The 47,933-nt window shown below is 71.5% G+C and carries 43 protein-coding genes; 33 read left to right on the top strand and 10 right to left on the bottom strand.

Annotated elements, in window-relative coordinates:
* The first annotated feature begins 76 nt into the window (after nucleotides 1–76).
* From dapF to lpxC, 26 genes are all read left to right on the top strand, one after another.
* Entirely contained in the window at nucleotides 77–940 is an 864-nt protein-coding gene (gene dapF, locus IM725_RS07915) for a diaminopimelate epimerase (protein WP_193780035.1), read from the top strand.
* A complete protein-coding gene (locus IM725_RS07920; protein WP_193780036.1) occupies nucleotides 937–1,632 on the top strand; it encodes a DUF484 family protein in 696 nt (231 codons plus the stop codon). Before dapF ends, IM725_RS07920 begins: the two co-directional genes overlap by 4 nt.
* 47 nt (nucleotides 1,633–1,679) lie before the next feature.
* Entirely contained in the window at nucleotides 1,680–2,669 is a 990-nt protein-coding gene (locus IM725_RS07925) for a tyrosine-type recombinase/integrase (protein WP_287067798.1), read from the top strand.
* Nucleotides 2,666–3,850 carry a class I SAM-dependent rRNA methyltransferase gene (locus tag IM725_RS07930; protein ID WP_193780038.1) on the top strand — a complete coding sequence of 395 codons (1,185 nt, stop codon included), beginning with the start codon at nucleotides 2,666–2,668 and terminating at the stop codon, nucleotides 3,848–3,850. The genes IM725_RS07925 and IM725_RS07930 overlap by 4 nt, the downstream gene beginning before the upstream one ends.
* A 51-nt stretch (nucleotides 3,851–3,901) precedes the next feature.
* Nucleotides 3,902–4,960 (top strand): CobW family GTP-binding protein, encoded by a 1,059-nt coding sequence (locus tag IM725_RS07935; protein ID WP_193780039.1) that lies wholly within the window; start codon nucleotides 3,902–3,904, stop codon nucleotides 4,958–4,960.
* 228 nt (nucleotides 4,961–5,188) lie between these two features.
* Nucleotides 5,189–6,199, top strand: coding sequence for an RNA polymerase-binding protein DksA (gene dksA / locus IM725_RS07940; protein ID WP_287067800.1), 1,011 nt, complete (start codon nucleotides 5,189–5,191; stop codon nucleotides 6,197–6,199).
* A gap of 33 nt (nucleotides 6,200–6,232) precedes the next feature.
* Entirely contained in the window at nucleotides 6,233–8,017 is a 1,785-nt protein-coding gene (locus IM725_RS07945) for an STAS domain-containing protein (protein ID WP_193780040.1), read from the top strand.
* A 61-nt stretch (nucleotides 8,018–8,078) separates the two neighbouring features.
* Complete coding sequence (hslV, locus tag IM725_RS07950; RefSeq protein ID WP_193780041.1) at nucleotides 8,079–8,630, top strand: ATP-dependent protease subunit HslV; 552 nt, start codon at nucleotides 8,079–8,081, stop codon at nucleotides 8,628–8,630.
* A complete protein-coding gene (gene hslU / locus IM725_RS07955; RefSeq protein WP_227753674.1) occupies nucleotides 8,627–9,946 on the top strand; it encodes an ATP-dependent protease ATPase subunit HslU in 1,320 nt (439 codons plus the stop codon). The genes hslV and hslU overlap by 4 nt, the downstream gene beginning before the upstream one ends.
* A gap of 394 nt (nucleotides 9,947–10,340) precedes the next feature.
* Nucleotides 10,341–10,769, top strand: coding sequence for a division/cell wall cluster transcriptional repressor MraZ (gene mraZ, locus IM725_RS07960; RefSeq protein WP_193780043.1), 429 nt, complete (start codon nucleotides 10,341–10,343; stop codon nucleotides 10,767–10,769).
* A gap of 9 nt (nucleotides 10,770–10,778) precedes the next feature.
* Nucleotides 10,779–11,699, top strand: coding sequence for a 16S rRNA (cytosine(1402)-N(4))-methyltransferase RsmH (rsmH, locus tag IM725_RS07965; protein WP_193780044.1), 921 nt, complete (start codon nucleotides 10,779–10,781; stop codon nucleotides 11,697–11,699).
* Between the two features lie 5 nt (nucleotides 11,700–11,704).
* On the top strand, nucleotides 11,705–11,989 hold the full coding sequence (gene ftsL / locus IM725_RS07970) for a cell division protein FtsL (protein WP_193780045.1): 285 nt from the start codon (nucleotides 11,705–11,707) through the stop codon (nucleotides 11,987–11,989).
* A complete protein-coding gene (locus tag IM725_RS07975; RefSeq protein WP_193780046.1) occupies nucleotides 11,986–13,722 on the top strand; it encodes a peptidoglycan D,D-transpeptidase FtsI family protein in 1,737 nt (578 codons plus the stop codon). Before ftsL ends, IM725_RS07975 begins: the two co-directional genes overlap by 4 nt.
* Nucleotides 13,722–15,191, top strand: coding sequence for a UDP-N-acetylmuramoyl-L-alanyl-D-glutamate--2,6-diaminopimelate ligase (locus IM725_RS07980; protein WP_193780047.1), 1,470 nt, complete (start codon nucleotides 13,722–13,724; stop codon nucleotides 15,189–15,191). The genes IM725_RS07975 and IM725_RS07980 overlap by 1 nt, the downstream gene beginning before the upstream one ends.
* Nucleotides 15,188–16,588 (top strand): UDP-N-acetylmuramoyl-tripeptide--D-alanyl-D-alanine ligase, encoded by a 1,401-nt coding sequence (locus IM725_RS07985; RefSeq protein ID WP_407692510.1) that lies wholly within the window; start codon nucleotides 15,188–15,190, stop codon nucleotides 16,586–16,588. The genes IM725_RS07980 and IM725_RS07985 overlap by 4 nt, the downstream gene beginning before the upstream one ends.
* On the top strand, nucleotides 16,578–17,756 hold the full coding sequence (gene mraY, locus IM725_RS07990; protein WP_193780048.1) for a phospho-N-acetylmuramoyl-pentapeptide-transferase: 1,179 nt from the start codon (nucleotides 16,578–16,580) through the stop codon (nucleotides 17,754–17,756). The genes IM725_RS07985 and mraY overlap by 11 nt, the downstream gene beginning before the upstream one ends.
* A gap of 4 nt (nucleotides 17,757–17,760) precedes the next feature.
* Entirely contained in the window at nucleotides 17,761–19,266 is a 1,506-nt protein-coding gene (gene murD, locus IM725_RS07995; protein WP_193780049.1) for a UDP-N-acetylmuramoyl-L-alanine--D-glutamate ligase, read from the top strand.
* Nucleotides 19,263–20,489: a putative lipid II flippase FtsW gene (gene ftsW, locus IM725_RS08000; RefSeq protein WP_193780050.1), complete on the top strand. Its 1,227-nt coding sequence runs from the start codon at nucleotides 19,263–19,265 to the stop codon at nucleotides 20,487–20,489. The genes murD and ftsW overlap by 4 nt, the downstream gene beginning before the upstream one ends.
* A complete protein-coding gene (gene murG / locus IM725_RS08005) occupies nucleotides 20,486–21,553 on the top strand; it encodes an undecaprenyldiphospho-muramoylpentapeptide beta-N-acetylglucosaminyltransferase (RefSeq protein ID WP_193780051.1) in 1,068 nt (355 codons plus the stop codon). The genes ftsW and murG overlap by 4 nt, the downstream gene beginning before the upstream one ends.
* Nucleotides 21,550–22,962 (top strand): UDP-N-acetylmuramate--L-alanine ligase, encoded by a 1,413-nt coding sequence (murC, locus tag IM725_RS08010; protein ID WP_193780052.1) that lies wholly within the window; start codon nucleotides 21,550–21,552, stop codon nucleotides 22,960–22,962. Before murG ends, murC begins: the two co-directional genes overlap by 4 nt.
* Complete coding sequence (locus IM725_RS08015) at nucleotides 22,959–23,939, top strand: D-alanine--D-alanine ligase (RefSeq protein WP_193780053.1); 981 nt, start codon at nucleotides 22,959–22,961, stop codon at nucleotides 23,937–23,939. The genes murC and IM725_RS08015 overlap by 4 nt, the downstream gene beginning before the upstream one ends.
* A complete protein-coding gene (locus tag IM725_RS08020) occupies nucleotides 23,936–24,721 on the top strand; it encodes a cell division protein FtsQ/DivIB (protein WP_193780054.1) in 786 nt (261 codons plus the stop codon). The genes IM725_RS08015 and IM725_RS08020 overlap by 4 nt, the downstream gene beginning before the upstream one ends.
* 20 nt (nucleotides 24,722–24,741) lie before the next feature.
* Nucleotides 24,742–25,971, top strand: a complete 1,230-nt coding sequence (gene ftsA / locus IM725_RS08025) for a cell division protein FtsA (protein WP_193780055.1) — start codon at nucleotides 24,742–24,744, stop codon at nucleotides 25,969–25,971.
* Between the two features lie 162 nt (nucleotides 25,972–26,133).
* Nucleotides 26,134–27,375 (top strand): cell division protein FtsZ, encoded by a 1,242-nt coding sequence (ftsZ, locus tag IM725_RS08030; protein WP_193780056.1) that lies wholly within the window; start codon nucleotides 26,134–26,136, stop codon nucleotides 27,373–27,375.
* A gap of 127 nt (nucleotides 27,376–27,502) precedes the next feature.
* A complete protein-coding gene (locus tag IM725_RS08035; RefSeq protein ID WP_193780057.1) occupies nucleotides 27,503–28,126 on the top strand; it encodes an FHA domain-containing protein in 624 nt (207 codons plus the stop codon).
* 70 nt (nucleotides 28,127–28,196) lie between these two features.
* The gene (gene lpxC, locus IM725_RS08040; protein WP_193780058.1) at nucleotides 28,197–29,120 is read left to right on the top strand and encodes a UDP-3-O-acyl-N-acetylglucosamine deacetylase; all 924 of its coding nucleotides are present in this window, start codon (nucleotides 28,197–28,199) and stop codon (nucleotides 29,118–29,120) included.
* An 18-nt stretch (nucleotides 29,121–29,138) separates the two neighbouring features.
* On the opposite strand, the gene ruvC is transcribed toward lpxC, so the two are convergent.
* Genes ruvC through IM725_RS08080 form a run of 8 tightly spaced genes read right to left on the bottom strand, consistent with a single transcriptional unit; the run spans nucleotide 29,139 to nucleotide 36,445 of the window.
* Complete coding sequence (gene ruvC / locus IM725_RS08045; protein WP_193780059.1) at nucleotides 29,139–29,687, bottom strand: crossover junction endodeoxyribonuclease RuvC; 549 nt, start codon at nucleotides 29,685–29,687, stop codon at nucleotides 29,139–29,141.
* Between the two features lie 10 nt (nucleotides 29,688–29,697).
* Nucleotides 29,698–30,681: a phosphatidate cytidylyltransferase gene (locus IM725_RS08050; RefSeq protein WP_193780060.1), complete on the bottom strand. Its 984-nt coding sequence runs from the start codon at nucleotides 30,679–30,681 to the stop codon at nucleotides 29,698–29,700.
* On the bottom strand, nucleotides 30,678–31,298 hold the full coding sequence (locus IM725_RS08055; protein WP_193780061.1) for a lysophospholipid acyltransferase family protein: 621 nt from the start codon (nucleotides 31,296–31,298) through the stop codon (nucleotides 30,678–30,680). Before IM725_RS08055 ends, IM725_RS08050 begins: the two co-directional genes overlap by 4 nt.
* Nucleotides 31,295–32,032 carry a monofunctional biosynthetic peptidoglycan transglycosylase gene (gene mtgA, locus IM725_RS08060; protein ID WP_193780062.1) on the bottom strand — a complete coding sequence of 246 codons (738 nt, stop codon included), beginning with the start codon at nucleotides 32,030–32,032 and terminating at the stop codon, nucleotides 31,295–31,297. The genes IM725_RS08055 and mtgA overlap by 4 nt, the downstream gene beginning before the upstream one ends.
* The gene (gene aroE / locus IM725_RS08065; RefSeq protein WP_193780063.1) at nucleotides 32,029–32,856 is read right to left on the bottom strand and encodes a shikimate dehydrogenase; all 828 of its coding nucleotides are present in this window, start codon (nucleotides 32,854–32,856) and stop codon (nucleotides 32,029–32,031) included. The genes mtgA and aroE overlap by 4 nt, the downstream gene beginning before the upstream one ends.
* 18 nt (nucleotides 32,857–32,874) lie before the next feature.
* The gene (locus IM725_RS08070) at nucleotides 32,875–33,738 is read right to left on the bottom strand and encodes an energy transducer TonB family protein (protein WP_227753678.1); all 864 of its coding nucleotides are present in this window, start codon (nucleotides 33,736–33,738) and stop codon (nucleotides 32,875–32,877) included.
* Nucleotides 33,739–33,740: 2 nt separating this feature from the next.
* Nucleotides 33,741–35,792, bottom strand: coding sequence for a ribonuclease catalytic domain-containing protein (locus tag IM725_RS08075; RefSeq protein ID WP_193780065.1), 2,052 nt, complete (start codon nucleotides 35,790–35,792; stop codon nucleotides 33,741–33,743).
* 53 nt (nucleotides 35,793–35,845) lie between these two features.
* Complete coding sequence (locus IM725_RS08080; protein WP_193780066.1) at nucleotides 35,846–36,445, bottom strand: YqiA/YcfP family alpha/beta fold hydrolase; 600 nt, start codon at nucleotides 36,443–36,445, stop codon at nucleotides 35,846–35,848.
* Between the two features lie 91 nt (nucleotides 36,446–36,536).
* On the opposite strand from IM725_RS08080, the gene IM725_RS08085 reads away from it, so the two are divergent.
* The gene (locus IM725_RS08085) at nucleotides 36,537–37,157 is read left to right on the top strand and encodes a helix-turn-helix transcriptional regulator (protein WP_193780067.1); all 621 of its coding nucleotides are present in this window, start codon (nucleotides 36,537–36,539) and stop codon (nucleotides 37,155–37,157) included.
* Here the strand turns inward: IM725_RS08085 and IM725_RS08090 are convergent.
* Nucleotides 37,127–39,694: a hybrid sensor histidine kinase/response regulator gene (locus tag IM725_RS08090; RefSeq protein ID WP_193780068.1), complete on the bottom strand. Its 2,568-nt coding sequence runs from the start codon at nucleotides 39,692–39,694 to the stop codon at nucleotides 37,127–37,129. The two genes, IM725_RS08085 and IM725_RS08090, sit on opposite strands and share 31 nt — an antisense overlap.
* A gap of 156 nt (nucleotides 39,695–39,850) precedes the next feature.
* Here IM725_RS08090 and rodA point away from each other — a divergent pair, with 156 nt between their 5' ends.
* From rodA to IM725_RS08120, 6 genes are all read left to right on the top strand, one after another.
* Nucleotides 39,851–41,005: a rod shape-determining protein RodA gene (gene rodA, locus IM725_RS08095; protein ID WP_193780069.1), complete on the top strand. Its 1,155-nt coding sequence runs from the start codon at nucleotides 39,851–39,853 to the stop codon at nucleotides 41,003–41,005.
* Nucleotides 41,002–41,898 carry an NAD(P)-dependent oxidoreductase gene (locus IM725_RS08100; protein ID WP_193780070.1) on the top strand — a complete coding sequence of 299 codons (897 nt, stop codon included), beginning with the start codon at nucleotides 41,002–41,004 and terminating at the stop codon, nucleotides 41,896–41,898. The genes rodA and IM725_RS08100 overlap by 4 nt, the downstream gene beginning before the upstream one ends.
* Nucleotides 41,899–42,007: 109 nt before the next feature.
* A complete protein-coding gene (gene tldD, locus IM725_RS08105; RefSeq protein ID WP_193780071.1) occupies nucleotides 42,008–43,468 on the top strand; it encodes a metalloprotease TldD in 1,461 nt (486 codons plus the stop codon).
* Nucleotides 43,469–43,481: 13 nt separating this feature from the next.
* Nucleotides 43,482–44,054 (top strand): hypothetical protein, encoded by a 573-nt coding sequence (locus IM725_RS08110; protein WP_193780072.1) that lies wholly within the window; start codon nucleotides 43,482–43,484, stop codon nucleotides 44,052–44,054.
* 202 nt (nucleotides 44,055–44,256) lie between these two features.
* Entirely contained in the window at nucleotides 44,257–45,381 is a 1,125-nt protein-coding gene (locus IM725_RS08115; RefSeq protein ID WP_193780073.1) for a 3-deoxy-7-phosphoheptulonate synthase, read from the top strand.
* A 128-nt stretch (nucleotides 45,382–45,509) separates the two neighbouring features.
* Nucleotides 45,510–46,526 (top strand): hypothetical protein, encoded by a 1,017-nt coding sequence (locus tag IM725_RS08120; RefSeq protein ID WP_193780074.1) that lies wholly within the window; start codon nucleotides 45,510–45,512, stop codon nucleotides 46,524–46,526.
* A gap of 34 nt (nucleotides 46,527–46,560) precedes the next feature.
* On the opposite strand, the gene mpl is transcribed toward IM725_RS08120, so the two are convergent.
* Nucleotides 46,561–47,928 (bottom strand): UDP-N-acetylmuramate:L-alanyl-gamma-D-glutamyl-meso-diaminopimelate ligase, encoded by a 1,368-nt coding sequence (gene mpl / locus IM725_RS08125; RefSeq protein ID WP_193780077.1) that lies wholly within the window; start codon nucleotides 47,926–47,928, stop codon nucleotides 46,561–46,563.
* Nucleotides 47,929–47,933 lie beyond the last annotated feature (5 nt).

Consider the following 47,933-nt stretch of genomic DNA (forward strand, 5'->3'; position numbering starts at 1 on the left):
GGTTCCCGCTGGGCATGCAGGTGCTGGGATGCTCGGACCATGCGGGAATTACAGCACGCCGGGCGATAATCCCTCGATGCGCATCCGCTTCACCAAGATGCAGGGCGCCGGCAACGATTTCGTCGTGCTCGACGAGACGCGGGGCCGGCTCGGGCTCACGCCGGCCCAGTACCGCCTGATCGCCGACCGCCACTTCGGCGTCGGCGCCGACCAGATCCTCACCGTCCGCCCCTCGCCCGGCGCGGGCATCGATTTCGAGTACGTGATCCACAACGCCGACGGTGGCGAGGTCGAGCAGTGCGGCAATGGCGCGCGCTGCTTCGCCCGCTACGTGCGCGACAAGGGCCTGACCGACCGCGACGTGGTGCGCGTGCGCACGCTCTCGGGCGTGATCGAGCCGCGCCTGAACGCCGACGGCCGGGTCACCGTGGACATGGGCCCGCCGGTGTTCGAGCTGGCCCAGGTGCCCTTCGACGCGCGCGGCATCGAGCCGGCGATGGAGGGCGGCTGGGAGACCTGGCCGCTGGCCCTGGCCGGCGGCACCACGGTGCAGGTGGCCGTGCTCTCCATGGGCAACCCGCACGCGGTGCAGCTGGTCGATGACGTGGACGCCGCCCCCGTGCGCGAGCAGGGCCCGCAGGTCGAGCACCATGCGCGCTTTCCGCGCCGCGTGAACGCCGGCTACCTGCAGGTGCAGGACTGCAGCCACGCCCGCCTGCGCGTGTGGGAGCGCGGCGCCGGCGAAACCCTGGCCTGCGGCACGGGCGCCTGCGCGGCCGTGGTGGCGGGCATACGCCTGGGCCGCCTGGACGCGCGCGTGGACGTGCAGACGCACGGCGGCGTGCTGACCATCGAGTGGGACGGCCGCGGCCCGGTCTTCATGACCGGCCCGGCCGTCACGGTTTTCGAAGGGGAGCTGGAGATTCCGGACGCACCATGAAGAACGACAACATGAACCCGATCACCGAAGACGACATCGCCAACTACCTGGCGAACACCCCCGATTTCTTCGCCCGCCACGCCGAGCTGCTGGCGACGGTGCAGCTGACCAGCCCGCACGGCAACCGCGCCGTCAGCCTGCAGGAGCGGCAGGCCGAGATGCTGCGCGAGAAGATCAAGGCGCTGGAGCACCGCGTGATGGACATGGTCCGCCACGGCAACGAGAACGTGATCATCGCCGACCGCCTGCACCGCTGGGCCCTGCAGCTGTTCCGCGTGGCCGAGCCGGGCGCGCTGCCGGCGGCCATCGCCGAGGGCATCGTGCAGGAGTTCATGGTGCCGCAGGCCGCGATCAAGGTCTGGGGCGTGGGCGGCCTGCATGCCGGCGCCAGCTTCGCCCGGGACGTAAGCGACGACGCCCGCACCTTCGCTTCCTCGCTGACCCAGCCCTACTGCGGCGTCAATGCGGGCTTCGAGGCCGTGGGCTGGCTGGCCGACCCGGGCGCGGCGCTCTCGATCGCGCTCATCCCGCTGCGCGAGGGCCCGGTGGGCAGCACCACGCCCGCCTTCGGCATGCTGGTGCTGGCCTCGCCGGACCCGCAGCGCTTCCAGAGCGGCATGGGCACGGACTTCCTGGAGCGCATCGCCGAGCTGGCCAGCGCCTCCCTGGCGCGCCTGGCCGCCGCCGGCTGAGCATGGCCCGGGCCCCGCTGCCCGCCGGGGCCGGGACCCCGGCCGCCGTGCCCGTCCCCGCCGCGGCCGACCCGGCCGCGCCTGCCGGACTGCCCGATCCGATCGCACCCGCCGAGGGGCTGTCGCCCCTGGTGCTGCGCTACCTGGAGCACGTGCGGGTGGAGAAGCGCCTGGCCGCGCGGACGGTGGACCTGTACACGCACGACCTGGCGCGCCTGACGGCGCTCGCGGCGCAGGTGCCCATCGACCTGCTGCAGGTGCAGCCCGCGCACGTGCGGCGCTGGGTGGCGCAGATGCACGGCCAGGGCCGCAGCGGGCGCGGCATCGCGCTCATCCTCTCGGGCTGGCGCGGCTTCTACACCTGGCTGGGCCGCGAGGGGCGGGTGCCCAGCAACCCGGTGGTCGGCGTGCGCGCGCCACGCTCGGGCAAGCCCCTGCCCAAGGCCCTGTCGGTGGACGACGCGGTCGGCCTGGCCGATTTCGAAAGCAGCGAGGACGACCCCTGGCTGGACACGCGCGACGCCGCTCTGGTGGAGCTGCTCTACGGCTGCGGCCTGCGGGTGGGCGAGGTGGTCGGCCTGGACGTGGTGGCCTCGCCGGCCGCGCGCGGCTGGCTGGACCTGGACGCCGGCGAGGCCCACGTGCTGGGCAAGGGCAGCAAGCGCCGCAGCGTGCCCGTGGGCTCGGCGGCACTGGCCGCGCTGCGCGCCTGGCTCGCGGTGCGCGGCGACACGCCGGGCCAGGCGGCGCTGTTCACCGGCCGCCACGGCACGCGGCTGACGGCGCAATCCATCTGGCAGCGGCTGCGCCGGCGCAGCCTGCAGGCCGGCCTGGCGACCCCCGTGCACCCCCACATGCTGCGCCATTCCTTCGCCAGCCACGTGCTGCAGTCCAGCGGCGACCTGCGCGCCGTGCAGGAACTGCTGGGCCACGCCAACATCACCACCACCCAGGTCTACACGCGGCTGGATTTCCAGCACCTGGCCAAGGCCTACGACGCCGCGCACCCGCGCGCGCAACGCAAGAAGAACCCATGAAAGTGATTCGCCTGAAGGACGGCAAGGAGCGATCCCTGCTGCGCCGCCACCCCTGGATCTTCGAATCGGCGATCGCCCGCGGCGGCGCCGACGCGGGCGAGACCGTGCGCGTGGAGTCGCATGGCGGCGAGTTCCTGGCCTGGGCCGCGTTCAGCCCGGCCTCCAAGATCCGCGCCCGGGCCTGGAGCTTCGATGCCGCGCAGCGCATCGACGCCGCTTTCGTGGCGCAGCAGGTGGAGCGTGCGGTGGCCGCCCGCGCGCGCATGGCCATCGCCAGCGACGGCCTGCGCCTGGTGCACGGCGAATCGGACGGGCTGCCCGGCCTGGTGGTGGACCGCTATGGCGACACGCTGGTGGCGCAGTTCCTGGCCGCCGGGGTGGAGCGCTGGAAGCCGGTGCTGGCCGATGCCCTGCTGCGGGTGACGGGCTGCGCCCGGCTCTACGAGCGCTCCGACGCCAACGCCCGCACGCTGGAGGGGCTGCAGCCGGCGACCGGCTGGCTGCGCGGCGAGGGCCCCACCGAGCTGGCGCTGCAGGAGCACGGCTGGCGCTTCGGCCTGGACATCGCCACCGGCCACAAGACCGGCTTCTACCTGGACCAGCGCGACAGCCGCGAGAGCTTCGCCCGCCACGCCCGCCACCTGGGCCTGCAGCGGGTGCTCAACTGCTACTGCTACACCGGCGGCTTCACCGTGGCCGCGCTGGCGGGGGGCGCCGGGCACGTCACGTCCATCGATTCCTCCGGCCCGGCGCTGGAGCGGGCGCGGGACAACGTGGCGCGCAACGGCTTCGACGCGGCGCGGGCGGAATTCCTGGACGCCGACGTCAACGCCAGCCTGCGTCGCTTCGCCACCGAAGGGCGGCGTTTCGACGGCATCGTGCTGGACCCGCCCAAGCTGGCCCCCACGGCGGCCCATGCCGAGCGCGCCGCCCGCGCCTACAAGGACATCAACCGCCTCGCCCTGGGCCTGCTGGAGCCCGGCGGCGTGCTGTTCACCTTCTCGTGCTCGGGCGGCATCCCGCCCGAGCTGTTCCACAAGATCGTGGCCTCGGCCGGCGCCGACGCGGGCGTGGACGGCTACATCACCGGCCGGCTGGGCGGCGCGGCGGACCATCCCATGACCCTGGCCTTCCCGGAAGGGGAGTACCTGAAGGGCCTCATCGTGATGCGCAAGCCCTGAAACGCCGGAAAACCTAAACTACAAGGTTTTCCCGGACCCGGAGACCTCCCCATGAGCCTGATTCCCGCCACCATCCTCACCGGCTTCCTCGGCTCGGGCAAGACCACCCTGCTCAAGCGGGTGCTGACCGAGGCCCACGGCCAGAAGATCGCCATCATCGAGAACGAGTTCGGGCAGGAGAACATCGACAGCGACATCCTGGTCACCGACACCGAGGAGCAGATCGTGCAGATGAGCAACGGCTGCATCTGCTGCACCATCCGCGAGGACCTGCGCGGCGCGCTGCAGCTGCTGGCGGCCAAGAAGCGCCAGGGCCTGCTGAACTTCGACCGGGTGGTGATCGAGACCACCGGGCTGGCCGACCCCGGCCCCGTCGCCCAGACCTTCTTCATGGACGACGAGATCGCCGAGAGCTTCCTGCTGGACTCCATCCTGACGCTGGTGGACGCCAAGCACGCGGCCCAGCAGCTCAACGACCGCCAGGAGGCGCGCCGCCAGGTGGGCTTCGCCGACCAGATCTTCGTCAGCAAGACCGACCTGGTCACGCCCGAAGAGACCGAGGCGCTGATCCACCGCCTCAAGCACATGAACCCGCGCGCGCCGATCCGCGCCGTCCACTTCGGCGAGGTGGCTCTCAAGGAGGTGTTCGACCTGCGCGGCTTCAACCTCAACGCCAAGCTCGACATCGACCCCGACTTCCTCAAGGAAGAGGCGCACGACCACGACGACCACGACCACGACCATGCGCACGGCGAGCACTGCGACCACCCCTCGCACGCGCACGCCGGCCATGGCCACCACCACCACACCGACGACGACGTGAAGAGCTTCGTCTTCAAGTCCGACCGGCCCTTCGACCCGGCCAAGCTGGAGGACTTCCTGGGCGCGGTGGTGAACATCTACGGCCCGCGCATGCTGCGCTACAAGGGCGTGCTGTTCATGAAGGGCACCGAGCGCAAGGTCATCTTCCAGGGCGTGCACCAGCTCATGGGCAGCGACCTGGGGCCCCAGTGGGGCGGCGGCGAGGTGCCGAACAGCAAGATGGTCTTCATCGGGATCGACCTGCCGCGCGACATCTTCCTGCAGGGCCTGGAACAGTGCCTGGCCTGACCGGGACGGCCCGCCAGCCGCCCGCGTGTCTCCAATCCGCAACTGATGTCACGGCCCGGCCGGGCCCGGCCGTTCCCGGCGGGCAAAAGCCCGCCGGCGTGGCCGGGCGCCCCGGCAATCAGGGTATAACTCGCCCTTGATGAAGGCGACCGCACGTCAGAACGAGGAATGCCAGCAGGCCGGGGCGCAACGCATGCCCGGGCCGCAGGCACGAGGAGGAGACTGCAAGTGAAGGCTCAACCCAAGGCAGCCGCGAAGGCCGGCGCCAAGACCGCCCAGGCCAAGACGCCAGCCCGCAAGGCGCCGGCCAAGCCCGCGGCCAAGCCGGTGGCGAAGAAGGCCGCGGCCAAGGCACCGGCACCCGCTGCGAAGAAGGCCACGACCGCCAAGAAGGCGGCAGCGCCGGCGAAGAAGGCGGCTGCATCGGCGAAGAAGCCGGCCGCAGCCGTGAAGAAGGCCCCGGTGCCGGCCAAGAAGGCGGCGCCGGCCAAGGCCGTGAAGCTTGCCAAGGCCCCGTCCGCCGCCAAGCCCGTGACCGCGCCTGCGGCCAAGGCGCCCACGCCGTCGGCCGTACCGCCTGTCCCTCCTGCCGCGCCGGTCGCCGGCGCCACCCCGCCCCGTCCGCATGCGGAACCGGTGCGGGCCACCAAACCCTCGGCGCGGCTCGCGTCGGTCACGGTCCCGTCCATCGCGGCGAACACCGTGGCCTCCACCGCTGCCAAAGCAAGCTACAACCAGACAATGCCTTCCCCGCTGCTCACCCCGCCCCCCCTGGTGGCCATCAAGAAAGATCCCAAGCTCGCCAACAACTGGAAGGCCAAGGCGGCCGACGAGCTGACGGACGCCGAGGTGCTGGCCATGCCCGACTCGGAGTACATGAACGACAAGCAGCTGGCCTTCTTCCGGCTGAAGCTCGTCCAGCTCAAGCAGGACATCCTCAACAGCGCCGGCGAGACCACCGAGCACCTGCGCGAGGACACCGTCATCGTCCCCGACCCGGCCGACCGCGCCACCATCGAGGAAGAACACGCCCTGGAGCTGCGCACCCGCGACCGCGAGCGCAAGCTGCTTAAAAAGATCGAGCAGTCCATCGCCCGCATCGACGCCGGCGACTACGGCTACTGCGACGAGACCGGCGAGCCGATCGGCGTCGGCCGCCTGCTGGCGCGTCCCACCGCCACGCTGTCGCTCGAGGCGCAGCAGCGCCGCGAGCTGAAGCAGAAGATGTTCGGCGACTGACGCCGCGCCAGCCCCACCTATACGAACGCACAGATGTCCAAGGACGAAGGCCCGGGCCTGCTGGCCAAAGTCGTCAAGTTCGTCCGCAATCCGACCACCAGCTGGTCCGCGCTGGACCACGAGGAGTCGGACCGGGAGAGCAGCTACTCCAAGCAGATGCTCAAGGAGATGATCGAGCGCAAGCGGCGCAACGACTTCGTGCGCAAGCGTGAGTTCGACATGCTGCGCAAGATGCGCCGCAGCGAGGCCATCTCCAGCCAGGACCCGGCGGCCCGGCCCTCCTTTTTCCAGAGTTCGCTGCCGTCCAAGCCGGACGACCGCGCCACGACCCTCAAGAAGATCGACGAGATCGAGGCGCAGATGTCCATGCAGTGGTGGAAGACCAAGCATGGCGACAACGCCTCCCGCTCGGGCGCGGGCGTGCCCGCCGAGGCGCCCCGGCGGCCGGTCGATCCTGCGTCCCAGGCCTACAACCGCACCGAGCCCATGCCGCTCGCGCCGGTGTCGCGCTTCTCGGTGCAGCAGGATTCGCCGCCCATGATGGAGGAGGCGCCGGTCTCCCAGCGTCCCGCGTCCGGGCCGGCATCGCGTTCGCCGGTCCTGCCCGAGCCTGTGCCGCCCCGCGCGGCGGCCCGGGGCCTGCCGACGCCGGACACCGTGCCCATGTCCACCGGCTTCAACTCGGCCCACATGCAGGCCGTGCAGGTGGATGAATTCGCCCACGACCCCGAGCTCGAGGAAGCCGCCATCCGCTTCGCCAACGGCGACATCGCCGGCACCGAGGAGGGCCTGCGCGAGGTGCTGGGCCCGGGCGGGCCGCGCACCGACCATGACGAGACCTGGCTCGCCCTGTTCGACCTGTATCGCGCGACCGGCATGCAGGAGCGCTTCGAGTCGGCGGCGATCGAGTTCGCCGCGCGCTTCAACCGCTCGGCGCCGCAGTGGTTCTCGCTGCCCGAGGCGGTGGGCCGCATGCAGCAGCCGGCGGTCGCCCCGGCCACCGGCAAGGCCTCGGCCCACTGGACCTCGCCGCCCGTGTTCGGCATCCAGTCGCTGGCGGCCCTGGGCGCGGCGCTCGCCAAGGCCGAACCGCCCTGGCGGCTCTCCTGGGCGAAGCTGCAGTCCATCGAGCCCGCGGTGGTGGAGCCGCTCACGCGCCAGTTCACCCAGTGGGGCCGGGAAGGCGTGCAGCTGCGCTTCATCGGCACCTCGCGGCTCGAGGAGGTGCTGCGGCAGTCGGCCCCTTCCGGCGACAAGCGGGTCGACCCGGCCTGGTGGCGCCTGCGCATGGAGGTACTGCGGGTCATGCACAGGCCGGACGAGTTCGAGCTCGCCGCGCTGGACTACTGCGTGACCTACGAGGTCTCGCCGCCCTCCTGGGAAAGCGCACGCTGCGAATTCAAGCCGCTGCAGGACGACGGCAGCTACGAATCCGGCCACACCATCGTCGGCGAGGCCTTCCACGACTCCATCCAGTCCAGCTTCAGCAACGGCTTCGGCGAGTCGCGCAGCGGCGATTCCACCGGCGCGCTCGCGCACGTGGCGACGGTGGAACTGGCCGGCCAGGTGCTGGGCGACGCCCACGAAGCCATGCAGCTGATCGAGCAGCGGCTGGACAACGCCGACATCATGGTCATCTCCTGCGCCCGGCTGATCCGCATCGACTTCACCGCGGCCGGCATGCTGCTCAACTGGTGCGGCGCGCGCCAGGCCGAGGGCCGCCAGGTGCAGTTCACCGACGCGCACCGCCTGGTGGCGGCCTTCTTCAGCGTGATCGGCATCAACGAGCACGCGCGGGTCAGCACGCGCAACGACTGAAGGCGGCGGGGCGGCTGCGTCCGGGGCTTGCATCCCGGCCGCACGCCCCTATGTTTCACCGATGGACTCCTATCACGGCACAACCATCCTCAGCGTGCGCCGGCAGGCGGCCGACGGCCGCTGGCAGGTCGCCATGGGCGGCGACGGCCAGGTCACCCTGGGCACCGTGGTCGTCAAGGGCACGGCGCGCAAGGTGCGCAAGCTCTACCACGACAAGGTGCTGGCCGGCTTCGCCGGCGCCACCGCCGACGCCTTCACCCTCTTCGAGCGCTTCGAGGCCAAGCTCGAGAAGCACCAGGGCCACCTGACCCGGGCGGCCATCGAGCTGACCAAGGACTGGCGCACCGACCGCGTGCTGCGACGCCTGGAGGCCATGCTCTCGGTCGCCGATGCCACGGCCTCGCTCATCATCACCGGCAACGGCGACGTGCTGGAGCCCGAGCACGGCATCGTGGCCATAGGCTCCGGCGGCGCCTACGCCCAGGCGGCCGCGCGTGCGCTGCTGGACAACACCCAGCTTACGGCCCGCGACATCGTGGCGCGCTCGCTGTCCATTGCCGGCGAGATCTGCATCTACACCAACATGCACCACACCATCGAGGTGCTGGAATGAGTTCGACGATGACGCCCCAGGAAATCGTCTCCGAGCTGGACCGGCACATCGTCGGCCAGCAGGAGGCCAAGCGAGCGGTCGCGATCGCGCTGCGCAACCGCTGGCGCCGCCAGCAGGTGGACGAGAAGCTGCGCGGCGAGATCACGCCCAAGAACATCCTCATGATCGGCCCCACCGGGGTCGGCAAGACCGAGATCGCACGGCGCCTGGCGCGGCTGGCGGACGCGCCCTTCATCAAGGTCGAGGCGACCAAGTTCACCGAGGTCGGCTACGTCGGCAAGGACGTGGATTCCATCATCCGCGACCTGGTGGAGATGGCCGTCAAGCAGACGCGCGTGGCCGAGATGCGCAAGGTGCGCAGCCGCGCCGAAGACCTCGCCGAGGAGCGCATCCTGGACGTGCTGGTGCCGCCGCCGCGCTTCGGCGAGCCGGCGCCCGACGGCGCGGCCCGCCAGTCCTTCCGCAAGAAACTGCGCGAGGGCCTGCTGGCCGAGACTGAGATCGAGATCGAGGTCGCCGATGCCCGTCCGCAGCTGGAGATCATGGGCCCCGCCGGCATGGAGGACATGGCCGAGCAGCTGCGCGGGATGTTCAGCCAGGCCGGCGCCGGCAAGCGCAAGGCGCGCAAGCTGCGCATCGGCGAAGCCATGAAGCAGCTGGTCGAGGAGGAGGCCGCCCGCCTGGTCAACGAGGAGGAGATCCGCGCCGCGGCGATCCACAACGCCGAGCAGAACGGCATCGTCTTCATCGACGAGATCGACAAGGTCGCCACGCGCCAGGAGCACAGCGGCGCCGACGTGTCGCGCCAGGGCGTGCAGCGTGACCTGCTGCCGCTGGTCGAGGGCACCACGGTGTCCACCAAGTACGGCCCCATCCGCACCGACCACATCCTCTTCATCGCCAGTGGCGCCTTCCACCTCAGCAAGCCCAGCGACCTGATCCCTGAACTGCAGGGGCGGCTGCCCATCCGCGTGGAGCTGAAGTCGCTCTCGGTGCAGGACTTCGAGGCCATCCTCACGCAGACCCACGCCTCGCTGGTGCGCCAGTACCAGGCGCTGCTGGCGACCGAGGGCGTGAGCCTGGTGTTCACGCCCGACGCCATCACGCGGCTGGCCGGCATCGCCTACGAGGTCAACGAGCGCACCGAGAACATCGGGGCGCGCCGGCTGGCCACGGTGATGGAGCGGCTGCTGGACGAGATCAGCTTCGACGCCACCCGGCTGGAGGGCCAGTCGGTCACCATCGACGCCGCGTACGTGGACGCCCGCCTCGCCGGCCTGTCGCGCGACGAGGACCTGTCGCGCTACATCCTCTGAGGGGAACGCGGGTCCGACCGGGCCGCCGCCCGTCCTGCCGCAGCCCGGGCCCCTGGCGGCGTGCGACGCGCCGGCAGGCGTGTCCCGCGCAGGGGCTGCCAGCGTGCGGTATTTCTCGCCCCTACAAAGCTTCACACACGCGGCGCCAGCCCAGCCGTACGTGAGCGCTGGCTCAGGTAACACTTGCAGAGCCCTCGCTAAGTGGTTCATTTAGAACGATTTTCGCCCGCGAACTGCGCGCAGAATCGGCTCTAAGTCCTTGATTTAAAAGCGAAAAACAGGTCAGACCCGTCTTGCAAGACGGTCTTTTCCTGCTACAGTGCAAAAAAGTGCAATTAAGTGGTGGAACGTGCCGTGACACCGCGCTTGCACTGGATTTCAAGGACCTCACCGCGTGTTCCAGGGCGCTTCGTCACTCAGCCTCGATGCCAAGGGTCGGCTCTCCGTCCCGACGCGTCATCGCGAGGTGCTGGCGGCCACCGCGGGCAACCAGGTCACCATCACCAAGCACCCGCACGGCTGTCTGATGATCTTTCCGCGACCCGAGTGGGAGAAATTCCGCGACCGTATCGCGGCGTTACCGATGTCGGCCCAGTGGTGGAAGAGAATCTTCCTGGGCAACGCGATGGACGCGGAACTGGACGGCACCGGCCGGGTCCTGGTTTCGCCCGAACTGCGTGCCGCGGCGGGGATCGAGAAGGAAACCATGCTCCTGGGCATGGGCAACCACTTCGAGCTCTGGGACAAGGCGACCTACGAGGCCAAGGAAGCGGAGGCGATGCAGGGCGGGATGCCCGACGTCTTCAAGGAATTCTCTTTTTGAGCGCAGGCGGTGGACACATGGCAACACACCACCGTCTTGTTGAACGAAGCAGTCTCAGCTCTTCTCGGCAAGCCGGCAACCCCCCACCCCGCGACCTACGTCGATGCGACGTTCGGCCGCGGCGGTCATTCACGCCTGATCCTGTCGCAGCTGCGGCCGCAGGACCGGTTGGTCGCCTTCGACAAGGACCCCGAAGCCGTGCAGGAAGCCGCGCGGATCACGGATCCGCGTTTTTCCATCCGGCACCAGGGCTTCCGGGACCTGGGCGAACTGGCGCCGGCGAGCGTGGCGGGCGTGCTGATGGACCTGGGCGTGTCCTCGCCGCAGATCGACAACCCGGCGCGCGGCTTTTCGTTCCGCAACGACGGGCCGCTGGACATGCGCATGGACACCACGCGCGGGGAATCGGTGGCGCAGTGGCTGGCCACGGCCGAGATGGGACAGATCGCGGAGGTGATTCGTGACTATGGCGAAGAACGGTTTGCTGTTCCGATTGCAAAGGCGATTGTGGCTCGCCGACAGGAACGGGGGCCTCTTTCAAGCACCGCCGAGCTGGCCCAGCTCGTGGCTGGCACGGTCAAAACCCGCGAGCCGGGCCAGGACCCTGCAACGCGCACATTTCAGGCTCTTCGGATTTTCATCAACGCCGAGCTTGAAGAGCTCGAACAGGCGCTAGAGGCGAGCTTGGACATCCTGCAGCCCCAGGGACGCCTCGTGGTGATCAGCTTCCACTCGCTGGAAGACCGCATCGCGAAGCAGTTCATCGCGAAGCATTCACGCGAGGTCTTCGACCGCCGCGCGCCCTTCGCCGCGCCCCAGCCCATGAAGCTGCGCGCCCTGGACCGCATCAAGCCGTCGGCCGCCGAGGTGGCCGCCAACCCCCGCGCGCGCAGCGCCATCATGCGCGTCGCCGAACGCACGTCCGCCTGAAGGCCATGACGCGCCTGAACATCGTCCTGCTCTTGGCCGTGCTGGCCAGCGCCATGTTCCTGGTGCGCCAGCAGTACGAGTCGCGCCGGCTCTTCACCGAGCTGGACAAGGCGGTGGGCGAGGCGCACCGCATCGAGCTGGAGCACGAGCGCCTGGAATTCGAGAAGCGCGCCCAGGCCACGCCGCTGCGCGTGGAGAAGCTCGCACGCGAGCAGCTGCAGATGCGCACGGCCACGCCGGCCATCACCCAGTACGTGCGGCCGCAGGCCGCGAAAGGCGCCGCGCCGTGAGCACGCGCAGCGTCAACTACACCTCCAGCCCGCTGCTGGCCAGCCGCACGCCGGTCTGGCGCAGCAAGTTCATCGTCGGCGCGATCGCGCTCGGCTTCCTGGGCCTGGCCGCGCGTGCCGCCTGGATCCAGGTCTTCGCCAACGCCTTCTTCCAGAAGCAGGGCGAGGTGCGCTTCGCCCGCACGCTGGAGCTGCCCGCCAACCGCGGCCGCATCCTGGACCGCAGCGGCCTGCTGCTGGCCACCAGCGTACCCGCGCCCAGCATCTGGGCCATCCCCGAGGACGTGGACCGCGACCCGGCCAAGCTGGCGGCACTGGCCAGGCTGCTGCAGATGCCGGTGGCCGAGCTGGACAAGCGCCTGGCCGACGAGGACCGCACCTTCGTCTGGCTCAAGCGCCAGGTCGACGACACCGTGGCGCAGCAGGTGGCGGCCCTGGGCATCAAGGGCATCTACCAGCGCCGCGAGTACAAGCGCAAGTACCCCGAAGGCGAGGCAGCGGCCCACGTGGTCGGCTTCACCAGCGTGGAGGACCACGGCCAGGAGGGCATGGAGCTCGCGTTCGACCGCCAGCTGGCGGGCCGGCCGGGCTCGCGCCGCGTCATCAAGGACCGCCTGGGCCAGGTGGTGGAGGACATCGGCGACACGGTGCCGCCGGTGGACGGCAAGGACCTGCAGCTGTCCATCGACAGCAAGGTGCAGTTCTTCGCCTACCAGAAGCTGCGCGACACGGTCATCCAGAACAAGGCCAAGGGCGGCAGCGTGGTGGTGCTGGACAGCCAGACCGGCGAGGTGCTGGCCCTGGCCAACTACCCCAGCTATTCGCCCGACAACCGCCAGAACCTCTCCGGCGAGCAGCTGCGCAACCGCGCGCTCACCGACGTGTTCGAGCCCGGCTCGACCATGAAGCCCTTCACCATCGGCCTCGCGCTGGAGCACGGCGTCGTCACGCCCACCACGCAGATCCAGACCGCGCCGGGCTGGGTCACGGTGGGCGGCATGCGCATCTCCGACTCGCACGCCCACGGCATGCTGACGGTGCAGGAGGTGATCCAGAAGTCGTCCAACATCGGCACGCTCAAGATCGCGCTGCAGATGCCGCCCAAGGACATGTGGGAGGTCTTCACGCAGGCCGGCTTCGGCCAGAAGCCCAACCTCACCTTCCCGGGCGCGGTGTCCGGCCGGCTGCGCCCCTGGAAGACCTGGCGCCCCGTGGAGCAGGCCACCATGTCCTACGGCTACGGCCTCTCGGCCTCGCTGTTCCAGATGGCGCGCAGCTACACGGTCTGGGCCCACGACGGCCAGATCATCCCCGCCACGCTGCTCAAGGACAGCCAGCCCAAGACCGGCGTGCAGGTCTTCTCGCCCAAGACCGTGTCCGAGGTCCGCACCATGCTGCAGATGGCCGCCGGCCCCGGCGGCACCGGCCCCAAGGCGCAGACCGTGGGCTACTCGGTGGGCGGCAAGTCCGGCACGGCCTACAAGCAGGTCGGCCGCGGCTACGACACCAAGAAGTACCGCTCCTGGTTCGTGGGCATCGCCCCCATCGACCATCCGCGCATCGTCGTCGCCGTGATGGTGGACGAGCCCTCCAACGGCCTCTACTTCGGCGGCGACGTTGCCGCGCCGGTCTTCAGCGCCACCGTGCAGCAGACGCTGCGCATGATGGGCGTGCAGCCCGACATGAGCGTGAAGCCGCAGGTGGTGGTGAACGCGGTGGAGGAGTCCTTCTGATGCAGGAACTGCACACGCCCGACCAGGCCGCGCAGTGGCTGCGCGAGCAGGTCACCGGCACGCTGCACTGCGACAGCCGCAAGGTCGGCGCGGGAGACGGCTTCATCGCCTGGCCGGGCGCCGCCACCGACGGCCGCCAGCACGTGCCCGCCGCCCTGGCGCAGGGCGCGGCCGCCTGCCTGGTCGAGCGCGAGGGGGTGGAAGGCTTCGGCTTCAGCTCGCCGCGCGTCGCCGCCTATCCGCGCCTGAAGGCGGCCACGGGCCCGATCGCGGCCGCCTACTTCGGCGAACCCACCGAGACGCTGGACCTGCTCGCCGTCACCGGCACCAACGGCAAGACCAGCACCGCCTGGTGGCTGGCGCAGGCGATGTCGGCCGCCGGCACGCCCTGCGGCGTGGTCGGCACGCTGGGCATCGGCCGGCCGCCGCAGGTCGAATTCACCGGCCTCACCACGCCCGACCCGGTGCTGATGCAGCGCGAGTTCCGCCGCTTCCTGGACGCCGGCGTGAAGGCCTGCGCGATCGAGGCCTCCTCGGTGGGCATCGTGGAGCGGCGCCTGGACGGCAGCCGTATCCGCGTCGCCATCTTCACCAACTTCACCCAGGACCACCTGGACTACCACGGCACCATGGCCGCCTACTGGGCGGCCAAGGCCGAGCTGTTCCGCTGGCGCGGCCTGCGTGCCGCGGTGGTCAACCTGGACGACGCCCAGGGCCGCGAACTCGCCCGCTCGCTGGAAGGCTCGCTGGACCTGTGGACCTGCTCCTGCCAGGAGCCCGCCCGGCTGCGTGCCACCGGCATCGGCTACGACGAGGCCGGCCTGCGCTTCACGGTCGAGGAAGGCGAGGACCGCATCGAGCTCGCGACCACGCTGGTCGGCGAGTACAACGCGGCCAACCTGCTGGGCGTGATCGCCGCGCTGCGCGCCTCGGGCGTGACGCTGGCCGACGCCGCCCAGGCCTGCCGCGCCCTGGCCCCGGTGCCCGGGCGCATGGAGCGCATCGCCCTGCCCGGGCAGCCGCTGGTGGCGGTGGACTACGCGCACACGCCCGACGCCCTGGACAAGGCGCTGCTCGCGCTGCGCCCGCTGGCGCGCCAGCGCGGCGGCCGGCTGTGGTGCGTGTTCGGCTGCGGGGGCGACCGCGACGCGACCAAGCGCCCGCTCATGGCCGCCGTCGCCGAAAAGAACGCCGACCGCGTGGTCGTCACCAGCGACAACCCGCGCAACGAAAAACCGGAGACCATCATCAGCCAGATCCTGCTGGGCCTGTCGCACGACCGCTGCGTGCAGGTGCAGGCCGACCGCGGGCTCGCGATCGCCGAGACGCTGGCCGCCGCCGCCCCGCAGGACGTGGTCCTGCTGGCCGGCAAGGGCCACGAGGACTACCAGGAAGTGGGCGGCGTGAAGCACCCCTTCTCCGACATCACCCACGCCCGGGCGGCGCTTTCACGCAGGGGCCAGCCATGAGCCAGCCGACGCAGGACACCATGTTCACCCTGGCCGAGGCGCAGGGCTGGCTCGCCCGCGCCGCGCTGCAGGGCGAGGGCGGCACCGCGGTGCGCCGCGTGCACACCGACACCCGCTCGCTGGAGCCCGGCGACCTGTTCGTCGCGCTGCGCGGCGAGCGCTTCGACGGCAACGACCTGATCGCCCAGGCCCACCAGCAGGGCGCCGTGGCCGCCATCGCCCACCGCGGCCGGCTGCCTGCCGGCGTGCCGGGGCTGGAAGTGGACGACACCCGCATCGCGCTGGGCCAGCTGGCCGCCGCCTGGCGCGAAAAGTTCACCCTGCCGCTGGTGGCCGTCACCGGCAGCAACGGCAAGACCACGGTGACGCAGATGATCGCGGCGATCCTGCGTGCCTGGCAGCCCGAGGCCACGTTGGCCACGCAGGGCAACCTGAACAACGACATCGGCCTGCCGCTCACCCTGCTGCGCCTGCGCGCGGCGCACAAGGTGGGCGTCACCGAGCTGGGCATGAACCACCCGGGCGAGATCGCCTACCTGGCCAACATCGCCCGGCCCACCGTCGCCCTGGTCAACAACGCCCAGCGCGAGCACCAGGAATTCATGGCCACCGTCGAGGCGGTGGCGCACGAGAACGGATCGGTCTTCGGCTCGCTGGCGCCCCACGGCGTCGCGGTGTTCCCGGCAGGGGACACGTTCAGCGCCCTGTGGCGCCAACTGGCGGGGACGAGGCCGTGCATGACTTTCGGCGACACGGGCGCCGATATCGTTCTGGCCGGGACTGAATGGCAGCAACAGGGGCATTGGCAGGTGGACGTGCGAACGCCCGCCGGTCCGGTGGCATACCCGCTCCATATCGCCGGCCGCCACAACGTGCGCAACTCGCTGGCCGCCGTCGCCTGTGCCCTCGCGGCCGGCGCGCCGCTGGCGGCGATCGCACAGGGCCTGGCCGCCTTCGAGCCGGTCAAGGGCCGCTCGCGCGCGCTCACCACGCCGGTCGGCGGGCGCGCGCTCACGCTGGTCGACGACAGCTACAACGCCAACCCCGACTCCGCGCGCGCCGCCGTGGACGTGCTGGCCGACCTGCCGGGCCCGCGCCTGCTGGTCATGGGCGACATGGGCGAGGTGGGCGACCAGGGGCCGCAGTTCCACGCCGAGGTCGGCGCCTACGCCAGGAGCCGGGGCATCGAGCAGTTCTTCACGCTGGGCGAGCTCTCGCGCCACATGGGCGCGCGCCACTTCGAGGACATCGAGTCGCTGATCGCGGCCGTGTGCCAGGCCCTGCCGGCGACCCAGAGCCTGCTGGTCAAGGGCTCGCGCTTCATGAAGATGGAGCGCGTGGTCGACGCGGTGCTGTACCGCTGCTGCTGCGAGAAGGGCGGGTCGCATGCTGCTTAGCCTCGCCACCTGGCTGCAGACCCTGGGGCCGGAGTTCGGCTTCCTGCGCGTCTTCCAGTACCTCACCTTCCGCGCCGTCATGGCCGCGCTCACCGCGCTGCTGATCGGCCTGGTCGCCGGGCCGGTGGTGATCCGCCGCCTCACCGAGCTCAAGATCGGCCAGCCGATCCGCGGCTACGGCATGCAGTCGCACCTGTCCAAGAGCGGCACGCCCACCATGGGCGGGGTGCTGATCCTGCTGTGCATCGCGATCTCCACCCTGCTGTGGTTCGACCTCGCCAACCGTTTCGTCTGGATCGTGCTGATCGTCACGCTGAGCTTCGGCGCCATCGGCTGGGTGGACGACTGGCGCAAGGTGGTGCGCAAGGACCCCGAGGGCATGCCCTCGCGCGAGAAGTACTTCTGGCAGTCGCTGGTCGGCATCCTGGCGGCGCTGTACCTGGTGTTCAGCATCTCCGAGAGCTCCAACCTCAAGGTGCTGGAGCTGTTCTTCACCTGGGTGCGCTCGGGCTTCGACGTCAACCTGCCGCCCAAGGCCGGCCTGCTGGTGCCCTTCTTCAAGGAAGTGAGCTACCCGCTGGGCGTGTTCGGCTTCGTGATCCTCACCTACCTGGTGATCGTGGGCGCGAGCAATGCGGTCAACCTCACCGACGGCCTGGACGGGCTGGCCATCATGCCGGTGGTCATGGTGGGCTCGGCGCTGGGCGTGTTCGCCTACGTCACCGGCAGCGCTGTGTATTCGCGCTACCTCTTCTTCCCGCACATCCCCGGCTCGGGCGAACTGCTGGTGTTCTGCGCCGCCATGGCCGGCGCGGGCCTGGCCTTCCTCTGGTTCAACACCCATCCGGCACAGGTCTTCATGGGTGACGTGGGCGCGCTGGCGCTGGGCGGCGCGCTGGGCACCATCGCGATCATCGTGCGCCAGGAGATCGTGCTGGCCATCATGGGCGGCATCTTCGTGGTCGAGGCGATCTCGGTGATGGCCCAGGTCAGCTGGTTCAAGTACACCAAGAAGAAGTACGGCGAGGGCCGGCGCATCCTCAAGATGGCGCCGCTGCACCACCACTTCGAGAAGAGCGGCTGGAAGGAGACCCAGGTCGTGGTCCGCTTCTGGATCATCACCATGCTGCTGTGCCTGGTGGGCCTGTCCACCCTGAAGCTGCGCTGAGCCCATGGACCTGCAAGGACGCTCCCTCCTCATTCTCGGCCTCGGCGCCTCGGGCCTGGCCATGGCGCGCTGGTGCGCGGGGCAGGGCGCGCGCGTCACGGTGGCCGACACGCGCGAGGCGCCGCCGCAGCTGGCGGCCCTGCAGGCCGTGGAGGGCGCGCGCTTCGTGGCCGGCCCGTTCTCGGCCGCCCTGGTGGCCGAGGACACGGCCGCCGTGTTCCGCAGCCCGGGCCTCGCGCCCGCGCAGCTGGCGTCCGTGCTGGACGCGGCGCGCGAACGCGGCATCCCCGAGGGCGGCGAGCTCGACCTCTTCAGCCAGGCCCTGGCCCGCCTGGGCGAAGAGCGCGGCTACGCGCCCAAGGTGCTGGCCATCACCGGCACCAACGGCAAGACGACGGTCACGGCGCTCACCGGCCAGCTGGTGGAGCGCGCCGGCCGCAGCGTGGCGGTGGCCGGCAACATCGGTCCCACGCTGCTGGACACCCTGGCCGAGCGCCTGGCCGCCGACGCGCTGCCGCAGGTCTGGGTGCTGGAGCTCTCCAGCTTCCAGCTGGACGCCGCGCACGGCTTCGAGCCCGCGGCGGCCACGGTGCTGAACATCACCCAGGACCACCTGGACTGGCATGGCGACCTGGCGTCCTATGCCGCCGCCAAGTCCCGCATCTTCGGCGAGGGCTCGACGATGGTGCTCAACCGCGAGGACGAGCGCGTGATGGCCATGCTGCCGGCGCCGGTGCGCCAGCGCGGCGGCAAGTACGAGCAGCGCGAGCACATCACCTTCGGCGCCGACATGCCGCAGCGCCCGGGCGACTTTGGCATCGAGGTGGTCAACGGCATGGCCTGGCTGGTGCGTGCGCTGGAGGCCGACGAGACCGAGAAGCGCCGCCGCGACGCCGAGCTGGAGCTGCACATCCAGCGCCTGATGCCGGCCGATGCGCTGCGCATCCGCGGCCGCCACAACGCCACCAACGCCCTGGCGGCGCTGGCCCTGGCCGTGGCCGCCGGCTGCGCGCTGGGGCCCATGCTGTTCGGCCTGCGCGAATACCGGGGCGAGCCGCACCGCGTCGAGCCCGTGGCCATCGTCGACGAGGTCGAATACTTCGACGACAGCAAGGGCACCAACGTGGGTGCCACCGTGGCCGCGCTGCAGGGCCTGGGCGCCGAGCGCCGCCTGGTGGTCATCCTCGGCGGCGAGGGCAAGGGCCAGGACTTCTCGCCGCTGGCCGCGCCGCTGGCGCGCTTCGCGCGCGCCGCGGTGCTGATCGGCCGCGATGCGCCGCTGATCCGCGAGGCGCTGCAGGGCGCCGGCGTGGCGCTGGTCGACGCCCCCGACATGGCCGAGGCCGTGCGCATTGCGGCCGGCCGGGCCCAGCCCGGCGACGCCGTGCTCATGTCGCCGGCCTGCGCCAGCTTCGACATGTTCGACAACTATGAGCACCGCGCCCGCGCCTTCCGCGAGGCAGTGCAGGGGCTGGCCGAAGAAGCCGGCGTGCCGGGAGGCCTGCAATGAGCGCGCTGCAGGCCGTCCTGGGCGGGCTGGACCGGCTGCGTGGCGCCACGCGCGGGCCGCGCTACGGCACCGCTGCGCGCCCGGCGGCCGTGCAGGGCATAGACACCACCGTGGTCTGGCTGACCGTGTTCCTGCTCAGCTTCGGGCTGGTGATGGTGTACTCGGCCTCGGTGGCGATGCCGGACAACCCGCGCTTCGCCAACTACGGCCACACGCACTTCCTGGTGCGCCACGCGCTCTTCATCGCGGTCTCTTTCGCGGCCGCGCTGCTGGCCTGGCAGGTGCCGGTCGCGACCTGGGAGCGCGTTGCGCCCTGGCTGTTCGTGACCTCGCTGCTGCTGCTGGTGGTGGTGCTGATCCCCCACGTGGGCCGCGGCGTCAACGGCGCGCGGCGCTGGCTGGGCGTGGGCCTGCTGAGCTTCCAGCCCTCGGAACTGGCGAAGTTCTCCACCCTGCTGTACGCGGCCGACTACATGGTGCGCAAGATGGACGTGAAGGAACGCTTCTTCCGCGCCGTGCTGCCCATGGCCGCGGCGGTCGCCATCGTCGGCGTGCTGCTGCTGGCCGAGCCCGACATGGGCGCCTTCATGGTGATCGCCGTGATCGCCATGGGCATCCTGTTCCTGGGCGGCGTGAACGCCCGCATGTTCTTCCTGATCGCGGCGGTGATGCTGGTCGCCTTCGGCCTGATGATCGCCCTGTCGGACTGGCGGCGCGAGCGCATCTTCGCCTACCTGGACCCCTGGACCGAGAAGCACGCGCTGGGCAAGGGCTACCAGCTCTCGCACTCGCTGATCGCGATCGGGCGTGGCGAGATCTTCGGCGTCGGGCTGGGGGGCAGCGTGGAGAAGCTGCACTGGCTGCCCGAAGCCCACACCGACTTCCTGCTCGCCGTGATCGGCGAGGAGTTCGGCCTGGTGGGCGTGGTGACGGTGATCGTCGCCTTCCTGTGGCTGACCCGCCGCATCATGCACATCGGCCGCCAGGCCATCGCGCTGGACCGCGTCTTCGCCGGCCTCGTGGCCCAGGGCGTGGGCATCTGGATGGGCTTCCAGGCCTTCATCAACATGGGCGTGAACCTGGGGGCGCTGCCCACCAAGGGTCTGACGCTGCCACTCATGAGCTATGGCGGCTCGGCCATCCTGGTGAACCTGGTGGCGCTCGCGGTGGTGCTGCGCATCGACCACGAGAACAAGGTGCTGATGCGGGGAGGCCGGCCATGAGCGCGGGCAAGTGCGCCCTGGTGATGGCCGGCGGCACGGGCGGCCACATCTTCCCCGGCCTGGCCGTGGCCGAGGCCCTGCGCGACCGTGCCTGGCGCGTGCACTGGCTGGGCAACCCGGCCGGCATGGAGCACCAGCTGGTGCCCGCGCGCGGCTTCGCCTTCGAGCCGGTGGCCTTCGGCGGCGTTCGCGGCAAGGGTCTGAAGACCCTGCTGCTGGCGCCGCTGCGCCTGGCCGCCGCGCTGCGCCAGAGCCTGGCCGTGATGCGCCGGGTGAAGCCCGACGTGGTGATCGGCCTGGGCGGCTACATCACCGTGCCCGGCGGGCTGGCGGGCGTGCTCAGCGGCCGGCCTCTGGTGCTGCACGAACAGAACTCCGTCGCCGGCCTCGCCAACCGCGCCCTCTCGGTGGTGGCGCGGCGCGTCTTCACCGCCTTTCCGGGCGTGATCGGCAAGGGCCGCTGGGTCGGCAACCCGCTGCGCGAGGCCTTCCTGCGCCAGCCCGGGCCCGACGAGCGCTTCGCCGGACGCACCGGCCCGCTGCGCCTGCTGGTGGTGGGCGGCAGCCTGGGCGCCAAGGCGCTCAACGAGATCGTGCCCAAGGCGCTGGCCCTGCTGCCTGCGGGCGAGCGCCCCATCGTCACGCACCAGAGCGGCCACAAGCAGATCGACGCGCTGCGTGCGAACTACGCCGCCGCTGGCGTGCAGGCCGAACTCACCCCCTTCATCGAGGACACGGCCAGCGCCTTCGCGCAGGCCGACCTCGTGGTCTGCCGCGCAGGCGCCAGCACCGTGACCGAGCTGGCCGCCGTCGGCTGCGCCGCGGTCTTCGTGCCCTTTCCGGCGGCCGTGGACGACCACCAGACCACCAACGCCCGCTTCCTGGTGGATGCGGGCGGCGGCTGGCTGGTGCAACAGCGTGAACTCACCCCGGCCGGGCTCGCCCAGCTGCTGGGCAGCGTCACGCGCGAAGAACTGGCCCGCCGCGCGCGGGCCGCGAAAGCCTTGCAGAAGACACAGGCCACCGCCGAGGTGGTGGCCGCTTGCGAGGAACTCGCCGCATGAAACACGCCATCCGACACATCCACTTCGTGGGCATCGGCGGGGCCGGCATGTCCGGCATCGCCGAGGTCCTGCACAACCAGGGCTACGCCATCTCCGGCTCCGACCTGGCCGACAGCCCCACGCTGCGCCGCCTGCAGGAGCAGGGCATGCGCACCTTCGTGGGCCACGACGCCGCGCACATCGAAGGCGCCGACGCCGTGGTCACCTCGACCGCGGTGCAGGCCAGCAACCCCGAGGTGCTGGCCGCGCGCCAGCGCAAGATCCCCGTCGTCCCCCGGGCCATGATGCTGGCCGAGCTGATGCGCATCAAGCAGGGCATCGCCATCGCGGGCACGCACGGCAAGACCACCACCACCAGCCTGGTGGCCAGCGTGCTGGCCGAGGGCGGGCTGGACCCCACCTTCGTCATCGGCGGCCGCCTCAACAGCGCGGGCGCCAACGCCAAGCTGGGCAGCGGCGACTACATCGTGGTCGAGGCCGACGAGTCGGACGCCTCCTTCCTGAACCTGGTCCCGGTGATGGCGGCGGTCACGAACATCGACGCCGACCACATGGAGACCTACGGCCACGACTTCGAGCGGCTGAAGAAGGCCTTCATCGACTTCCTGCACCGCATGCCCTTCTACGGCACGGCGGTGCTGTGCGTGGACGACCCGGCGGTGCGCGAGATCTGGCAGGACGTGCAGTGCCCGGTCACCAGCTACGGCGTGAGCGAGGACGCCCAGGTGCGCGCCGTCGACATCCGCGCCCAGGGCCCGCAGATGCGCTTCACCGCGCAGCGCCGCAACGGCGTCACGCTGCCGGACCTGGACGTGACGCTCAACCTGGCCGGCCACCACAACGTGCTGAACGCCCTGGCGGCCATCGCCATCGCGGTGGAACTCAACGTGCCCGACGCCGCCGTGCTGAAGGCGCTCGCGGAGTTCCGCGGCGTGGGCCGGCGCTTCCAGCGCTACCCCGACGTGCAGGTGCCCGCGGCGCATGGCGGCGGCCGCTTCGCGGTGATCGAGGACTACGGCCACCACCCGGTGGAAGTCGCGGCCACGCTGGCCGCGGCGCGCGGCGCCTTCCCGGGGCAGCGCCTGGTGCTGGCCTTCCAGCCGCACCGCTACACCCGCACGCGCGACTGCTTCGAGGATTTCGTCAAGGTCATCGGCGAGGCCGACTCCGTGCTGCTGGCCGAGGTCTACGCCGCCGGCGAATCGCCCATCGTGGCGGCCGACGGCCGCTCGCTGGCGCGCGCCGTGCGCGTCGCCGGCAAGGTGGAGCCCGTGTTCGTGGACGACATCGCGCGCATGCCCGAGGCCATCCTGGCCAACTCGCGCGACGGTGACGTGGTGATGTGCATGGGCGCCGGCTCCATCGGCGGCGTGCCGGCCCGGCTGGTCGAACTGGGAGGTGCGGCATGAGCGCGGCCGTGGACATCCGCAAGCTCGGCAAGGTCGCCGTCCTCATGGGCGGGCGGTCCGCCGAGCGCGAGATCTCGCTGCTCTCGGGTAACGGCGTGCTGGCCGCCCTGAAGTCGCGCGGCGTGGACGCGCACGCGTTCGATCCGGCCGAGCGTGACCTGGCCGAGCTCAAGCGCGAAGGCTTCTCGCGCTGCTTCATCGCGCTGCACGGCCGCTTCGGCGAGGACGGCACGGTGCAGGGCGCGCTGGAGCTGCTGGGCATCCCCTACACCGGCTCCGGCGTGATGGCCTCCAGCATCGCGATCGACAAGGTCATGACCAAGCGGGTCTGGCTGGCCGAGGGCGTTCCCACCCCTCGTTACGTGTTGCTGCACCGCGGTGCCTACGGCCCGCGCGAGGTGGTCGAGGTGCCGGACGCGCTGGGCCTGCCGGTGATCGTCAAGCCCTCGCGCGAAGGCTCCTCCATCGGCGTGGCCAAGGTGGAGGGCTACTCCGACATGGCCGGCGCAGTGGCGCAGGCCGTAGCGCTGGACGCCGACGTGTTGTGCGAGCAGTTCATCGCCGGCGACGAGGTGACCTGCCCCGTGCTGGGCACCGGCCCCACGGCGCGCGCGCTGCCCGTGATCCGCATCGTGGCGCCCGAGGGCAACTACGACTACCAGAACAAGTACTTCACCGACGACACCCAGTACCTGGTGCCCTGCGGCCTGCCCCCGGGCGAGGAAGAGGCCATCCAGGCCCTGGTGGTCAAGGCCTACCGCGTGCTGGGCTGCCGCGGCTGGGGCCGCGTCGACGTGATGATCGACGCCGCCACGCGCAAGCCCTACCTGCTGGAGATCAACACCTCCCCGGGCATGACCGGGCACTCGCTGGTGCCCATGTCGGCTCGCGCCGCGGGCATCAGCTACGAGGACCTGTGCCTGCAGCTGCTGGCCTCGGCCAGCCTGGACCAGGCCGAGGAGGGCGCTGGCGCATGAACACGGCCGTGCCGCTGCCCATGGACGTGCGCCTGATGAACGGCCTCGCGAGCCTGCTGTTCGCGCTGGCCGCGCTGGGCGCGGCCGCGGCCGCGGCGCTGTGGGTGCTGCGCCTGCCGGTGTTCAACATCGCGGGCATCACGGTGCGCGGCGACACGGTGCACAACAGCGCGCCCATGCTGCGGGCCAACGTCGCGCCGCGCCTGGCGGGCAACTTCTTCACGCTCAACCTGGCGACCGCGCGCGAGGCCTTCGAGTCCGTGCCCTGGGTGCGCCAGGCGGTGGTGATGCGGCAGTTTCCCAACCGGCTGCGCGTGCGGCTGCAGGAGCACCAGCCCGTGGCCCTGTGGGGCAGCGAGTCCGAGCCGCGCCTGGTCAACAGCTTCGGCGAGGTCTTCGAGGCCAACGTCGACGAGCTGGCCGACCAGGACCTGCCGCGCCTGTCGGGCCCGGACGGCCAGTCGCAGCAGGTGCTGCAGATGTACCGCCTGCTTAAGCCGGTGTTCGACCCGCTGGACCTGTCGGTGCAGTCGCTGGCGCTCTCGCCGCGTGGCAGCTGGCAGCTGGGCCTGGACAACGGCGCCTCGGTGGAGATCGGACGGGGCGAGCCGCCGGAGGTGCTGGCGCGCACGCGGCGCTTCGCGCAGACGCTGACGCAGGTCGCAGGGCGCTACGGGCGCCATGCGGACGACCTGCTGTCGGCCGACCTGCGCCATGCGGACGGATACGCGGTGCGTCTGCGGGGCGTGAGCACGACCCCCGACGCACCGGCGAAGAAATAGAAGGACACGAAGAGGCGGACATGGCAAAAGACTACAAGGACCTGATCGTCGGGCTGGACATCGGCACGGCCAAGGTGATGGCCGTGGTGGCCGAGGTCCTGCCGGGCGGCGAGCTCAAGCTCGCCGGACTGGGCGTGGCGGCCTCCAACGGGCTCAAGCGCGGCGTGGTGGTGAACATCGACGCCACGGTGCAGAGCATCCAGCAGGCCTTGAAGGAGGCCGAGCTGATGGCCGACTGCAAGATCACGCGGGTGCACACCGGCATCACCGGCAGCCACATCCGCGGCATCAACTCGAGCGGCATGGTGGCCGTGAAGGACCGCGAGGTCACGCCGGCCGACGTGGCGCGCGTGGTGGAGACGGCGCGCGCCATCAACATCTCCACCGACCAGCGCCTGCTGCTGGTCGAGCCGCAGGAGTTCGTGATCGACGGCCAGGACGTCAAGGAGCCGATCGGCATGAGCGGCATCCGGCTGGAGGCCAAGGTGCACATCGTGACCGGCGCCCAGAGCGCGGCCGAGAACATCATCAAGTGCGTGCGCCGCTGCGGCCTGGAGGTCGAGCAGCTGCTGCTCAACCCGCTGGCTTCGGCCACCGCCGTGCTGAGCGAGGACGAGCGCGAGCTGGGCGTGGCGGTGGTCGACATCGGCGCCGGCACCACCGACGTCGCGATCTTCTCCAACGGCGCGATCCGCCACACCGCGGTCATCCCCATCGCCGGCGACCTGATCACCAGCGACATCGCCATGGCGCTGCGCACGCCGACCAAGGACGCCGAGGACATCAAGGTCGAGAGCGGTTTCGCCAAGCAGCTGCTGGCCGACCCCGAGCAGCAGGTCGAGGTGCCCGGCCTGGGCGACCGCGGCCCGCGCATGCTCTCCAAGCAGGCCCTGGCCGGCGTGATCGAGCCGCGCGTCGAGGAGATCTTCTCGCTGGTGCAGCAGGTGGTGCGCGAGTCGGGCTACGAGGAGGTGCTCTCCTCGGGCATCGTGCTCACCGGCGGCAGCGCGGTGATGCCCGGAATGGTGGAACTGGGCGAGGACATCTTCCTCAAGCCGGTGCGCCGCGGCGTGCCCAAGTACACCGGCGCGCTCTCGGACATGGTGGCCCAGCCGCGCGCGGCCACCGTCATGGGCCTGCTCGAGGAGGCGCGCCTGGCGCGCGTTCGCGGGCAGAAGGTCGCGTCCAAGAACGGCTCCGTGAAGACGGCCTTCGGCCGGCTGCGCGAATTCATCGTGGGGAACTTCTGATCGTGAAGCCCCGCAAGCACCTCTGGCTGGCACGCGGCAGCCCGCCCGGCAGCCGAAAACGGCGATGGCGGTCCACCGGTCCGCCACCCGCGCGTTCCATTTGAAGTCACACAACAAAGCATCGCAAACGGCAACTGCATTTTTGGAAACAGGAGAGAGAACATGGCCATCGAAATGATCGAAGTCGAGGAATTCCACCAAGGCACGCAGATCAAGGTGATCGGCGTGGGCGGGGGCGGCGGCAACGCCGTGCACCACATGATCGAGCGCCAGGTCCAGGGCGTGGAGTTCATCTGCGCCAACACCGACGCGCAGGCCCTGGCCCGCAACCCGGCGCACAAGACCATCCAGCTGGGCGGCAGCGGCCTGGGCGCCGGCAGCAAGCCCGAGAAGGGCCGGGAGGCGGCCGAGGCGGCGGTGGACTCGATCCGTGCCGCGATCGACGGCGCGCACATGCTGTTCATCACCGCCGGCATGGGCGGCGGCACCGGCACCGGCGCCGCGCCCGTGATCGCGCGCGTCGCCAAGGAGATGGGCATCCTGACGGTGGGCGTGGTGACCAAGCCCTTCGACTGGGAAGGCGGCCGGCGCATGACCAACGCCGACAGCGGCCTGGCCGAGCTGGAGGCCAACGTCGACTCGCTGATCGTGGTGCTCAACGAGAAGCTGCTGGAAGTGCTGGGCGAGGACGTCACCCAGGACGAGGCCTTCGCCCACGCCAACGACGTGCTCAAGAACGCCGTCGGCGGCATCGCCGAGATCATCAACGAGTACGGCAACGTCAACGTGGACTTCGAGGACGTGCGCACCGTGATGGGCGAGCCCGGCAAGGCCATGATGGGCACCGCCGTGGCCTCCGGCCCCGACCGCGCGCGCATCGCCGCCGAGCAGGCCGTGGCCTGCCCGCTGCTGGAAGGCATCGACCTGTCCGGCGCCAAGGGCGTGCTGGTGCTGGTCACCGCCGCGAAGGGCTCGCTCAAGCTGTCCGAATCGAAGCAGGCCATGAACACCATCCGCGCCTACGCCTCGCCGGACGCGCACGTGATCTACGGTGCCGCCTACGACGACAGCCTGGGCGACGAGATGCGCGTCACCGTGGTCGCGACCGGTCTGTCCCGCCAGGGCCAGCAGCGCCGCACCGCGCCCCCGCTGCAGGTGCTGCGCACCGGCACCGACAACGTGCCCTTCAACGTGCCCACGGTGAACGCCGCCGTGGCCGGCCCGGGCGCCAACGTCATGAGCCGCGACATCCCGCAGGCCCCGGCGATGGACTACGGCAACATGGCCGTGCCCAGCGTGTGGCGCAACACCCGCACCCAGGCTGCGGCCAAGGTGGAGGCGCTCTCCTCGGGCGGCATGGACGACTTCGAGATCCCGGCCTTCCTGCGCAAGCAGGCCGACTGAGGCCCGCCGCGGGGCCCGGCACGCGCCGGCCCCGCGCGGACCCGCACGCCGCGTGCCCGCGCGCCTTGCGCAGGCCCCGCGGGCCGACTAGCATCCCGAAGTTGGGCCTTTGGCCCGAGGAGCTGCCATGCCGCAGTTGATCGTCTCAGTCCAGGGCGTCGACATCAAGCACGTCTGGCTCACCAAGGACCGCACCACCCTGGGCCGCGGCCCGGAGAACGACATCGTGCTGTCCAACAGCGCCGTCAGCACCCGGCACTGCGCCTTCCTGCTGCGCGGCCTGGCCGACGTGGTCCTGGAGGACCTGCGCAGCACCAACGGCACCTTCGTCAACCACCAGCGGGTGGCGCAGCCCACGCGCCTGCACGACGGCGACGAGATCGCGATCTCGGGCTTTCGCATCCGCTACCTGTCCGCCTCGGACGACACCGGCTTCGGTTCCACGGCTGTGCTGCAGATGGGGCCGGACGGGCAAGTGCCACCGCAGCGCCAGGCGAGCTTCCGGGTGCTCAACGGCTCCTCCAAGGGGCTGGAGATGCCGGTGGTGAAAGCCGTGACCACCTACGGCCGGCCCGGCGCCTGCGTCATCTCGGTCTCGCACCGGCGCACCGGCTTTTTCGTCGCCCACCTGGACGGCCGCGAGGTTCCCCTGCTGAACGGCCGGGGCCTGGGCGCGGACCCCACCCTGCTGCGGCCGAACGACAAGCTGTCCATCGCCGGCACCGAACTGCAGTTCCTGCTCACCGACTGAGCGGCGGAACTATCGCGGCCATTGCCAACCCCAACCGGCGCCCCGGCAGGGGCGGACCTAGAATCGAGCCATGCTGCAGCAACGCACCCTCAAGACCCTGACCCGCGCCGTGGGCGTGGGCCTGCACAGTGGCCAGCGGGTGGAACTGACGCTGCGCCCGGCCCAGCCCGACACCGGCATCGTCTTCCGCCGCACCGACCTGCCGGTGCCGGTGGACATCCCGGTCTCGGCCCAGGCCGTGACGGACACCCGCCTGGCCTCCACCATCTCCAACGGCGACGCCAAGGTGCACACCGTGGAGCACCTGATGTCGGCCTGCGCCGGCCTGGGGCTGGACAACCTCTACGTGGACATCACCGCCGAGGAGGTGCCCATCCTCGACGGCTCCTCGGCCTCCTTCGTCTTCCTGCTGCAGAGCGCCGGCATCCAGCTGCAGGACGCGCCGCGCCGCTTCCTCAAGGTGCTGCGGCCGGTGGAAGTGCGCGAGGGCGAGGGCGACAACCTCAAGTGGGTGCGCCTGGAGCCCTACGACGGCTACAAGCTGCGCTTCGAGATCGATTTCGACCATCGCGTGGTGAGTTCCACCGGCCAGAGCGTGGAGTTCGACCTGGGCCGCGGCAACTACGCACGCGACATCGCCCGTGCCCGCACCTTCGGCTTCACGCGTGACGTGGAGATGATGCGCGCCAACGGCCTGAGCCTGGGCGGCGGCCTGGACAACGCGATCGTCATGGACGACTACCGCGTGCTCAATGCCGAGGGCCTGCGCTACGACGACGAGTTCGTGAAGCACAAGATGCTGGACGCCATGGGCGACCTGTACCTGCTGGGCAAGCCGATGCTGGCCTCGTACAGCGCCTTCCGGTCCGGCCACGCGCTGAACAACAAGCTGCTGCGCGCCCTGCTGGCGCAGCCGGACAGCTTCGAGATCACCACCTTCGAGGACGAGAAGAAGGCCCCGGCCGGCTTCGCCCGGCTCGCGCCGGCCTGGTAGGGGCCGGGCGCCTGCGAGCTAGCGCGTGCGCGAAGCCCGGTAGCGGCCGGTGGTGCGCTGCGTGAGCTCGACCTGCGAGCCGATGCGTGCCAGCGAGGCGCCCGCGTGCGCGTGCGTGATGGCGATGCCGAGCGCGTCGGCCGCGTCGGGCCCGGGCACCCCGGGGAGCTGCAGCAGGCGCCGCACCATCTCCTGCACCTGCGCCTTGGCGGCGCGGCCATGGCCGGCCACGGCGCGCTTGACCTGCACCGCGGTGTACTCGGCCACCGGCAGCTCGCGCGCCACCAGGGCCGTGAGGCAAGCCCCGCGGGCCTGACCGAGCAGCAGGGTGGACTGCGGGTTGACGTTGACGAACACGATCTCCAGGGCCGCCTCGTCGGCCTGCCAGCGCGCCTGCAGCTCGCCGATGCCGTCGAACAGGATCTTCAGCCGCGCCGGCAGGTTGCCGCGGTCGGCGGCGGCGGTGCGTATGGTGCCGCTGGCGACGTAGTGCAGCCGGCTGCCGTCCACGTCCACCACGCCGAAGCCGGTGACCTGCAGGCCGGGGTCGATGCCGAGGATGCGCATGGGAGGGATCCTAGACGCCGAAGTACCAGCGCACCGAATGGAAGAAGATGGGCGCGGCGAAGCACAGGGCGTCGACCCGGTCCAGCAGCCCGTGGGCGCCGGTGACGTTGCTGCCCCGGCCCCAGGTGGCGACGCCACGGTCGCGCTTGAGCGCCTTCATGACCAGGTGCCCCAGCGAGCCGGACACGCAGGCGATGAAGGCCATGGCCACCGCCTGGCCGGGCTTGAAGGGCGTGATGCCCGCCAGCAGGCCGCCCACCAGGCTGCCCAGCAGCGTGGCCAGCAGCCAGCTGGAGACGTTGAAGCTGCTGCTCACGCCGGGGATGCTGGGCGCGCGCCGCATCCGCCGCGCCAGCAGGTGCTGGGTCACCATGCAGCCCTGCACCACGAACACCAGGAAGAAGACCAGGAAGGCGCCCTTGCCCTCGTAGCCGCGGAAGCCCAGGAGCAGCAGCGCCGGCACGTGGCTCATGCCGTACACGCAGACCATGATGCCCCACTGCAGCTTGGCGTTGCGCTCCAGGAAGCGCTGCGTGTCGCCGGCCAGGGCGCTGGCCAGCGGCAGCGCCAGGAACACGTACACCGGGATGAACACGGTGAACAGGTCGAAGTGGCGCGAGCCGACCAGCCAGAACTGCACCGGCAGCACGACGAAAAAGGCCAGCACCAGGCTGCGGTGGTCGGCCCGCCGCGTGGGCGAGAGCGTGATGAACTCGCGCAGCGCGAAGAAGGAGATGAAGGTGAACAGCACCGTGGCGAAGGCGTCCCCGGCGGCCCAGGCCAGCCAGAAGGTGACCACCATCAGCCAGGAGCGCGAGAGCAGGTCGCGCAGGTCGCCCAGCTCGGCCTGCCAGCGCGGGTCGGCGGCGCGGCCGCGCTCGCGCAGGGACGCCATCACGGCCGCGATGCTGGCCAGCACCAGCAGGCCGAACACCAGGATGAACAGGGCCGCCACCTGCTGGGCCGGGGTGAGGCTGCGCAGGAACTGGTTCATGCGTCGCGCAGCGCGATCACCGCTTCGCGGGCGCGCGCCAGGAAGGCATGCCGGTCCTCGTCCGGCGCGAGCTGCAGGGGCGCGCCGAAGGTCACCGAGCACAGGATGGGCACGGGCACGACCTCGCCCTTGGGCATCACGCGCTGGATGTTGGCGATCCAGGCCGGCACCAGCACCACCTGCGGGAAGCGCAGCGCCAGGTTGTAGAGGCCGGCCTTGAAGGCCTGGGGCTCCTCGGCGTTGCCGCGCGTGCCCTCGGGGAAGAGGATCAGCGAGTCGCCGCGCTCCAGCGCCTCCACCAGCGGCAGCAGCGGGTCCTCGCCCTCGCGCCGCTCGCGGTCCACGTAGACCGCGTTGAAGACCGCGCTGGTGATCCAGCGGCGCAGCGGGGATTTCGTCCAGTAGTCGCGCGCCGCGATCGGCCGGGTGATGGCGCGCAGGTCCTCGGGCAGCGCGGCCCAGATCATGACCAGGTCGCCGTGGCTCTGGTGGTTGGCGAAGTAGATGCGCTGCTCGGCCTTGGGCGGGCAGCCCAGCCAGCGCGCCTGGGCGCCGGTGAGCACCCGCACCAGCCCGAGCAGGAACAGGCTGGCCAGGCGCGCGGGCAGGCGCTTCATGGCAGTTCCGCGCCGCCCATGCGGCCCACGATCACGTTGGCCCGGCTGGCCAGGTAGCCCGAGTTGGGCACCTTCTCGAAGTACTTGGGCCGCGGCAGCATCACCGCGAGGCGTGCTGCCTCCCAGGCCGTGAGCTGGCTGGCGCTCTTGCGGAAGTAGTGGCGCGCGGCGGCCTCGGCGCCGAACACGCCTTCACCCCATTCGACGCTGTTCAGGTAGATCTCCAGGATGCGCTCCTTGGAGAGCATGCGCTCCAGGGCGAAGGTGAGCACGATCTCCTGGCCCTTGCGCAGCAGCGTGCGCTCGCCCGAGAGCAGCAGGTTCTTGGCCAGCTGCTGGGTGATGGTGGAGCCGCCGACGATCTTGGGCGGCCGCGTCGGCGCGCCCGGCCGGGTGCGGGCCTGCTGTTTCGCCGCCCGCTCCTGGGCCTGCTCGTTCTTCTGCCAGGCCTTCTCCAGCGCCTCCCAGTCCACGCCGTCGTGATTGACGAAACTGTCGTCCTCCGAGGCGATCACGGCGCGCTTGAGGTTGTCCGAGATGCGCTCGTAGGGCACCCACTGCTGCGACCAGCGCAGCCGGCCGCTGGTGTGGGCGATGCGCCAGGCTTCCGAGCGCTGGAAGGTGGTGGACTGCGGGGCCAGCGTCGCCGCGAGCGCGATGCGGGCGATGAAGAAGACCTCCAGCAGCGCGCCGGCCAGCAGCGCGAGCAGCAGCCAGCGCCCCAGGGCCCTCATGCCAGCGTGGCCCGCAGCTCGGCGAGCACCTGGGCCGAAGGCGGCCGCACGCCGCGCCAGAACAGGAAGGCCTCGGCCGCCTGCTCCACCAGCATGCCCAGGCCGTCGCGCGCCACCGCGCCCCGGCTGTGCGCCCAGGCCAGGAAGGGCTGGGCGGCGGGGCCGTACATCAGGTCCACCGCCAGCGCGCCCGGGCGCAGGGCGCCGTCCGGCACGGGGATGCCGGCGCCCGCCAGGCTGGCGGCCGTGGCGTTGATGACCACGTCGAAGGCACCCGTGATGCCGTCCAGCCCGCAGGCGTGCAGCTGCACGCCGTGGCGCCGTGCCAGGGGCTGGTGCCGTTCCACCAGCAGGGCGGCCTTGCCAGCGCCGCGGTTGGCCACCAGGACCCGCGCCGGGCCGACCTCCAGCAGGGGGCCCAGCACCCCGGCGCCGGCGCCTCCGGCGCCCACCAGCAGCAGCGTGCGGCCGGCCAGCGGGGCCTGCGCGTTGACCTGGATGTCGCGCACCAGGCCGACGCCGTCGGTGTTCTCGGCCCGCACCTCGTCGCCCTCGAAGCGCAGGCAGTTGGCCGCTTCGGCCAGCTTCACACGCTCGCTGGCGTGCGTCGCGAGCGCGGGCACCTCGAACTTGAAGGGCACGGTCACGTTGCAGCCGCGGCCGCCCTCCTCACGGAAGGCGCGCACGCCCTCGGCGAAGCCGTCCAGCGGGACCAGGCGGCGGGTGTATTCGATCTCTTGCCCGGTGAGGGCGGCGAAGCGGGCATGGATCCACGGCGATTTGCTGTGTTCCACGGGGTTGCCCATGACGCAGTAACGGTCCATGTGGTGTCGCGGGCCCGGTCAGTGCTCGGAGAGCCGGGTTTCCAGCGTGTTGTCGCGTGCGAAGGTGAAGGTCTGGATGAAGGCCAGGCGGTTGTAGCCGTTGCGCGCCAGCCGCGCCTGCACCTTGGGCGGCACCGGGCCGAAGGGGCCGGCGCTGCGGGCGATGGCCTGGGCGCGACGGTCCAGCGCCGGGATGCCGGAGGAACGCTCGACCACGGTCTCGGTCACTTCGCCGGCGAAGGACACCGTCACCTGCAGCACCAGCTGGCCGTACAGGCGGTGGCCGTTGGCCTCGGGGAAGTTGCGCGTGCCCTTGTCCTCGATGCGGCGGCGCAGGACGTCGTAATAGATCGCGAACACTTCCTCGCGCGTGGAGGGCGTCACGTAGCGCTTGCGCGGCTTGGCGTTCTCTTCCTGGATGCGGCGCTCGATCTCGGCGATCAGGCGCAGCTGCTGGCGGCGCTTCTCCTCGAAGGCGGCGCGCTCGGCCGGGCTGTTCACGGCCAGCTCGGGCGGGCGCATGGCCAGCACCTGCTCGCGCTTTTGCGCCAGCAGCACGGTCTGCTGCTGCAGGAGCTGCTGCTCGGCCTGGCGCTGCACGTCCTCGGCGGCGTCGCCGGCCCGGTTCTGGGCCGACGGCGGCAGGGGCGAGGTGGCACGGCCGCTGGCGGCGTCGCCACCGCCGGCCAGCGAGGCCTGGGCGATCGCCTGCGCCTTGTCGGCACGCTCGTTGGCGTGCGCGTTCACCAGGATCACCTCGAGCGGAGTGTCCTCGAACACGCGGTTGAAACCCTGGGGGTCGACGAAGCGGACCACCAGCAGCGCCGCATGCACGGCGATGGAGATCCCGAGTGCGACCTGCAGGGTGCTGAACGAACGCAGCTTCACGAAGCCGTATTGTCGGGCATGGCGGCGCCGCTGTCGCCGCTTTCCTCCACGTCGACCGCGATGGCGATCGGGCCGGCCACGGCCTCCTCCTCGCCCTCGTCCTCGCCGCCCATGTCCTCGGGCGGCGCGTCGATGTGGGCCGTCACGGTGCCGCGCACGTCCAGCGTGAGCAGGTCCACCTCGCCCAGCTTCACCCGCACCCGGGCGCCGCGCGGCAGCTGCTCGCCCCCCATCACCGGCAGCACCAGCGGCAGGGTGTCGGCGCGCACCAGGCCCTCGCGGAACATCGCGCCCTCGAGCTCGGTGAGGCCTTCCTGCTGCAGGTAGCGCAGGGTCCAGAAGCGCTCCATGGTCGCCTGGTGGCCGTTGTAGGCGGAATACGCCGCGTCGAAGCCGGAAATGATGGAGAACAGTTCCGCGTCCTTGGGCTTGAAGGGCGCCGCCAGGGCGGCGGTGCGGCCGTGGCGGCAGGCCGCGATCACCTGCCACTGGTTGACCAGGTCGGTGTAGCGGCGCAGCGGGGAGGTGGTCCAGGCGTAGCACTTCACGCCGATGCCGGCGTGCGGCTGCGCCTTGGTGCCCATGCGCACCTTCACGCCCGGCGCCAGGCTGGCCTGGCTGCGGTAGATGCCGGGCACGCCCAGCTCGGCCAGCCAGGCGCCCCAGGTGCTGTTGGCCAGGATCATGGCCTCGGCCACGATCAGGTCCAGCGGCGCGCCACGCTTGCGCACCGTGATCTCCACCGTCTCGTCGCCGCTGGGCACCTGGCCGTCGGCGCCGGCGAGGCGGAAGTTGTAATCGGGGCGGTTGAAGGTCTCCGGCTTGCCGCGCACGACTTCGCGCTGCGCCTTCAGGTGGCGTGCCAGGCGGTGCAGGAAGCCCAGCGCCGGCCGGATGCCGGTCAGCGCCGGATGCCCGTCCGGGCCTTCGCCGCCCAGCCAGGGCTCGCTCACGATGGTGTCCAGCTGGTCGTGGCGCAGGTTGTGGCGGATCGGCACGCGCTCCAGCCGCGTCTCGCTGCCGCGGATCTCCAGCGTGGCTTCGTCCAGGGTCACGTACAGCGAGACGGCCGGGCACTCGCGCCCGTCCTGCAGGGTGTAGGCCTGCACCACCTCGTCGGGCAGCATGGTGACCTTGTAGCCGGGCATGTAGACCGTGGACAGGCGCTGCCGCGCGAGCTGGTCCAGCGGGGTGCCGGGCGCGATGGCCAGGCCGGGCGCGGCGATGTGGATGCCCACCACCACCTGGCCGCTGCCCAGCCCCTGCACCGAGAGCGCGTCGTCGATCTCGGTGGTGCTGGAGTCGTCGATGGAGAAGGCGTCCACCGCCGTCGCCACCGGCAGCTCGTCGCGGATCGCCGGTGCCTGCAGCGCGGGAAAGCCCGTGCCCTTGGGAAAGTTCTCGAACAGGAAGCGCTGCCAGTGGAACTGGTAGGGCGAGGTGATCGCACCCGCGGCCTTGAGCAGGTCCAGCGGCGCGGTGTGCGTGGCGCGCGAGGCCTCGACCACGGCCTTGTACTCGGGCGCGTTCTTGTCCGGCTTGAAGAGGATGCGGAACAGCTGCTCGCGCACCGGCGCCGGACAGCGGCCCTGCGCCAGCTCACCCGCCCATTCGCTGATCATGGCCAGCAGCTGCTTCTTCTTCTCGATCGCCGCCAGGGCCTGTTGCACGATCTCGGCCGGCGCCTTGCGAAAGCGCCCCTTACCGGCGCGGCGGAAGTAGTGCGGCGCCTCGAACAGGCGCAGCAGCATGGCGGCCTGCTCCTGCAGGCTGGCGCTGGCGCTGAAGTAGTCGCGCGCCAGCTCGGCGAAGCCGAACTCCTGCTCCGGAGCGAACTCCCAGGCCAGTTCCAGTTCGATGCCTTCGGCCAGCGCCTGCGCCTGGGCCATGAACTCGGCCGGCGAGGGCTTCTCGAAACGCAGCAGCAGGTGCGCGGCCTTGACCTTCACCCGCTTGCCGCTGGCGACCTCCACCTGGGCGGAAGCCTCGGCTTCGGCGATGACGCGGCCGGCGTGGAATTTCCCGGCTTCTTCGAACAGGACAAACATGGCCGGGATTGTCCCATGCGGCCCAGGCCGGCCCGCCGTGGCCGGGCAGGGCCTCAGCCCAGGCCGAAGAAGTCCATCACCCCGGCGATGTGGCGCTCGAAATCCGAGAGCGCGTGGTCGCTGCCGGGCAGGATGCACAGCTGGGCGCCGGCATAGCGTGCCGCCATTTCGCGCCAGTCCAGCAGTTCGTCGCCCTGGGCGATGAGCGCGAAATAATTCCGCGGCTGGGCCAGCCGGGGTGGGTGCATGGCCCGCAGCTCGTCCACGAACTGCGGCTGGAAGTAGAAGCGCTGCGTGGGGTCGTGCCAGGCCGTCTGCTCGCCGATGTGGCGCGCCAGGTCGCGCGCCGGTTCCACCGCCGGGTTCAGCACCGCGCAGCGCGCGCCACGCGCCTCGGCCACGCAGGTGGCGTAGAAGCCGCCCAGCGAGGAGCCGATCACGCCCTGGGTGCCTGACGGCCAGTCCTGCGTGCCTTCCAGCAGCAGCGCCAGGGCCTCGCGCGGCGAGGGTGGCAGCTGGGGGCACCACCAGTGCACGCCCGGATGCCGCGCCGCAACCCAGGCCGCCACCTGGCGCGCCTTGGCCGACTGCGGCGAGGAACGGAAGCCGTGCAGGTAGAGCAGGTGGGTGGTGCGGGCGCCAGGCAGGTCCATGGCCGCATGCTACTTCCCCCAAATGGGGGCTACTTCACAGGCCGGCCGGGGTGGCCCCCGCAGCCCTGGGGGCGGCCCAATACTGCGGCCTGTGTTCTCCCTGCTCGTCTGCGATCCCCACTTCCCGGCCCGCGCCGCAGTCCGCCTGATGGCGCGCCAGGCCCTGCCCACCTGCGCGGTCGACGAGGTGGGCGACCTTCCCGCCCTGCTGGCCGCCCTGGGCAGCGGGCGGCCCTACGCGCTGCTCTGCCTGGAGCCGGGCCTGGCCCCACTGGGTGCCGCCGCGCTGGTCGCCCAGGTGCGCGCACTGCGCCCCGACGTGCCGGTGCTGCTGCTGGCGGCGGACGAAAGCCCGGCCGTGGCGGCGGCGGCCCTGCAGGCGGGCGCGCTGGCCTACCTGCGCAAGAGCGGCCCCGAGGAGGCGCTGTTCCTGGCCCTGCGCGATGCCATGGCGGGCCGCAGCCACCTGGCCGTGGGCCGGCGCGACGCGGCCCCCCGCGCCCGGGCGCCGCTGGGCATGTCGCCGCGCCAGGCCGAGGTGCTGCGCTGCCTCATGCGCGGCCTCACGGCCAAGCAGATCGCGCGGGCCCTGGGCATCTCGGAAGGCACGGTCAAGACGCACACGGTGGCGGTCTTCCAGGCCCTCAACGTCAACTCGCGCACCCAGGCCGTGGTCGAGGCCTACCGCAGGGGCATCCCGGCGGAATCCTGAGCCTGCAGCGGCCCCACCGGCTGCGCCAGCGCATCGCGCACCCGGGCCCGCAGCCGGCCCGGCGAGAGCGGCTTGTAGCCCACCGGAACGCCCAGCGCCGCCGCGCGGGACACCACCTGGGCGTCCAGGTCGCCGGTGACCAGCAGGGCGCGCAGCCCCGGCCAGCGCTGGCGCAGCCGCTCCACGGCCTGCAGCCCGTCCATGCCGCCCTCGATGTGCAGGTCGGTCACCAGCAGGTCCGGCGCGCCGCCCTCCCGCAGCGCCAGCGCCTCGGCCTGCGCCGCGTCGGGTGCGACCCGCACATCGAAGCCCCACTGCCGCATCAGCGCGGCCGAGGCCGCCAGGGACTCCGCATCGTCGTCCAGCAGCAGCACCCGCTGGTGCTGCGCAGTCCCCAGGGGCGCGGCGCGGCCTGGCGGGGCCTCGGTCTGCGCGTCGCACAGCGGCAGCTCGACGCCGAAGCAGCTGCCCACGCCCAGGTCCGAGCTCACGTGCAGCGGGTGCGAGAGCAGGGTCGCTGCGCGCTGCACGATGGGCAGGCCGATGCCCAGGCCTTCCTCGACCTTGCTGTCCAGGCGCACGAATTCGCCGAACACCTCGGGCAGCCGGTCGGCGGGAATGCCGGGGCCCGTGTCGCGCACCTCCAGCACGACCCGGCCCGGCGCCAGCGGGCGCACGGCCACCGTGACGCCGCCGCTGCGGGTGTAGCGCACGGCATTGGAGACCAGGTTCAAGAGGATGCGCCGCAGCAGGTGGCGGTCGCTGCGCACCCATAGGCCGCAGGGCAGGGTCTGCAGGCGCAGGCCCTTCTGGGCCGCCAGGGCCGAGAACTGCAGCTGCGCGTCGTGCACCAGGTCGTCCAGCGAGAGCGGGGCCTGCTGCGGCTCGTAATTGCGGCCTTCCAGGCGCGTCAGGTCCATCAGCGTGCCCAGCATGTCGGTGAGCGACCCGCTGCAACGGCGTATGCCGTCGAGCTTGTGTTCGCGCTCCAGGGCATCGGGCGCGCCGGCGGCCAGCTCCGCCAGCAGCCCCAGGGCATGCGCGGGCTGGCGCAGGTCGTGGCAGGCGGCGGCCAGCAGGCGGGTGCGCGAATCGTGCACCGCCTGCAGGGCGCGGTTCTGCTGCTCGACCTCGGCGCCCAGGCGCTGCAGGGTGCGCTTCTGGCGCGCCTGCCGCACCGCCAGCAGGCCGAAGCCCAGCGCGGCCAGGAAGGCCGCGGCCAGGCCGAGGCTGAGCAGCTGGCGGCCCGTTTCCTGCGTGGCCTGCTGCGCGCGCAGGAACTCGTTCTCGCGTTCGCGGATGCGGGCGTCGAAGCGGGCCTCCAGGAACTGGGCCTGCCGCGAGGCGGCCTGGCGCAGGTTCTGGTCGGCCAGCTCGCGCGCCCGCGTCGCCGCGGCATAGGCCGGCTGCCATTGGCCCAGCGCCGCCGCCACCTGCGATCGCAGCAGTTCCAGGTCCTCCTGGCCGCGGGCCCAGCCCTTGAGCGGGCCGGCCATGAGCTGCTCGCTGCGGGCCAGCCAGGCCATGGCCTCGCGCGGCTGGGCTTTCTGGGCGTAGGCCAGCGCGAGCAGGCCGTAGGCGCCGTTGCGGAATTCGGGCTCCTCCACGTGCGGCAGGGCCTCGCGCGAAGCGGCGATGGCTTCGTCCGGCTGGTTCGCGGCCAGCAGGGCCCGGGCCAGCGCCAGGCGGAAGACCGCGGCCGGCTCGCGCGGCCCCATGGTGCGCAGTGCCAGTGCCAGGCCCTGCCGCGCCGTTTCCACCGCCAGGGCCGGGTTGGACAGGCGCAGCAGCTGGACGATGCGGTAGTTGGCCTGGATCCCGAAATAGGGGTAGCGCTCCGGCGGCGCGAGCTCGAGCGCATGGCGCACCCACTGGATGCGCCGGTTGCGGCTGTCGGGGTCGGACTGCAGCCACTCGGCGCTGCCGGCCATGGCCAGCAGGAGGTTGGCCCGGTGCAGGTCGTCGACCGCGCTGTCCAGGGCCTGCTGGTACACGGCCAGGCTGCCGGCCAGGTCGCCGCGCAGGGAGGCGACGAAGCCCCGGCTCTGCAGCGTTTCCACCGTGCGCGCCGGGTCGCCCAGCTGCCGCACCAGCCCTTCCTGCTCGGCGACCACGGCGTCCGCGCGGTCCAGGTCGAGCCGGGCCAGGGCCAGGTTGGCCTGCACGTCCAGGATGTCGAACAGCAGGCGGCTGTCGCCGCTGGCCCGCACGGCCGCCAGCGTGGCGTCGGCTTGGGGGCCCAGTTCGCCCGGCTCGTACTCGGGCCCCGCGGCCTTCGCGGCCCACAGCGAGGAGGCGGCCCGCACGCGGCCGTGCAGGTCGCCCGCCGCGAGCGCGGCGGCGTAGCGGCTGGTGGATTCCCGCGCCAGGGCCGGCGCGTCCGCATAGGCCCGCTGCAGCACCTGCATGCGCCAGGCTCGCCACTCGGCGTCCACCATGGGCGCCGGCTCGGCCGCATGGGCCAGCAGCCAGGCGCCGGCCGCGGTGCAGGCGGCCAGCCGTGCGGCATGGCGCAGGACGCAGGAGATGCTGGGCATGGAGCCTCCGGGCAGTGCTCATCAGTGTAGCGCCGGGCCCAGGCGCAACCTGCCCGCCGCCCTCCCGGCGCGTGCAGGCTGGCCGCTCGCGCGGCCCGACCCCCGGCCCGCCTCGGGCAAGCGGCCGCCCCGGGGCCGGGGGCGGATAATCCGCCCATGTCTGCAGTCATCGACAAGCCGCCGCTCTGGCAGCGGCTGGCTCCCATGGTCAGCGGTTTCGACGGACCGCTCGCCTTCGCCATCTTCCTGCTGGCCTGCGCGGGCCTGCTCACCATGTATTCCTCGGGCTACGACCACGGCACCCGCTTCGCCGACCACAGCCGCAACATGGTGCTGGCCGGCGTGATCCTGTTCGTGGTGGCCCAGGTGCCGCCGCAGCGCCTGATGAGCCTGGCGGTGCCGCTGTACACGCTGGGCGTGGCGCTGCTGATCGCGGTCGCCGTCTTCGGCGTGACCAAGAAGGGCGCGCGGCGCTGGCTCAACATCGGCGTCGTCATCCAGCCGAGCGAGATCCTCAAGATCGCCATGCCGCTGATGCTGGCCTGGTGGTTCCAGAAGCGCGAGGGCCAGTTGCGGCCGCTCGATTTCGTGGTGGCGGGGGTGCTGCTGGCGGTGCCGGTGGGCCTGATCGTCAAGCAGCCCGACCTGGGCACCGCGATCCTGGTGCTGGCCGCGGGCATGTCGGTGATCTTCTTCGCCGGCCTGTCCTGGAAGCTGATCGTGCCGCCGGTGGTGATCGGGCTCACGGCCGCGGTGCTGCTGGTGGCCTTCGAAGGCCGCCTGTGCGCCGACGGCGTGCGCTGGCCGGTGCTGCACGACTACCAGCAGCAGCGCATCTGCACCCTGCTGGACCCCGGCAAGGACCCGCTGGGCAAGGGCTTCCACATCATCCAGGGCATGATCGCCATCGGCTCCGGCGGCGTGCTGGGCAAGGGCTTCATGCAGGGCACGCAGACCCACCTGGAGTTCATCCCCGAGCGCACCACCGACTTCATCTTCGCCGCCTTCTCCGAGGAGTTCGGCCTGGTCGGCACCCTGTGCCTGATCGGCGGCTTCAGCTTCCTGCTGCTGCGCGGGCTGGCCATCGCCCTGGAGGCCTCCAGCCTGTTCGCGCGGCTGCTCGCCGGGTCCATCACCATGATCTTCTTCACCTACGCCTTCGTGAACATGGGCATGGTCACCGGCATCCTGCCCGTGGTCGGCGTGCCGCTGCCCTTCATCAGCTACGGGGGCACCGCGATGGCGACCCTGGGCATGGGCCTGGGCATGCTGATGTCCATCGCCAAGACCAAGCGGCTGGTGCAGACATGAACGCGCCGGCGCTGCCATCGGCCGGCGTCGGCATCGTCGGCACCGGCAACATGGGCGGCGCGATGGCGCGCCGGCTGCTCGCCCTGGGCTGGACGGTGCGGGCCTGCGACATCGACGCCCCCAAGGTGCAGGCCCTGGCCGCCGCGGGCGCGCGGCCGGCGCCCCGCCCGGCGGACGCGGCGGCCGGCAGCGCCGCCCTCATCGTCTGCGTCGTCGACGCCGGCCAGGCGCGCGAGGTGCTGTTCGGCCCGGACGGCGCGGCGGCGGCGCTGGCGGCCGGCACGCCGGTGCTGCTGTGCCCCACCATCGCCCCCGAGGACGTGGAGGACATCGCCGAGCGCCTGCGCGTCCTGGGCCTGGCGCCCGTGGACGCGCCCATGTCGGGCGGCCCGCAGCGCGCCCTGGAAGGCCGCATGAGCCTGATGGTGGCCTGCGCCGACGCCGACTTCGAGCGCGCGGCGCCACTGCTGCAGGCCCTGAGCGGCCAGGTGTTCCGCATCGGCACCCGGGTGGGCGACGGCGCCCGCACCAAGCTCGTCAACAACCTGCTGGCCGGCATCAACCTGGTGGGCGCGGCCGAGGCCATCGCCCTGGCGCGGCGCCTGGGCCTGAACGCCTCGGCCACCCTGGACGTGATCGAGAAGTCCAGCGGCCAGAGCTGGGCCGGCACCGACCGCATGCGCCGCGCCATCGCCGGCGAGACCACGCCGCTGGCCCACATGACCCTGCTGGCCAAGGACACGGGCCTGGCCATGGCGGCGGCGCACCGTGCCGGCTTCGAGGGCCCGCTGGGCGCCCACGCGCGGGACACCTTCGCGGCGGCCCTGGCGGCGGGCTTGGCGGAGGCCGACGACAGCGCCCTGCTGCCCTGGCTGGAGGGCCGCGCCGGCTGAGCCGCCACGGCCGGCGGCGGCCCCCCGGGGCCTGCGCCGCCCATGGATGAGCAGGGTGGGGCGGTGCTGCCCTGCTGCGCCTTGCGGCCCGGGCCCCTAGAATGGCCCGATGATTTCCCGCGAACCCACCCTCGAGCGCCTCGCCACCGCCCAGCGACTGCTGCTTGAGCCTTTCGGCCTCGACGAAACCCATCTGCAGCGCGCGCTCGGCGAGATCGCCACGCACCGCGTGGACGACGCCGACCTCTACTTCCAGTACACCCGCAGCGAGGGCTGGAGCCTGGAGGAGGGCATCGTCAAGACCGGCAGCTTCAGCATCGACCAGGGCGTGGGCGTGCGCGCCGTGAGCGGCGAGAAGACCGCCTTCGCCTATTCCGACGACATCTCCGAGGCCTCGCTGCTGGACGCCGCGCGCACCGTGCGCACCATCGCGGCGGGCACCGGCCGCGGCAAGGCCAAGGTCGGCCCGCGCAAGGTCGCGGGCAGCCGGGCGCTCTACGGCTGGCTGGACCCCATCGCCTCGCTGGACAGCACGGCCAAGGTGCAGCTGCTGGAGCGCACCGAGAAGATGGCCCGCGCCCGCGACCCGCGCGTGGTGCAGGTGATGGCCGGCCTGGCGAGCGAGTACGACGTGGTGCTGGTGGCGCGTGCCGACGGCACCCTGGCCGCCGACGTGCGGCCGCTGGTGCGTCTTTCGGTCACCGTGATCGCCGAGCAGAACGGCCGGCGCGAGATGGGCTTCGGCGGCGGCGGCGGCCGCTTCGGCCTGGCGCACTTCAGCGAGGAGCGCATCTCGGCCTACGTGGACGACGCGGTCAAGGCCGCGCTCACCAACCTGGAATCGCGCCCGGCCCCGGCCGGCGAGATGACCGTGGTCCTGGGCCCGGGCTGGCCCGGCATCCTGCTGCACGAGGCCGTGGGCCACGGGCTGGAGGGTGACTTCAACCGCAAGGGTTCCAGCGCCTTTTCCGGCCGCATCGGCCAGCGCGTGGCGGCCAAGGGCGTGACGGTGCTGGACGACGGCACCATCGCCGACCGCCGCGGCTCGCTGAACGTGGACGACGAGGGCAACGCCAGCCAGCGCAACGTGCTGATCGAGGACGGCATCCTGCGCGCCTATATCCAGGACTCGCTCAACGCCCGCCTGATGGGCGTCAAGCCCACCGGCAACGGCCGTCGCGAGAGCTACGCCCACGTGCCCATGCCGCGCATGACCAACACCTACATGCTGGCCGGCGACAAGGCGCCCGACGAGATCGTGGCCAGCATCAAGAAGGGCCTGTACGCCACCAACTTCGGCGGCGGCCAGGTCGACATCACCTCCGGCAAGTTCGTCTTCTCGGCCAGCGAGGCGTTCTGGGTCGAGAACGGCAAGATCCTCTACCCGGTCAAGGGCGCGACCATCGTCGGCAACGGCCCGGATGCGCTGACCCGCGTGAGCATGATCGGCAACGACATGGCCCTGGACCCGGGCGTGGGCACCTGCGGCAAGGAAGGCCAGAGCGTGCCGGTGGGCGTGGGGCAGCCGACGCTGCGCATCGACGGGCTGACCGTCGGCGGCACCGCCTGAGCCGGGGGACGCGATGTCAGCCAAGCCGCAGACGACGCGACTTCGCATCGACCCCATCACCAACCTGCCGAGCATCAACACCTTCGGCGAGCTGAGCGACTTCCTGCGCAGCGCGGCCTCCGACGAGGACAGCCGCAAGTTCTCCGAGATGATGTCGCAGCTCTCGGTGCACATCGAGGGCATCATCTCCAGCCTGCGGGCCAGCCGCGAGCGCGAGCGCGTGGCGCCCATGCTGGTGGACTTCCTCACGGTGCTGCGCAACCACCGGGCCTTCGTGGTGCACCTGGGGCTGTCCTGGCGGGGGCTGTACGAGTACGCCGCCTACCTGCAGGCGCTCAACAACTTCCGGGTGCTGATCGGCCAGTGGCTGCTGGACGGCGGCACGCAGAGCCGCGAGCTGACCCTCACCGCCGAGGACTTCGAGCTGGTGGCCTGGCGCACGCTGGGCGAGGGCATGCTGCTGATCGACATGTACGAGCAGTGGATCCAGGGCCCGGGCGCCAGCGACGACGGGCCCACCCTGTCCGGCGCGCGCGAGCCGCAGGTGGAGCGGGCGGTGCAGTGGTGGAAAAGGCTGCGCCGCTGAGGCCGCCGGCGCTTGTGCTACATTGATGCCCATGACTTCGGTCCGCGCTTATTTTTTTGGCTTTTTCTGGTTCTCCACGCCCCCGGCGGTTGAGAGACCTGAACGCGGCTGAAGACGACGCGCAAGGAATCCAGAAAAACCGCCGGGGCCCACCCGGCGGTTTTTTTTCGTCCCCATCCCAACCCCGATTCGAGAGGATCCCATGAACGCACGAGCCCAGAACCCCGCCAGCTGGCATGCGCAGCCCGTCGACAAGACCAGCGAGACCGACGACGAACGCATCAAGGACATCACCGTGCTGCCGCCTCCCGAACACCTGATCCGCTTCTTCCCGATCCAGGGCACGCCGGCCGAGAAGCTCATCACCGGCACGCGCCACGCCATCCACCGCATCATGCACGGCGAGGACGACCGCCTGCTGGTCGTGATCGGCCCCTGCTCCATCCACGACCCGGCCGCCGCGCTGGAGTACGCGCGCCGCCTGCGCGACGTGCGCGCCCGGCATGCGGACACGCTGGAGGTGGTGATGCGCGTGTACTTCGAAAAGCCGCGCACCACCGTGGGCTGGAAGGGGCTGATCAACGATCCCTACCTGGACGAGAGCTTCCGCATCGACGAGGGCCTGCGCATCGCGCGCCAGCTGCTGATCGAGATCAACCGCCTGGGCGTGCCGGCGGGCAGCGAGTTCCTGGACGTGATCTCGCCGCAGTACATCGGCGACCTGATCGCCTGGGGCGCCATCGGCGCGCGCACCACCGAAAGCCAGGTGCACCGCGAACTGGCCTCGGGCCTGTCCGCGCCCATCGGCTTCAAGAACGGCACCGACGGCAACATCAAGATCGCCACCGACGCGATCCAGGCCGCCGCCCGTCCGCACCACTTCCTGTCGGTGCACAAGAACGGCCAGGTGGCGATCGTGCAGACCAAGGGCAACCGCGACTGCCACGTCATCCTGCGTGGGGGCAAGGCCCCCAACTACGACGAGGCCAGCATCGCCACGGCCTGCAAGGAACTGGAGGCGGCCAAGCTCAACCCGCGCCTGATGGTGGACTGCAGCCACGCCAACAGCAGCAAGCAGCATGAAAAGCAGCTGGACGTCGCTGCCGAGATCGCCCGCCAGGTGGCCGCCGGTTCGCAGCAGGTCTTCGGCCTGATGGTGGAAAGCCACCTGCAGCCCGGCGCCCAGAAGTTCACCCCGGGCAAGGACGACCCGGCTGCCCTGCAGTACGGCCAGAGCATCACCGACACCTGCCTGGGCTGGGACGATTCCCTGCGCTCGCTGGACCTGCTGGCGGACGCCGTGCGCACCCGCCGCGCGCGCCGCTGAGCGTGCACCGGCGGGGCGCCCTGGCCCCGCCGCGCGAACCCGCGGCGCGGGGCGGGTCCGGCAACGGATGGGCAGCCCGGCTATAGTGCGCGCAGCCCGGCGCGACGCCGGCAAGCACGACAGCGCGGATGACCATCGAATTGCCACTTCTGCGGCTGGGCGCGGCCGGCTTCAATGCCATGCAGCGCGCGCGCATCGCCGATGCCCTGGACGACAGTCCGGGCGAGGCCTCGACCTGGGAGCTCGGCCCCCTGGAGGACGCTGACGCCTGGTGCTTCAACGGTGCCCGCACCGTGAAGCTGCCCGAGGGCCGGGTCCGGGTGGCCCCGGGCCTGGCGGGTGAACGCCCGGTCGAGATGCACCTGCCCGAGGTCGCCCGGCCGCTCGCCTTTTCCGCCCCCATGCCGCGCGGCATGGACGCGCTGCTGCTGTTCGACCTGGACAGCCGCGACAGCCTGCACGCCACCTTGGCGCGTTTCGACGACTGGCTCACGCCGCTGCGGGCGCTGTTCTGCCTGGGGGCCCACATCGCCGAACGCGACAGCCCGCCCGCGCCGGGCGTGTGGGAGATTGCCGCCGGCGAACGGCTGCTGGCGGTGGTGCACATGCACGGCGATGCGGCGGTGCTGCCCGCGATCCGCCCCCAGGACTTCGAGCAGGCGGTGTGGACCCGCTGCCACGGCCCGCGCGAGGCGCCGGCGGGTTTCTGCCGCGCCAGCCTGTCGCAGGTGATGTGGCATTACACGGCGCGCACCCAGCGTGACGTGCTGCCGCACCACTACCGCAGCCGGCCGCTGTACTGGCGGCGCCCGCCGCGGCTGCCCCAGCGCATGCTCTCGGACGAGCACCTGAAGCTGATGCGCACGCTGATCGCCGCGCCGCGCACCTTCGCCGAACTCGACGCGCTCTCCGGCATCGCCCCCGAGAAGCTGGCCCGCCTGCTGGCGGCGCTCTATTTCGTCGGCAGCATTACCTCGAACCCGCGCCGTGCGGCTGCCGCGCAGCCCCGCCATCCCACGGTGCAGGGCGGGCTGCCGGAGGCCAGCGCGCCGGTGCCGCCGTCCACCGGCCCGGGCACCGGCCCGGGCGAACCCGGGGCCCCCGCGGACGACCTCACGGCGCCGGCGGCACTGCGGCCGCGCTGAGCCGGACCGGGCCGCCGGCCCGCCCGGCGCGGCGTCAGGCGTCCAGGGCGGCCAGCAGGCGGCCGTGGATGCCGCCGAAGCCGCCGTTGCTCATGCAGACGATGTGGTCGCCGGGCCGGGCCGCGGCCACCACCTGCGCCACCACGCCGTCCACGTCGCCCGCCACGCGGGCGCGCTCGCCCATGGGCGCCAGCGCGTCGGCCGCGTCCCAGTCCAGGCCGCCGGCATGGCAGAAGGCGAGGTCGGCCGCCTCCAGGCTCCAGGGCAGCTGCGACTTCATCGCCCCCAGCTTCATGGTGTTGCTGCGCGGTTCGAACACCGCCAGGATGCGCGCGTCGCCGACCTTGCGCCGCAGGCCGTCCAGGGTGGTGCGTATGGCCGTGGGGTGGTGGGCGAAATCGTCGTAGACGGCGATCCCGCGCACCGTGCCGCGCAGTTCCATGCGGCGCTTCACGTTGGCGAACTCGCACAAGTCCCGTGCCGCCTCGGCCGGGGCCACGCCCGCGTGTTCGGCGGCGGCGATGCAGGCCAGCGCGTTCAGCTGGTTGTGCACCCCCGTCAGGTCCCAGGCCACGTGGCCGGCCGCCCGGCCCTGGGCCAGCACCTCGAAGTCGTGCGGCTCGCCGCGGGCCTGGAAGTCGCTCACGGCGGCACCGAAGCTGCGCACCTCGCTCCAGCAGCCCATGTGCAGCACGCGCTGCAGGCTCTCCTCCAGCCCGTTGGCGACGATGCGGCCCGAGGCCGGCACCGTGCGCACCAGGTGGTGGAACTGGCGTTCGATGGCGGCCAGGTCGTCGAAGATGTCGGCGTGGTCGAACTCCAGGTTGTTCAGCACCGCGGTGCGCGGCCGGTAGTGCACGAACTTGCTGCGCTTGTCGAAGAAGGCGGTGTCGTACTCGTCGGCCTCGATCACGAAGTGACGGCCACGGCCCAGCCGGGCCGACACCCCGAAGTTCGCCGGCACGCCGCCGACCAGGAAGCCCGGCTCCAGCCCGGCGCGCTCCAGGACCCAGGCCAGCATGGAGGTGGTGGTGGTCTTGCCGTGGGTGCCCGCGACGGCCAGCACGTGGCGGCCGCGCAGCACGTTCTCGGCCAGCCACTGCGGGCCGCTGGTGTAGTTGGCGCCCGCGTCCAGGATGGCTTCCATGAGCGGGTAGCGCGGCTGGCCGTCCGCGCCGCGGGCGCGCGAGACCACGTTGCCGACCACGAACACGTCGGGCGCGAACTGGAGCTGGTCGGCGCCGTAGCCCTCGACCAGGTCGATGCCGAGCGCACGCAGCTGGTCGCTCATGGGCGGGTAGACGCCCGCGTCGCAGCCCGTCACGCGGTGGCCCGCCTCGCGGGCCAGGGCCGCCACGCCACCCATGAAGGTGCCGCAGATGCCGAGGATGTGGATGTGCATGGCTC

The organism is Ramlibacter aquaticus (genome assembly GCF_015159745.1).
Classification (GTDB): Bacteria; Pseudomonadota; Gammaproteobacteria; order Burkholderiales; family Burkholderiaceae_C; genus Ramlibacter; species Ramlibacter aquaticus.

Excerpts from the sequence above, each read along its gene's own strand:
- dapF (WP_193780035.1), top strand. The coding sequence starts at position 77 with ATGCGCATCCGCTTCACCAAGATGCAGGGCGCCGGCAACGATTTCGTC.
- IM725_RS07920 (WP_193780036.1), top strand. The coding sequence starts at position 937 with ATGAAGAACGACAACATGAACCCGATCACCGAAGACGACATCGCCAAC.
- IM725_RS07930 (WP_193780038.1), top strand. The coding sequence starts at position 2,666 with ATGAAAGTGATTCGCCTGAAGGACGGCAAGGAGCGATCCCTGCTGCGC.
- IM725_RS07935 (WP_193780039.1), top strand. The coding sequence starts at position 3,902 with ATGAGCCTGATTCCCGCCACCATCCTCACCGGCTTCCTCGGCTCGGGC.
- IM725_RS07945 (WP_193780040.1), top strand. The coding sequence starts at position 6,233 with ATGTCCAAGGACGAAGGCCCGGGCCTGCTGGCCAAAGTCGTCAAGTTC.
- hslV (WP_193780041.1), top strand. The coding sequence starts at position 8,079 with ATGGACTCCTATCACGGCACAACCATCCTCAGCGTGCGCCGGCAGGCG.
- hslU (WP_227753674.1), top strand. The coding sequence starts at position 8,627 with ATGAGTTCGACGATGACGCCCCAGGAAATCGTCTCCGAGCTGGACCGG.
- ftsL (WP_193780045.1), top strand. The coding sequence starts at position 11,705 with ATGACGCGCCTGAACATCGTCCTGCTCTTGGCCGTGCTGGCCAGCGCC.
- IM725_RS07980 (WP_193780047.1), top strand. The coding sequence starts at position 13,722 with ATGCAGGAACTGCACACGCCCGACCAGGCCGCGCAGTGGCTGCGCGAG.
- IM725_RS07985 (WP_407692510.1), top strand. The coding sequence starts at position 15,188 with ATGAGCCAGCCGACGCAGGACACCATGTTCACCCTGGCCGAGGCGCAG.
- mraY (WP_193780048.1), top strand. The coding sequence starts at position 16,578 with ATGCTGCTTAGCCTCGCCACCTGGCTGCAGACCCTGGGGCCGGAGTTC.
- murD (WP_193780049.1), top strand. The coding sequence starts at position 17,761 with ATGGACCTGCAAGGACGCTCCCTCCTCATTCTCGGCCTCGGCGCCTCG.
- ftsW (WP_193780050.1), top strand. The coding sequence starts at position 19,263 with ATGAGCGCGCTGCAGGCCGTCCTGGGCGGGCTGGACCGGCTGCGTGGC.
- murG (WP_193780051.1), top strand. The coding sequence starts at position 20,486 with ATGAGCGCGGGCAAGTGCGCCCTGGTGATGGCCGGCGGCACGGGCGGC.
- murC (WP_193780052.1), top strand. The coding sequence starts at position 21,550 with ATGAAACACGCCATCCGACACATCCACTTCGTGGGCATCGGCGGGGCC.
- IM725_RS08015 (WP_193780053.1), top strand. The coding sequence starts at position 22,959 with ATGAGCGCGGCCGTGGACATCCGCAAGCTCGGCAAGGTCGCCGTCCTC.
- IM725_RS08020 (WP_193780054.1), top strand. The coding sequence starts at position 23,936 with ATGAACACGGCCGTGCCGCTGCCCATGGACGTGCGCCTGATGAACGGC.
- ftsA (WP_193780055.1), top strand. The coding sequence starts at position 24,742 with ATGGCAAAAGACTACAAGGACCTGATCGTCGGGCTGGACATCGGCACG.
- ftsZ (WP_193780056.1), top strand. The coding sequence starts at position 26,134 with ATGGCCATCGAAATGATCGAAGTCGAGGAATTCCACCAAGGCACGCAG.
- IM725_RS08035 (WP_193780057.1), top strand. The coding sequence starts at position 27,503 with ATGCCGCAGTTGATCGTCTCAGTCCAGGGCGTCGACATCAAGCACGTC.
- lpxC (WP_193780058.1), top strand. The coding sequence starts at position 28,197 with ATGCTGCAGCAACGCACCCTCAAGACCCTGACCCGCGCCGTGGGCGTG.
- ruvC (WP_193780059.1), bottom strand. The coding sequence starts at position 29,687 with ATGCGCATCCTCGGCATCGACCCCGGCCTGCAGGTCACCGGCTTCGGC.
- IM725_RS08050 (WP_193780060.1), bottom strand. The coding sequence starts at position 30,681 with ATGAACCAGTTCCTGCGCAGCCTCACCCCGGCCCAGCAGGTGGCGGCC.
- IM725_RS08055 (WP_193780061.1), bottom strand. The coding sequence starts at position 31,298 with ATGAAGCGCCTGCCCGCGCGCCTGGCCAGCCTGTTCCTGCTCGGGCTG.
- mtgA (WP_193780062.1), bottom strand. The coding sequence starts at position 32,032 with ATGAGGGCCCTGGGGCGCTGGCTGCTGCTCGCGCTGCTGGCCGGCGCG.
- aroE (WP_193780063.1), bottom strand. The coding sequence starts at position 32,856 with ATGGACCGTTACTGCGTCATGGGCAACCCCGTGGAACACAGCAAATCG.
- IM725_RS08075 (WP_193780065.1), bottom strand. The coding sequence starts at position 35,792 with ATGTTTGTCCTGTTCGAAGAAGCCGGGAAATTCCACGCCGGCCGCGTC.
- IM725_RS08080 (WP_193780066.1), bottom strand. The coding sequence starts at position 36,445 with ATGGACCTGCCTGGCGCCCGCACCACCCACCTGCTCTACCTGCACGGC.
- IM725_RS08090 (WP_193780068.1), bottom strand. The coding sequence starts at position 39,694 with ATGCCCAGCATCTCCTGCGTCCTGCGCCATGCCGCACGGCTGGCCGCC.
- rodA (WP_193780069.1), top strand. The coding sequence starts at position 39,851 with ATGTCTGCAGTCATCGACAAGCCGCCGCTCTGGCAGCGGCTGGCTCCC.
- IM725_RS08100 (WP_193780070.1), top strand. The coding sequence starts at position 41,002 with ATGAACGCGCCGGCGCTGCCATCGGCCGGCGTCGGCATCGTCGGCACC.
- tldD (WP_193780071.1), top strand. The coding sequence starts at position 42,008 with ATGATTTCCCGCGAACCCACCCTCGAGCGCCTCGCCACCGCCCAGCGA.
- IM725_RS08110 (WP_193780072.1), top strand. The coding sequence starts at position 43,482 with ATGTCAGCCAAGCCGCAGACGACGCGACTTCGCATCGACCCCATCACC.
- IM725_RS08115 (WP_193780073.1), top strand. The coding sequence starts at position 44,257 with ATGAACGCACGAGCCCAGAACCCCGCCAGCTGGCATGCGCAGCCCGTC.
- IM725_RS08120 (WP_193780074.1), top strand. The coding sequence starts at position 45,510 with ATGACCATCGAATTGCCACTTCTGCGGCTGGGCGCGGCCGGCTTCAAT.
- mpl (WP_193780077.1), bottom strand. The coding sequence starts at position 47,928 with ATGCACATCCACATCCTCGGCATCTGCGGCACCTTCATGGGTGGCGTG.